Genomic DNA, 57,671 nt, shown 5'->3' on the forward strand with positions numbered 1-57,671 from the left:
CGATCGCAACCATGCGCGTCCGGCTGATCCGAGCCCTGGTAAGAACATTGCCCCGATGTCCATGTTGCGGCCTTGTCTCGGCGCCAAAAACGCGGAGAAATTTGTGACGCAGTAGTATTAGTTAGTTAGACAGCGGCTCGTCCATCAGAAACACTGCGGGGTGCCGCACCATCGCGCGGCCGAGCGCAACACACTCGCATTGACCGCCCGAAAGTTGGCCCGGCTTGCTGCGTAGCAGATGGGCGATGTCGAGCATGGAAGCAGCCTGCTGGATCTCACTGCGGATCGCCTTTTCAATGCCGGCACGTCCCGGCCATGCACGGCCCACACGCGGCAGCCGCTGGGCAAAGGTCAGGCGGCGGGTCCGCAATGGCAGCGCGAGATTATCGAACACGCTAAGATGTGGATAGAGCGCGTAAGACTGAAACACCATGGCGACGTCGCGCTCCTTGGGGCGCTTGTCGTTCACGCAGCGGCCGCCCACCACGACCTCGCCGCGATCCTGCGCCTCCAGCCCAGCGATGATCCGCAGCAAAGTCGACTTTCCGCATCCCGAGGGCCCTACCAAGGTAAGGAACTCCCCATCGCGAATGCTCAGCGAAACTCCTTTCGCGACGGCGGTTTGGCCATAGCTCTTCTCGATGTGGCGTAGCTCGATCTCAGCCATCCTGGCCTCCCCGCGCGGCCTGAAGCGGACGCCCATCCATTCCAGAACCAGGAAGCCCAAGATGGGCAAGAATGGTTGGCGCGATGTCGACGACACAGGAAGGCTCTTGCCTCACCGCGCCACGGCTGAAGCCGGCGCCCTCGATCATGAGAAAGGGCGCCTGCTCGCCTGCGCCGAGGCCGCCGTGCTGGCCGCTGCCGAGAATATCTGCCTTGCCGCCGGCGCGCTCCGCAACGAGGCTGGTGCCAGCTACGCCATAGGCGTTGGCTTCCTGGCTCGCGCGCATTGAGACCGCAAAAGCAAGGCCATGATCCCGGGACTGCCCCACCGACCCCAGAGCGCTGCCATCGAGAACAGTGCCCGTCCATTCCTGATTGGCAAGGAAGTCGCCAAGCGAGGGCGTGCGTGCGACGAAATCGGGATGGACATAGAGCAGCGCGGAGGTGCCATTGGAGGCGACGACCACGTCGGATGAATCAGCGCTCTCCTTCAATCCGGCGGCGACCAGTTCTTCATCAATGTCGACGACGCCTGCGACCGTCTGATGACCGTGATCCGATCCTATCAGCAATAGAATATCGTCCCGGTCCGCGAGCCTAGCCACCGCGTCCATGACCCGCCCCGCATTGCGGTCGGCCTCTTCCAGCACCGCAAGATGACCGGGTGATCCCATCGGCAAGACATGCTGCGTGGCGTCCGGCTCGCCGAGCCATAGCACCGCAAGAGCAGGAGGATCGGACTGGGGCAACACCGCTTCGCGGATGAAGCGCTCGGTCATCGCCCGGTCACCCTCTACATCCAGCGTGACGCGGAGCTGTTCGTCTTGCGGCAGCGGGACCCGGCCGCGGCCGTACGATCCGGCCCGATGATAGACCCGTCCAAATCCATCCGGATCGTGCGCATAGGCCGCTCCTGGCGATACGTTGCTGAAGATGACAGCACCGCCGCTGTCCGTTACGTACTCCGCCAAGGTTGGCACCGCCAATGCGCGACCGGTGACGCGTCGCTTATGCTGGAGAAAGTCGGGCCGGCCCGCGTCGTGCCGAACGAGTCGCCCGTTCTCCATTAGCGCCATGGTGTTGCCCTGCAAGCCGTGGCGCGCCGGATGGCAACCGGTTGCCAGGCTCGCCGAAACCACCCGCGTGCAAGACGGAAACACCGTGCGATGGGCGGCGAACTGCTCGGAGCGCCCAGCGAAGGCCGCCAGACGAGGCGTGGTCTGGGCCGTCACGAGATCACGGCGTAGACCATCGAGGATGACGAGGACCGCGCGACGCATGGTCAGACTTCCACATCATTGAGCAGTGCAGAAAAAACGTCGTAGTTGCGGAGCCGTTGCCCTGCCCTGCCCTCCGCCAGCCCAGGCCGCAGCGGGTGAGAGAGGATGAACGGAACCGCCTGCTCAGCGAGGCCGCCATGAGAACGCAGCCGCTCGCCCGCGAGCTGCGAAACGTCGTGGTCGCGGGCACGAGCGCCGAGGGCGACGCCCGACCTGGCGACCACGGCGATGTCGCCTTCACGATCCTCCGGCAGATCGAAGCGCAGGCACGCTTCCTCACGCGACGCGGCCAAACAGACGCCAGGAATCTGGCGAATGAACTCCAGCACCGCGCCGCTCGAAATCCCGGTCCGTTGAAGATGGACACGGACGAAGCCGCCGAGAGCGCCATGGTGACGTACGAAGGGATCCGTGATCGGGCAGATAACGCGGGTTGAACCCGCCCCGAAGGCGGCATCCAGCAGGTCGCCAAGATAGATGACGTTGGGCTCACCGTTCGGGTGGGCCATGTCGTTCATGCCATGGTCGGCGACAATTCCGAGGCGGGCGCCGAGCGCGATCAATGTTGCGAACCGCTGGTCCACCTCGTGCATAAAGGCGATCGCTTCGGGAGCATCCGGCCCATGCTTGTGCTGCACGTAGTCGGATAGCGACAGGTAAATCAGGTCCGGCCGACGCGCCTCAAGCAGGCGAATTCCGGCATCGAGCACGAACAACGAAAGATCGGCGGAATACTGATCTGGCGCTCCACGCCCCACCAGCGCACTGATTGCGGAGATTCCATTCTCGGCTTCGGTTGCATGGTCGGCCTTCTCGGCGGAGAACGCGATGCCGTCGAGCCCATGGCCGAGCGCTCTGCGCAGCTTGTCCTTGGCGGTAACGGCAGCAACCCTGGCTCCTGCCTGCGAGAAGGCTGCCAGGATCGTCGGCGCGCGCACGGGAGTCGCATCCACCATCATAATTTCTGCGCCGGTATCACGGTCGAGATAGAAATTGCCGGAGACACCGTGAACGGCGGGTGGCACACCGCATACGATGGACACGTTGTTGGGGTTGGTGAATGTCGGCATTGCCGCAAGCGCCGAGGCGCTGAAGCCTTCGCGCCGCATCCGATCGATGGCGGGGATGGCTCCGGCGGAGCTGGCAGATTCGATATAGGCCGGATCGCAGCCGTCGAAGCAGATGACCACAGCCGGACGTTTCGGCCAGGCGTAGGCGCGCCCGTTCACTCGGAGTAGAGCTCTCTCCGCGCGATTTGGCGTGGCATCGGTCAATATCCAATCAGACTTGTTCATGAAAAGACTTACCGTTGAGGGTTACAGCATCCGTGAGCCATGCCGCCACACGCAGAAGATCGTGGTCGCCCCCTTGACAGCCAACGAGTTGGACACCGATCGGCATGTCATTTATTCCGCGCAGCAGCGGCAGGGACACGGTCGGTAGTCCGCACAGGCTCCAGGGCATGGACATGACGCCGGAGCCCGGCCCCTCCTCGAGGCGCGTCGCCTCACCCGGTGCGGAAAGTGTGAGCAAGGCGTCATGATCACACAACAATGCCGCGGCCAGAGCGCCGAGCCGGTCGGCCATGGCTTCGAGCTCGAGATAACGCGCAGCATTCAACGCGCGTCCGGCAACGATCCCCTCCTGCAGCGGAGGGCAGAAGCTGCGGAAGGTCTTCTCCGGCAGGACACCGAAACGATTTGCCAGATGAGCGTTCAGAAGGCCGAGCACAACCTCAAGCGCCATGTCGAATTCGCCAGGCAGATCGACTGCGGCTACGGCCACAGGCAGTCCGGCAACCAAACGATCAAGAGCTTGTCGCGCGTCGGGACTGACGCGGTCCCAGCCCGGTCCACGGACAAAGCCGAGCCTCGGCGGATGCCGCAGTGGTTCGACCTCCGTAAGTCTGCGATCGAATGCTCCGGCGAATAGCGTGAGATCGTCGACGGACCGGGCCAGCAGACCGATATGCGCCATGCGCGGGACCAGCACGTTCGATCCTCGCATGCTCGTGAACCCGAATGACGGCTTGAAGGCGAACGCACCGCAGAACGAAGCTGGCAGCGTCGTGGATGCCGTGTGCTGGGTACCGAGCGCCAGCGGAACCATATGATCGACCACGGCCGCCGCAGAGCCCGCCGACGACACGCCGGGGGACCGCGACAGATCCAGGGGATTGTGGGTCGGACTGGGATGATACATGCCGAATTCGGAGGTGCTGGTCTTACCGACGATGAGCGCCCCGGCCTGATGCAGCACGCTGACGGCATCAGCGTCTTCGGTCGGCCGGCGCCCACGCAAGCTTGCGCTGCCGTATTCGGATGGCATGTTGCTGGTGTCGAACACGTCCTTCACACCGACTGGCAGGCCGTGCAGTGGGCCGAGCGGCAATCCCGCGGCCTGACATTCATCTGCCAGCCGCGCCCGTTCCCGCGCCGCATCCGCATCCAAAAAGCTCCAGGCCTTCACCTGCGGTTCGCGAGTGGCGATCCGCTCGAGGCAGGCTTCCATCACGGATGCCGCTGTCAGCCGACGATCGCGGATCGCATTGACGATCGTACGAGCTGACAATTCATTCAATCGCCTGCAGTCCGAAACGAGCGCGAGCCTCTGGGGGCCTGATGCGTCATTCATTGACCGACGGCCTCCGCCACCCGCGGGACCGCGGCGTTGTCCGAGGTCGCATGTTGCCGACGAAGATTTGCGGTGAGTGCAAGGGCCTGGGGCAATAGCCCGTCGCGAAACAGCAGGACGCAAAGAATGAAGACGGCCCCCTGAACAGCCAGGATCCAGGAACCGAACGGCGACAGGAAATGCTGCATCGTTACCAAGACAGCGGCGCCGATGAGAGGGCCCCCAAATGTCCCGATACCGCCGATCAATGCCATCAGCACGGCTTCACCCGAGAGATGCCAATGCGCGTCGGACAAGGTCGCCAATTGGAAGACGATGGCACTGAGGGAGCCGGCCACACCAGCGCAGAAAGCCGCGATGCCGAATGCAGCGACTTTGTATGCGTCGACATGATGCCCCAGCGACAGAGCCCTGCGTTCATTGTCGCGAATGGCGATCAGCATCATCCCGAACGGGGAACTCATCAAACGACGTAGGCCGAACAGCACGCCGAGCATGGCAGCGGCGCTGAGCCAATAGACATTGGCGTCCTCGCGCAGATCGATCAGTCCCAGCAACATGCCGCGGGGGACTGACTGAATGCCGTCCTCGCCATGGGTGAAGCTGGCCTGCAGATAGACAAAATAGATCATCTGCGCGATCGCCAGCGTGATCATGGCCTGATAGATGCCACGGCGCCTGATCGCGAAGATGCCCATCACAAGTCCAAGACCGAGCGCGGCCGCGATCCCGATGCCGATTGCCGTTTCCGGTGGGAGGGCCCACTCCTTCGCCGCATGAGCAGTGAGATAGGCCGCCGTACCGAACAAGGCCGCCTGGCCGAAGGACATGATACCGGCGAACCCGAGCAGGAAGTTGAATGACGCGGCAAAGATTGTGAAACAGAAGACCTTCATCAGATAAACGGGATAGAGCAGCACCGGCAGCGCCACGAGAGCGGCCGCGGCAGCGAGCGCCGGCACCATGCCGTTCGTGCGTTTGGCGGCGGCATCCTTTCCGGCGGGCTCGATCCAGGAAAGCCGGGCCGCCATGAATTCATGGGACCGGACGACCGGAATGCCGAAGAGCCCCTGCGGGCGAAGCAGAAGCACGATGCACATGAAGGCGAACACGACGAAGCTCGCTGCCTGCGGGACCAGCGCCTGCGTCAGGCTCTCGATCAGCGCGAGCGCATAGCTCGAGACGATGGTTCCCGCGATCGAACCCATGCCGCCGATAACGATGATCGCAAACACGACAAGCAGGATGTCCGAACCCATCAACGGGCTGACCTGGTAGATCGGCGCGGCCAGCGCGCCTGCCAGTCCCGCCAGGCCCGAGCCCAAGGCAAAAGTAGCGGCGAAGACACGAGGCACGCCAACGCCGAGGGCTTCAGCAGCGGCTGCATTTTCAGACGAGGCGCGCAGTATCGAGCCCAGACGCGTGCGAGCAATGGCGATCCAGACGATCACACATGTGACGAGCGCCACAGCAACGACCCAAAGCCGGTATACGGGGAAATAGAGAAAGCCGAAATCAACCCCACCGGCTAACCAATCCGGCGCGACGTAGGGCAGTCCGGTTGAACCGAATTGGGCCTGGAAAGCGCCCTGAACGACCATCGCCGCGCCGAAGGTCAGCATGAAGCCGTAGAGCGGATCGAGGCCGTAGGTTCGACGCAGCAGCCAGCGTTCGAGCATCATGCCGAAAGCGGCTACGCACACCGGCGCGAAAGCCAGCCCCCCGAAATAGTCCAATCCGAGATATCGAGAACCGGCCCATGCAGCAAAAGCGCCCATCATATAGAGCACGCCATGCGTCATGTTGAGAACGTTGAGAAGGCCGAAGATGAGCGCCAGCCCGAGACTGAGCAGCGCGTAGAACGAACCATTGACGAGGCCGATCGTCAGATAGCCGAGGATGAGGTCCATCATGCAGGACTCACAGCGCAAGACGTTGGAGAAGCCGAGCCTTGACGTGCTCGCCACCTCGGGTTTCGAGATCGTCCGCAACCTCACCGTTTTCGATCGCCACCACGCGATCGGCGAGATGCAGGACGAAATCGAGGTTCTGTTCCACAAGCAGGATCGTGTAGCCGCGGCGCTTGAGCTCGATCAGCACCTGCTCGATCTGTCTCACGATGACCGGCGCCAGTCCTTCGGTGGGCTCGTCCAGTAGAAGCGTCTGCGCGCCCGTGCGCAAAATCCGGGCGATCGCGAGCATTTGCTGCTCACCGCCGCTGAGCTGATCGCCGTAGTGGCGTCCCCTGGTGCGAAGATTCGGAAACAGCGCGAAGATATCGGCTTTGACCATGCCTGTGGCGCAAACCGCTGGAGGAAGGGCGAGATTCTCCTCGACGGTCAGGCCGGAGAAGATCGCCCGCTCCTCGGGGCAATAACCGATGCCGAACCTTGTGCGCTCATATGGGCGCAGTCCGCTTGCGTCGCACCCGGACAGGACAATGCTGCCGGTTTGTCGCGGCAGCAACCCCATGATGGCGCGAAGGATGGTTGTCTTGCCTGCGCCGTTGCGACCGACCAGACAAGTGACCTCGCCGGGCCGAACCGTGAATCCGACGCCGAACAGCACCTGGGAATCGCCATACCAAGCTTCCACGTCCGAGAGGCGCAGCGAAACGGCGTCAGGCACAGCGGTCGGCTCCGATATAGGCGTTGATCACGCGAGGGTCCCGCGCGACGTCGTCGTAAGTCCCCTCGCAGAGGACCGCGCCTTCCGCGAGCACCGTGACCTTCGTCGCCAGACTCTTCACGACTTGCAGATTGTGCTCCACCAGAAGGACGCCGCAGGTGGCAGCGACCGTCTTGATCAGAGCTGCAACGGGCGCGATGTCCTCTCGGGCCAGGCCAGCGGTCGGCTCGTCGAGCAGCAGAAATTTCGGTCCAATCGCGATCGTCGTGACGATCTCAAGCAGTCGCCGGCGGCCATAGGGCAGATCCGCAGCCCGGCGTTTGCTTTCGTCCGCGAGCCCGGCCTGATCGAGAAGATGCCGGACCCTTGCTTCATTTTCGTCTCGTCTCGAGCGACCGCACAGGAGCTGCAGACCCCGCACGTTCAGCGCGAGTGCCGTACCGACATTGTCGGCGACGGAGAGATTGGGGAAGATCGAGCAAATCTGAAACGATCTGGCGAGCCCGAGCCGCGCAAGTCGGTTCGGCGAAACTGACGTCACATCCACACCGTTGAGACGAACTTGGCCAGCGCTCGGTTTCGTAAAGCCGCTGATCACGTTGAACAGCGTGGTCTTGCCTGCCCCGTTGGGCCCGATCACCGCATGAATTGCCCTTGCATCGAGATCGAGCGAGACCCCACGAAGCGCCTCGAAATCACCGAACCGAACAGCCAGGTTGCGAGCGGTCAGCATCGAAGCTGCAGCTCGCCCTGCGACGGCCGAGGCAATCGGTGCGGCTGCCAGCCGCGGACGATCAAGAAGGATGGTCGTCATCGAACGCTCGCAGCGGCGCAGCCCGCCGTCTCATTCGAGCGAAAGGCGGTATCGGCCGGGACCGTGGCAATCCGCTCATAATAGTCCCACGGGCCCTTGCTCTCGGCCAGGGTCTTCACGCGATAAATCCCAAGATCGTAGATGACCCGTCCGTTTTCCTGGATGCGGACCTGTTGACCGAATTTATCGACCGGCAGCTTTCGCATTTCCGCGTTCACGAGCGCGGCATCGTCGGTCTTCGCTTTGTCGGCGGCCTTGAGATAGTGCAGCACGCTCGTATAGACGCCAGCCTGCTCTCGGGTCGGCATGCGTCCATGAACCTTGAAAAAGCGCTCCGAAAAGGCGCGAGTGCCGTCCGTGTCATTCCAATAGAAGCCGGTCGTGATGATTAGGCCCTGGGCCGCTTCGAGCCCGACGCTGTTGATGTCGGTGACAAACGCGTGGAGAGCCGCGACATGCTGCCCCCCACGGATGATACCGAACTGACCGGCCTGTTTGATGGCATTGACGGTATCGGCACCAGCGCTCGCCAGCGCCACGACCTGGGCCTGCGAGGATTTCGCGCGCAGCAGAAGGGCAGAGAAGTCGGCCGTGCTCAGAGGGTGCCGCGCACTTCCGATCACCTTGCCCCCACGTTCCTCGACCAAGCGCGTGGCGTCCTTTTCGAGATCGTGGCCGAATGCATAGTCCGCAGTCAGAAAATACCAGGACTTCAGATCCTGCTGCACCAGAGCGGCGGCGGTCCCGCGCGCGAGCGAATAGGTGTCGTCAGTCCAGTGCGTGACAAACGGCGAGCAACGCGCTCCGGTGATCTCAACGCTTGCGGCACCAGATATCATCAAGGAACGTCTTTTTTCGGTGGCAATGGCCATCAACCCGAAGACCACGCCTGAATGCGGCAGGTCGACGATCACGTCGACACCGCGCCGGTCGAACCATTCGCGGGCAATCGCAGAGGCAACCTCGGGCTTATTCTGGTGGTCCGCAGCAATGATCTCGATGGGGACGCCGCCAGCGATTCCACCAGAATCCTCGACCGCCATACGGGCCGCCACGATCGATCCGGGTCCGCCGACGTCCGCAACGACTCCGCTTTGATCACCCATCACACCGATAATGATCTTGTTGTCGGAAAATTCCGCGACGGCGGACGTCGCCCCGCCGCACAACAGCAATGTTGCGATGATCAGCCGACGCATGGACCGTCTCCTGTTTCCAAGCTCGGCGGACAGATAGAGGCAACCCATAACACATTTGTGACGAACCAGGTACATTTGGGTCGCAGCATATGAGCTGTGGAAAAGCCTGATGGGTTGCCATTCCGCCCCCGGAACAGGCAAACAGCAGATTCCTGAAGCCGAATCGGAGGGCCCGGGCGTGTTGATTAGAGGCCCGCAAGCGGCACCAGGCGAAGGCGAAGCCGGCGATGGTCGGACCGAGGCCGCACTGGTAGCAAAGATCTGCTGGTACTACTTCAGAGAGGGGCAAACCCAGGACGCGATCGCGCAGCGGCTGAAGATGACCCGCAAGCGGGTCAACCGCATCCTTGGCGAGGCACGGGAAAGCGGCTTCGTGCAAATCACGATCGCCGACCCCGCGGGCCTGCGGACCGAGCTCGAAGAAGAACTCATCCGCAAATTCAATCTGCGTCACGCGATCGTGGTGCCGGTCCCTATGGGCGGCACCGATGTGCGCTCTTTCGTCGGAGCTGCCGCCGCGCGATACGTCGCCGAATGCCTCCCGCCGTCGGGTTCACTGGGAATCACCTGGGGAGGCACCATCAATGCCGCCGCTCAAAACCTGCCGCAGCGATCGGGAGACGGCACCCGCGTCGTCCTGATGTCCGGCGGGCTTGCCGAAAGCGCGCCGATCAATCCGTATGACAACGCAACCATGATCGCCCGAGCGCTTGGCGCGCGATGCTATTATCTGACCGCGCCGATGTTCGCCGAGACCGCGGAGCTGAGAGACATTCTGGTCGCGAGCGAACCTGTTCGTTCGGTGCTCGCGATGGTGCCCTCTCTCGACGTTGCGCTCTTGAGCGCGATCGACCTGTCTCCGAAATCGAAGGCGCTCGAATATGACGTCATTTCTCGCGAGACCTGGGCTTCGCTGCTTGACGCCGGCGCCGTCGGAGATATTTGCGGCCACTACCTCGATTCAGCCGGTAAGCCCCTTCGCCATCCCCTGGTACAGCGGACGATCAACCCACCGATCGAGCATGTGCTTCAGATCAGACATCGGATCCTCGCCGCCGGAGGTGAGCACAAGGTCGACATTATTCGCGCTGGCCTGCTGGCTGGCTTCTGCCAGGTCCTAGTCACCGATGAAGCGGCTGCGTCCAAACTCCTGGATTGAAGCTTATCTCACCACGGCAGTGAGTAGGTCTTGATGTTGGTAAAGCTCTTCATGGCCTCCAGCACGCCCTCTTTATGGCCGAGACCGGAATCCTTGATGCCGCCGAACGGCGTCAGCTCCGTCCGGTATCCAGGGACTTCCCACACGTTGACGCACCCCACGTCCAAGGCATCCACAAAGCGGGTGATGTGGTCGAGCCTGTTTGTGCACAGTCCCGCCGAAAGACCGAAGGCCGATGAGTTTGCGATGGCGATGATGTGATCGACATCCTCCGGGCAGCGAATGATCGGCAGAACAGGACCAAAGGTCTCTTCGTGCACCAACTCGCATTCAGGCGGGACATGGTCCAGCATCGTCGGCGGGTACAGCGCGCCCTGCGGAGTATTGCCGAGCAGCAGACGGGCGCCCTCGCGAATTGCCGCCTCGACGCGCCCGGCAATCGTTGACGCCGCTTTCGCGTTGATGACCGTCCCCACATCCGTGTTGGGATCCATGGGATCTCCTGCTGCGAGCCGCTTCATCAGAGGGAGGGTCGCTTCGACAAAGCGGTCCGCGATGCCCTCGACGACAAGTGCTCGCTTGACGGCAGTACAGCGTTGCCCGGAATTTCTCGTCGCGCCCTCCACCGCCAATCTGGCGGCGCGATCGGGGTCGGCGTCACTCATGACAATCAGAGGATCATTGCCGCCGAGCTCGAGCACCAGCCTTCTGTATCCCACCCGCTCGGCAATTCTCTTTCCGGTGCTCACCGATCCGGTAAACGTCACCAAGTCGATGTCCGGGTCATTAATCATCGCCTCTCCTATCGAACGCGGATCCCCGGTGATCACCGACAACATTTCCGGTGGCAGTCCCGCCTCATAAAGCAGCTCGGCAAGAGCGAGCGCGGTCAAAGGCGTCGTCTCCGCTGGCTTGAGGACGACCCTGTTGTTGGTCGCGATCGCCGGAGCGAGCTTGTGGCTCACGAGATTCAGGGGATGATTGAAGGGTGTGATCGCTGAGATCACCCCAAGAAGAGGCGTCCTGGTCGCAAATATGCGCCGGCTCTGCGCTGTCCCTCCGATATCGCCCGCGTAAATCGCCCCATCGTCCTGGATTACTGCGTGCGCCGCAAATGACCAGACATCTCTGGCTCGCACGGTTTCGCGCAGCGAATCCTTCAAGCACAGGCCGCTTTCTGATGTAATGAGCTGTGCAAGCCGGTCCTGGTTTGCCTCGATCGCCTCAGCCGTGGCGAGCAGGATCCGCGCCCGCTCACGCCTTGTGAGCCTGGGACGGAATGCCCGGGCGATCGCGAAGGCGCGCCGAACATGCTCGGGACTCGCCTGCGGCACCGCCGCTATCACCTGATCGGTAAACGGATTCCGAACGTCGATGGACAAATCCGTCAGGACATCCTCTCCCGCGACCTTCATTGGCTGAAGAAGACGTGTCGAGTTAAACATCGCCGGACTCCATATGGTGTTCGCTGCCGATCGTTGCCGTTCACGTGCGTGGCATCATGCTCAAGAGGGTTGGGTCCTTTGACCGCCAGCATGCCAGATCACGATCGTGACACCGACCACGATAAGGACACAGGCGACCACGACACGGGTCGTGGGGGTCTCCCGTTGCAAGACGGCGGCTGCAACCAAGGCAACGACCGGAATAAGCACGAGGCTCTGAGATGCGATCTGTGCGGAAATGAAGCTCAGCGCACGATACCAAGCGACGAATGCTAGCCCGGTCGCCACGATACAGTTGAACGCGATGGGCCAGACAAGGTCCGGCAATTGGTTCCAGTCCGGACGACGTTCCAATAGAACCGAGGCAACGATCACAACTGCGCCTGAGATCGCCAATTGAAAGATGGTACGGCTCCACACGTCGCCGCCGCTGGGCGCGCGTTTATGGATCCAGGTTCCCAGTGCCCAGCTGAAAGCCGCCGTCGAAAGCAGCGCAATGCCCAGGATACCATGAGGTGTCGCCGCTGGATTGGCGCCGGAGGCGAGCAGCCCGAGACCAAGCATGCCGCAGGTCAGCGCGATGACGTCGAGGAGCGATTGCCGCTGGCGATCGACAGCCCATTCGATCGCGACGAGCCACAAGGGCATCGTATAAAAGATCAGGGCACTGGTCCCGACATCGAGATACTGCAAGCCGGCCAGGCTCAGCCCGAGGCCTCCGGCCATTTGAAGGAGACCCACGGCGACTAGTCTGCCCTTTCCAACACCACCGAGCCGGAGTGGATATCCAAGACACAGTCGCGCCGCTCCGATGGCAATGGCCCCACCGAGCAAACGGATGCCGGTGAAAAGCAGCGGTGGCGAAGACTGCAGGGCCTCCTTGATCACAAGCCAATTCGTGCCCCAAATAATGACGACGAAGGAGAGGCAGAGAAAGCTGGTCAGCGTATTGACCGCCTGGTGCTTCACCGGGCCGCTCCCGCCGATGACGCCTGGACATGCAGGGCCCGCGGCTGACTCAGCGCAATCTGGAACGCCTGTTTATTCTCCTCCGGGCTGTGAAGCGATGTCACGCGCGGCAGCGAGCGCGAATGCGATCGATTGACCTTGCACAGCACGAAGTGCGGACCTTCCGTGGACAGGCTTCGAGCAACCGCCTCGCCCAATTCGGCGCCGGTCAGACAGCGGGTGGCCGCGCTGTACCCGCAGGCCAAAGCAACCGCTTCGAGCGAGGAAGTGACCGAGGTTGATTCCTGCCCTCCAGTCGAAACGTAACCTTCGTTGTCGAGCACGATATGAACGAAATTTCGAGGAGATGCGTATCCGATCGTCGACAACACCCCCATATGCATCAGCACGGCGCCATCGCCATCCAGCGCGACCACCCGACGCGATGGATGCGCGAGCGCGACCCCCGCGGCCACCGCGCTGCAATGGCCGAGCGACCCCTGCATGTAGAAATTCTCCCGGCGGTCGCTTAGACGAAATAGCTCGCGCGAAATGAAGCCGGTCGTTGAAACCACGAGATCCGTGGGTTGGAGGGCTTCGCCAACGATTTCCAGAGCGCACCCGACGCTGAGCGGATAATCGCTTACTGGTTGTTTGCCGTTGACGACGCCGCCTGGGCCCGCCGACAGCTGACCTTTCCGAACCAAAATCGCAAACGAGACCGACCGCTCAAATGCCTCTTCGGCCTTCAGGAGGACCGCCATGAACCCCTGTGGCGTCCCGTCGAACTCGCTCCATGGGATGGCCAATTGATCGAGCAATGCGTGGGTATTGGCCCCCATTATACGATGCTGCGGTTCGTCCTCGGGCTCGTCGGCGTGTCCCCGCACAGAGATCAGAAGTAGTGTCGGAATGCAATTGACCTGGACCAGCGATGTCAGCGGATTGATGATGTTTCCCAGACCCGAATTCTGGAGAGCAACGACGCTTCGTCGCCCCGCCAGGGTCGCGCCGACGGCAAGTGATAACGCGCTGCCTTCGCTCGCCGCCGGGACTGACACGATATCGTCGTCCACGGACACTTGCTGGAACAGATCAGCGAAATTCGAGCAGGGTACGCCGGAAAAGAACTCGTACTTCTGCTGCTTTAGAAGGCCCAAGAGTATCGTTGTCGACAAAGTCATTGAGACTTCCCTCCCGAGGGGCCGACTTTTCTCCGACGTCAGCCGGAGCGCAGCGCTTGGTGTCGTCGGCATCGACGACACCAAGATCGGACGAAACGCCTTCAGACAGCGATCTCGTCCAGACCGAGCTCTCGTTCAGCTGGAGCTGTTGGCGAGCTTTCGCGCCGTGATGAGACTTCGATTGCAGATCGACTTTCGATAGTCGACGGTATGAAAGCCGGCGTCTTCCATAAGGGAGCGCATATCCTCGAAACTGTAGCAGCAGCCCTCATAGCCGGTCGTCAGCAGAACCGAGTATTCCGCCTCCGCAATCGGCGCAGGGCGACCGCCTCGGTCGTCCGGGTGACAGCTGTAGACGGCCACCCGTCCGCCAGACGGCAGGCTTTGAAAGGATTTTTCCAGCAGCAGTCGGACCTTTTCCGGCCCCCAATTGTGCAGGACATGTGAATATAGATGGAGCGAAGCGGTCGTGGGAAACGGATCGACGAACATATCTCCGGCGACCACACGCGCTCTTGGCGCCGTCAGCTTGCGCTCGGCCAGACATTGCATGGCGAGCTGGTCGACGGGAGGACGCTCAAATATCGTCGTCGACAGGTTGGGATACCGGTTGAGCAGGTGCGCCGAATAGACACCCGATCCTCCTCCCACGTCCAGAAGTGCCGTGTCCTGTGAACAATCAAGCAGTCGCGCGAGATCAGGCGCAAAGATCCGGCCGCGCTCCTCCATTCCGCGCGTATTCAGGTCGGCAAAATCGTCGGTTTGCATCAGCGCGTCCCAATTGGTCGTGTCGCCACGATCAACATGCCAGGTGTCAGGCGCGCCCAGGCGCAGCACGTCGTAAATCTCCCGGACCGATGATTTGTACTTCATGGTCGCGATGTAGGAGGAAATATTCTCGCTTGAGTTTCGGCTCAAATACCGCCGCGCGGAAGACGTCGCGAACAGCTTGCCGTCGACATTGGTGAGCAGCCCCCAGGATTCAAAGAGCCTGATCATCGTTCGCGTCGGCCGCTCCTTGAGCTGGAAATGCCCGCGCAGCGCGGCTTCGTTCACAGGGTTTTCCTCGATATAGGTGAAGAGGTCGAGCCATGAGACAGCTGCAATATAGAGATCAGACGCGTAGGAACTATCGCGCCATCGGATCACCTCCGCGATATCCGGCTCTGGCAGCTGATTTGGTCTCGGGGCCTCTAGCGTTGAATGAAGCATGGCACGATCTCCGCGTTGGGAAGGTTTCTATGCTGGGGATGAAGCCCGGGAATCACGCTTTCGCGCGATCACTTCCGTTGCATGTCGGCAGATATCGCTCCTCGGCCGCAGCGAGCTCGCCGTAACGCATCAGACCAAAGACCTCGTCAAGCGAGGCGACTTCGCCTTCGATGCCGGCGATGCTCTCCTCGGCGACAATGCGGCCGCAGATGTCTCTCATCCCGGCGAACGCCGCTCGCATCGAGTGATTGGCCCAGATCACCGTCGAGATACCGGCTTCACGATAGGCCGCGACGGGCGTTCGGTAGTATTTGGTGGGGACGATCACGACGGGAAGCCTGTTTTGCCAGGCGCCGGCGAAGGAGAGGATCTCATCCGCAACGTTCTTGCGTGAATGAATGAGAATGGCATCAGCTCCGGCCTCGGCATAGGCATGGGCACGGGTGAGCGCCTCGTCCATTCCGTGGCCAGCAATCAGCGCCTCGATACGCGCGACGAGGACCAAGTCGTCGCCTACCGTATCTCTTACAGCACGCAGTCTGCCCGAAAACTCGCCGGTATCGGCAAGCGGATGCCTATCACCGACGAACGAATTCATCTTGGGAAAGCCCTTATCCTCCAGCGCAAGGCCGGCAGCGCCGCGTTGCTGAAGCTTGCGCGCCAGAAGGCGTGCATTGTTGAAATTGCCGAAGCCGCTGTCGCCATCGACAAGCACTGGAAGGTCCGTCGAGTCCACCATGCGCTCGACGACGTCAACGAGCTGGGTCCAGGATGCTTCGTTGGCGTCGCGGTAGCCGAGCGCGCATGAAATCGACAGGCCGGATGCCCAGAGTCCCTTGAAACCTGCACGCTCGGCTATCGCGCCCGATAGACCGTCATGAGCTTCCATCAGGAAGGTCAGGTCACGATTGGAGCAAATCTGATCGCGAAGCTTGTCCGCCACTCGCGTTGCAGCGTGGTGATCATGGCCGTTGGCGACGACGGACTGTTTTTGCGGTTGCATGCCGAACTCCTTAACGCCCCATCTGCATCGTCATCTTTATGACTATCTATAGTTGTCATAATTCCGCGCTTGGCGTCAATATCTAATTCTAGTTGATATGGAAAAAATCTAATTCTAGTTGCCAACAAGGAACTCATGCTGGAGAGGAGCAGTTCGTCCTCCCGCGCCGGGCCCTGGACGGCAACGACAGACGAAGTGCGAAAATCGCAGGAAAAGACGCCGTCGCCAAAGCGCGTAGCCGATCACCCTTCGGATTTTTGTATCCAGCAAAACGAGTGAAAACGAGTTGACACAACTTCGCCAAAAAATGCTCGCCAGATGGACGACTTTGCTTCGGGGTGACGATGAGGGTCACATGCAAACGATCGTACTGGATGACCAGGGTCGCGCATGGGACGCGCGGTCACCGACCTTGAAAAGCTTCCTGCATTGCTCGCTTCCCGACTTCGATTTTCTGGCCTACTTGATCGAAAATCTGGGATTTGTGGCGATCACGAAAATCGCTCCCGATGCTGCGCGCATCCGATTTCGGCCCGAAACGGTGTCGCAGACGAGCATCGCCGCGGCGCTATATTGCCTTGCCGATATGGGAATCGAGCGCACAATCATTTCCCACCCGGACCAGTTCGCCGAAAAGCTGGCCCCTAGCCTGGCGCAGACGATCGCCTACATCGCCGAGCGGGTCGCTGCCAGCCATCAGCCGCCCCCTACCGCATTCACGAGCAGAGAGCAGCCGCTCGACATCCTCGCGAACAGGGACGAAGCACTTTCATCCCTTTTTGCGCAATGGATTGATTCGAAACAGGTCTACGATTCAGCGGCGCTGGCCGACCGGTTACCTGAAACGCTGCGTGCGCGCTTCATGCTCGTCGAGCCGGTCGAGGGGCGGCTGACGATTACCGAGGTCGGATCTGGCTTTGAAATATACGGCGAGACCTGGCGAAGGAATGCGAGGGGCCTGCCCATGGAAGAACAACCGGATTACGATTACGGCCGATGGGTGCAGGGCATCTACCGCCGCGTCCTGGAGACGCGACTGCCGCGCCTCGACGAGGTCGACGCCGTGATCAGACGGCCGGACAGGAACGATCGCATTCACTGCCATTATCGGCGTCTGATCTTGCCGTTCACCTACAAGGTAAACGGAGAAACATGCCTTCTGGGGGCGTCGGTCTTTGACGTCAGGGAGCAACGATCCGCCCTAGATCGCCGGGCTGTCGAAGAATGTCCGGCGTAGATCAATCCGCCCTTCCCTGATGCGGTAGACATCTGCAAAACGAATGCTGAGATTGCGCCCATTCTTGGCAACACCGGAAAAGTTGCCCCAGCACGCAATGTTGGCACCGTCGCTCAGCACTCGCTCGACGCGGTGCTCGCCGAGCGAAATAATCCGTTTCGTCAGGTAGAAGTCCAGGATAGCCATCCTTCCGACGAATGGCTCGTAACCCGGTCGCTCATAGATCGCCTCGTCGTGGAGAAATTCGCAAAGCCCAGCCCAGTCCCGGCCGTCGATGCAATCGAACAATTCCTTGACAAGCCGTTCTGAATCCTCAGGACGAAAGGTCTGGATATTCATACCGCCTCGCCTTACGATATCAGTGGTTTGCTTCCTCGGTAGTGCTGGGTCCAGTGACCGGGACGCTCGCCCAAGCCATGACCGCTGAAAGATCGGCGAGCAGTTCGTCAGACTGCATCCAAGCCAACCCGCAGCGCATTTCGCCGAGCGGCGCCGCCACCAGTCTGATACAGCTGCGCTCAACTTTCGTGTATCCGGCGCGCTCTGCGAGGCCGCCGGCGATGACGGCATCGCCCAACATGCCAATCGTGAAATCACTCTGCCAGCGTGTGAAGGCGTATGCCCGTGAAATGCGCGGCAGGATGGTTCCAAGGTCCTTGCCTCTGAAATCGCGCCGATACCAGATGGCACCGGAAAAGACGACGCGCCCGGTGATTGTCTCGGCAATTGGCGCGGTGATCTCGCAGCGATCGTTGCGCGCGAAAGCGGCGCCAGGATCGGCATAGAACATTCGCAGCGAAGTGGCCTCCTCCTTCAGAGAAGTTTCCGGCCACTCATAGAGGCGCGCCGCTTGCGTTGCGACGACCTCTCCATCCTTGCACCGCCCGATCAGCACAAAGGCTGTCTCGGGCGTGACGCCGCCCAGGGCCTGGTCAAAAACCGGTACAAGCGGACGCCAACTGTCGGAATTGGCCCTGTTGACGTCGATGAGATCCTGCAGGCTGCCAAATGACAGCGTTACTCCGCGATCCTTTGCAGCGCTATCGGCCCAAAGGAAGAACCGTCCGAGCAGACCTACCGGCCCATGCTTGATCTTGAGACGAGCAGGTAGGCGCCCCGATGTCGGAAGAGGCTCTTGCATGGATTGGACGTCCCGCAATTCTCGTGTCCCTACCGCCAATAATCCGTGCGTTTGTAACCTGCATGACATAATTCTAGTTGATAGTGCCACCTAGAAGTTGATATGCCCTATTAACTACCCCTCGTTGAGTGTGCGGAACAAGAATTCAACCGCGGTGCTTGATGCCTTCGGAACCTTCCCAGAAAAAATCGAAATCCCGCACGCCGAACCGGCGCGGCAGCAAGATCAGGGTTTCGTCGAAAAAGCCGACCCAGGTCGATCAGCACGTGGGCAAGCGACTGCGTCTCAGGCGCAACCTCCTCGGCTTGAGTCAAGACGAATTGGCAAGGCGCCTTGGCCTGACGTCTCAGCTCATTCAGAAATATGAGGCGGGGGAAACCCGGATCAGCGCATCGAGACTCTACGGCATTGCCACGCAGCTCGCCGTCCCAATCACTTGGTTCTTCGATGAGTTAGAGGACAAGAAGCGGACGTCCGCCGAGTCGAAGCAAGCCTCCGAAGCGCAGGACTGGAGTGAACTCGTTACAAAGCGGGAGTCGCGTCAGCTGCTCGAGCTCTACTTCGGCATTACTGATGAACGTCTTCGCCGAAAGGTCATGGAGGTCGCACAGCTTTTGAAGAGTAGCGGCACGGAATAGCGACGGCCAACGATGAGTACTTGACGCCAACTTCTGATTAGAAATCGACTCGTTCGCCTGTGATCCGAAACATCTAGTACCTCGACACAGAGGTCTTGACCGGTTGATCCGGGTCCAGCAAGATCGGTCGGTCTTCGGGCGCGACGAGGACTTCGATGCTACGTGGACCGCGCGCTCCTTGAGGTCCCGAGCAACAAACTCCGTGAGCGCTTGCGTCTTGAAGACAAGCGGACAGAAGTCTGGTGTGCCTGGCAGGTTGTTGCGGACGCGGTTCCGCGCCGAATTCTGCCCGGAGCTTCCGTATTGGAGTTCGGTATCCACAGCATCGACATAGGAGACCTTGTCCGCCGTAGGCAGATTGAGCTGGCACTGCAACAGCCATTCATAGAGAAACCAGTTGCGACGGGTGTAGAGCCCGGTTGGCTTCTGCTTCACAAGCTCCGCGATCTCGTCGTCCTTCGCAGCAAGGAAGAGCCGCTTCAGGATGGCGAGGTCGAGGCCTTCGTTCTTGAGTGCGAAGGTGAGATGTCCCTCAAGCGTCGCCACCGGCGCATGACGTGGCGTGTAGATGCGCCATCCCCTTGATCGATGATGCGGTGCTTTGTTCCGATGGCGGAGAGGACGCGTGGGACCGGGACGGACAAGTGGTAGGCGTCAATCAGCGCCGCATAGCCGGCCGGGATCGCTGCCTCTGGCAGCCTTCGATCGTGAAAAACGCTCACTTGGCCTGAAAACTTCATCTACATTGGCCAAATTTATGAAGAATGTTCTCGGCCGTGAATTTCCCCCGCGATCTCTCCTCCATGCCGAAATTACATCTTATGCCACGAAAAACCTTCCCAGATGATTCAGACACGTCAAAACTCTTCACGAACTCGCGTAAGGCGCCCCCAACGGCGGTAAGTCGAAGCGCAGCCCTCGTTCAACCGGCCAACACGCGAGGCCGAGCCCACAATTCCAAGAGGAAACCCAACAAAATACCAAGTTCTTAACGGGATGCGGCCCAGCTGGAGCCAAAAGCCAAGCGAACCGCGCCCGGCACTTTCCACCGAGTATATCCCCCTGCCGTTGCCTGTGATCTGCATGACGGCCGCAACAAGTTCGTGATCCCAGATGCGGCCGTAGTCCGGCCCGGTGACGGCCCAAAGCTCGACTTGGCCGCTGTCGACAGTCAACCTGTCTCAGAGGTTGTGCGCAGCAAGAAATCCCTCCCTGCAGCAGCTTTCTTGGATGATGGTCAACGTGAGACAGTTACGATTGTGACCTGCCACCGAAGGTCGGGCCGACTGTGCCTGGGACAAAGCCCCTTACCGAATGATGCCTTAGACATCAATATAGCTATACAGAACGCCTTCATTGGTATAATTAATCGGGCTACTAGCATTTGAGTACGCAGCATTGATGCGCCAAATGTCAGAACTGACATCTCGACGATGATTACCGCTGCGCAGCTCCGCGCGGCCAGGGCGCTTCTTGGCATCGACCAGCGCCAGCTTGCAGAACTGTCCGGTCTTTCGGTCCCCACGATTCAGCGCATGGAAGCGAGCGAAGGGGTCGTGCGCGGCAACGTCGATTCCTTGATGAAATTGATCGAGGCACTGAACCAGAGTGGCATCGAACTGATCGGCGACGGAGCAACCAGTCAGACCGGAGGCCGCGGAGTCCGGCTCAAGCAGCCCGCACTCTCCGACGCGCGCCACGTGAAGGACATGGCGAAAAGGGCATAGGATGCATTTCCGATGAGTATCATTGCATTCCTCATGCTCTGCGCGGCAGCGATGTTGGGGGTTGCGCTGTTGGCGGTAGCCATCGCGCGCGGGCATGCGGCGACCCGCATCATCTACGGCGCCATGCTGGCGCTGTGCAGCGCGGCGACGGTTTCTTCGCTCACCGCGCTTGCCGACCAGGCCGGCGGTCCGACCGACCTGATTCTGCCGCTCGGCCTGCCCTGGATCGGCGCGCACTTCGCGATCGATGCGCTCGCGGCCTTTTTTCTCGTGGTCGTGAATATCGGCGGCACCGCGGCGAGCCTCTACGCACTCGGCTACGGCGTGCACGAGGAAGAGCCGCATCGCGTGCTGCCGTTCTTTCCGGCCTTCCTCGCCGGAATGAATCTGGTCGTGCTGGCGGCTGATGCTTTCAGCTATCTGTTGTCCTGGGAGTTCATGTCGCTGGCCTCCTGGGCGCTCGTGATCGCGCATCATCGCGATCCCGAGAACAGGCGCGCCGGCTACGTGTATCTGATCATGGCGAGCCTCGGCACGCTCGCGCTCCTGCTCGCTCTCGGCCTGCTCGCCGGACCGGACGGCAATTACAGCTTCGAGGCGATCAGGCATGGCGCGCGAACGCCGCTGACGTCGGCGATGGTGCTCGTGCTGGTCCTGATCGGTGCAGGATCCAAGGCTGGGCTGGTGCCGCTACATGCCTGGCTGCCGCTGGCGCATCCAGCGGCGCCAAGTCACGTTTCGGCGCTGATGAGCGGCGTGATGACCAAGGTCGCGATCTACGCCTTCATCCGCATCGTGTTCGACCTTGCCGGCGGCCTGCCCTGGTGGTCGGGCGCGCTGCTGCTCGCGATCGGCAGCCTGAGCGCAGTGCTGGGCGTGTTGCAGGCCCTGATGCAGGACGACGCCAAGCGGCTGCTCGCCTATTCGACCATTGAAAATATCGGCATCGTCTTCATCGGGCTCGGCCTTGCGCTGGCGTTCCGCGCCGACGCCATGAATGCGGCGGCTGCGCTGGCGATGACGGCGGCCCTGTTGCACGTACTCAACCATTCCTTCTTCAAGAGCCTGCTCTTCTTCGGCGCCGGCGCAGTGCTGACCGCGACCGGCGAGCGCGACATGGATCGCCTCGGCGGATTGATCCACCGCATGCCGACGACGAGCTTCCTGTTCCTGGTCGGTTGCATGGCGATCTCGGCGCTGCCGCCGCTGAACGGCTTCGTGTCGGAATGGCTCACCTTTCAGGCCGTGCTTCAAAGCCCCGATCTGCCGCAATGGGTGCTGAAGGTCATGGTCCCGGCGGCCGGCGGCCTGCTTGCGCTCGCAGCAGCGCTCGCGGGTGCGACGTTCGTCAAGGCCTTCGGCATCACCTTCCTCGGCCGCCCGCGCAGCACGGAAGCGGCGAACGCAACGGAAGTGGACCGCTTTTCGCTCTGGGCCATGGCGATACTCGCCCTGCTCTGCCTGATCGCGGGCATCGTTCCGGGCTCCATTATGGATGCCATAGCCCCGATCACGCGCCAGCTTGCCGGCGCGGCGCTGACGCCCCAGGCAAGCCGGCCCTGGCTCACGATCGTGCCGGAGGCCGAAACCGGCAGTTCGTATAACGGCCTGCTCGTCTTTCTCTTCATCGCCACGTCCGCGCTCCTCGCAGTGTGGGCGATCCACCGCTTCGCCTCGCACGCGATCCGCCGCGGCCCGGCCTGGGATTGCGGCTTTCCCGATACCAGTCCGCTCACGCAATATTCCGGCTCGAGTTTTGCCCAGCCTATCCGCCGCGTGTTCCTGGCGCGGACGCCCGTCACGAGCGAAAAGGTCAGCATGCCCGCTCCCGGTGATACACGTGCCGCCCGCTTCACGCTGACGATCACCGATCCGGTGTGGGAATGGCTGTACAAGCCCGTCGCCCGCGCCGTGGAGGGCGCCGCCCTCCAACTCAACAAGCTGCAATTCCTCACCATCCGCCGCTACCTCAGCCTCGTCTTCCTCTCCCTCGTGCTGCTTTTGCTGGTGCTCGCCATATGGAGCTGATGTCTGCCCTTCTCGTTCAGGTCTCCCAGATGATGCTGGTGCTGCTGGCAGCACCGCTCCTGACCGGCTTCGTACGCAAGGTGAAGGCGCGCATCCAGCGCCGCCGCGGCCCGCCGATCGTGCAGCCCTATCGCGACATTCTCCGACTCCTGAAGAAGGAAGTCGTGGTTGCCGAAAATGCTTCGTGGATATTCCGCGTCGCGCCCTATCTGATCTTCGCAGCGACTTGGGTCGCCGCCGCGCTGGTGCCGACCTTCGCGACGGGACTGCTGTTCAGCTGGTCCGCCGACCTCATCGCCATCATTGCGCTGCTCGCCAGCGCACGGTTCTTCCTGGCGCTGGCCGGCATGGATATCGGCACTGCCTTCGGCGGCATCGGGGCGAGCCGGGAAATGATGATCGCCTCGCTCGCCGAGCCGGCCATGCTCCTGATCATCTTCACCATGGCACTGGTCGCGCGCTCGACGCAGCTATCGGCCGTGGCCGATCTGATGGCCTCGGGCGTCGGCCTGCGCGTCTCGCTCGGCCTGGCGCTGATAGGACTGATCATCATCGCCATCGCGGAAAACGGGCGCATTCCGGTCGACAACCCGGCCACGCATCTCGAGCTCACCATGGTGCATGAAGCCATGGTGCTGGAATATTCCGGTCGCCATCTCGCGATGATCGAACTCGCCGCCGCGGTCAAGCTGCTTCTCTACATCTCGCTGATCGGCTGCATCTTCATACCGTGGACGCTCACCGAGCCCGGCGCCTCCCCTGTGAGCTATCTGGCCGGATCCGCAGGCTTTCTCGCCAAGCTGGCCATCTTCGGCTTCCTGCTCGGCGTGTTCGAGACGGCCATCGCCAAGATGCGCGTCTTCCGGTTGCCGGACTTCATCGGCGGAGCCCTGATGCTCGGCCTGCTCGGCACGCTGCTGTTGTTCGTATCGAGGAGCCTCTAGCAATGGCGCACGGACTGACATTCGATGTCGCGCACCTGCTGGCGGGGGGCTTGCTGCTGGTCAGCTTCCTGATGATCACGCAGCACAGGCTCTATTCGCTGCTGAACGCCTTTGCGCTCCAGGCACTTCTGCTGGCGATGTCGGTCGCCTGGCAGGCCAACGTCCAGCACGCGCCGCATCTCTATGTCACTGCTCTGATCGCGCTGGTCTTCAAGGCCGTGGTCGTGCCGGTCGGGCTGCATCGCATCATCCAGAGGCTCGGCATTCATCGCGAGATCGAAACCGTGATCGGTTCCGGAACGACCATGCTGGCCGGCATGGGACTGGTCGCGCTCTCGATGACGGTCATGCTGAAGGTCACCCCCACCGCCGATCCGCTCGCACGCGAGGACCTCGCCTTCGCGCTGTCGGTCGTGCTGCTCGGTCTGTTGATGATGGTGAGCCGGCGCAACGCCGTGAGCCAGGTGGTCGGCTTCATGTCGCTGGAGAACGGGCTGGTACTCGCCGGCACCGGCGCGCGCGGCATGCCGCTGGTCGTCGAGATCAGCGTCGCCTTCTCGATCCTGATCGCCTTCTTCGTGATCGGCGTCTTCCTGTTCCGAATCCGCGAGCGCTTCGACACCGTCGATGTGCAGGCGCTGGATCGTTTTCGCGGAGAGCGCCGATGACTTTCTCCGACAGCAGCGGCGTCATCTTCGTCCTCATCATCCCGGTCGTCTCGGCCGCGGTGCTGGCCCTGCTTCCCGACTATCGACTTTCGGCGCGCCTCAACGTGCTGGCGTCGGGGTCGACCTTCGTGGCGTCACTGTCGTTGTTCTTTGCCGATCGCAGCCAGGCTGGACATTATCTGTTCGTCGACGACCTCAACATCGCGTTCATCGTGCTCAACACCTTCGTCGGCTTCACCACCAGCGTGTTTTCGGCAAGCTATATCGGGCACGAGCTCGAGACCGGACGGCTGACGCCGGTACACCTGCGTTTTTACCACGCCATGTACCAAGTCATGATGGGCGGAATGAATCTCGCACTGACCGCCAACAATATCGGCCTGATGTGGGTCGGCATCGAGCTGGCGACGCTGACGACCGTGCTGATGGTCGGCATCTACCGCACCCATGAGGCGCTGGAAGCGGCCTGGAAGTATTTCATTCTCGGCAGCGTGGGCATCGGGCTCGCGCTGTTCGGCACCATCCTGGTCTACATGGCAGCGCTTCCCGTGGTGGGCGAAGGCATCAACGGCATGGTCTGGACGGTGCTGGTCGCGCGGGCCGCGCAATTCGATCCGGAGCTGATCAACGTCGCCTTCATCTTCCTGCTGCTCGGCTACGGCACCAAGGTGGGGCTGGCGCCGCTGCACGCCTGGCTGCCGGATGCGCATGCGGAAGGGCCGACGCCGATCTCCGCGGTGTTGTCGGGCCTCCTGCTCAACGTCGCACTCTATGCAGTGCTTCGCTTCAAGATCGTGCTGGCCGCCAATCCGAGTGCGGTGGCTCCCGGACAACTGATGGTGACACTCGGTCTGGTGTCGCTGGTGTTCGCCGCCTTCATGCTCTACCGGAGGCGCGACATCAAACGCCTGTTCGCCTATTCGTCGATCGAGCACATGGGCATCATCACTTTTGCCTTCGGGATGGGCGGCCCGGTCGCGAATTTTGCCGGTCTCCTGCACATGGCGATGCACAGCCTCACCAAATCGGGGATCTTCTTTGCCGTCGGCCATGTCGCGCAGATCAAGGGCACTCAGAAGATCGCCGACATCCGCGGCCTGACCGTGACCCACCCGGCGCTCGGCTGGAGTCTTGTGATCGGCGTGGTGGCCATCGCCGGATTGCCGCCGTTCGGCGTCTTCATGAGCGAATTCCTGGTCGTCAGCTCGACCTTCGCGCGCGAGCCGCTGCTTGCCATCCCGCTCGTGCTGGGCATCGTGCTCGCGCTCGGCGCGCTGTTCTACCATCTCAACGGCATCGCTTTTGGCGAGCCGACCGGAAGCACCGCGCCGTCGGATGCGTCCTACACGCCGATGATCCTGCATTTCGGTCTCGTGCTCATCGCCGGAATCTTCCTTCCGCCTACGCTGGTCACGTGGTTTCGGCACGTCGCCGATATTCTGGGGTGATTGCAATGAGCCTCGACGAAATCTTGCGAAAAGGCGAGCCTGCATCGAGCCACCGTCCCTGGCCGCGCGCCGTCGTCAGCGTCGCGACCTGGAACGAAGCGATCGCGGGACTTGCCGGCGGCGACTGGCAACTGCTGGGCCTTTGGGGCGAGGCGGATCGCGTTCACATGGCGCTGCTCGATGCGCCGAAGGCGGCGGTCGGCATCGTCACGCTCGATTGCCCGGAGCGCCGCTATCCGTCGGTGAGCCTGCATCACCCGCCGGCGCTTCGGCTGGAGCGGACCATCCGCGACATCCACGGCTTGCAGCCGGAGGCCTTGCCGGACCCTCGGGCTTGGCTCGATCACGGCAATTGGGACCTGCGGCATCCGTTGGCTGCGAAACCGGAGCCAACGCCGATCGACAAAGCCTATGCATTCCTTCCCGCCGAAGGCGACGGCCTGCACCAGATCCCGGTCGGCCCGGTCCATGCCGGCATCATCGAGCCTGGGCACTTCCGCTTTACCGCCAACGGCGAGACGGTGGTGCGGCTCGAACCCCGGCTTGGCTATGTGCACAAGGGCATCGAGGGCCTAATGGTGGGCGCGAACCTTGCGAAGGCGGCTCAGCTCGCGGCGCGCGCGTCCGGTGACAGCACGGTCGCTTACGGACTGGCCTTCGCGCGCGCGGTGGAAGCCGCGCTGGGGGCGGAAGCTCCGCCGCGAGCGAACCATCTGCGCGCGCTGATGGCAGAGCTGGAGCGTCTCGCCAATCACCTCGGTGATTTCGGCGCGATCTGCAACGACGCTTCCTTCACCCTGATGCTAGCCCATTGCGGCATATTGCGCGAGAAGGTGCTGCGGGCCGCGGGTGACGTTTTCGGCCACCGCTTGATGCGCGACCTGATCCTGCCCGGCGGAGCGGGTGCCGATATCAACCAGAATGGCGTCCATGCGATCCGATCGCTGGTGGGCGAGATCCAGGCCCGCTTCCCTGCCCTTGTCGAGCTCTACGACAACACTGCCTCGCTCCAGGATCGCACCGTCACAACGGGCACAGTGAAGCCAGATCTCGCCCGCCAATACGCGCCTGGCGGCTTCATCGGCCGCGCGTCAGGCCGCGCCTTCGACGCGCGCAAGCATCTTGCCTATGCACCCTATGACGAGCTCGCCTTCGAGGTTGCCGTGCTCGAGGCTGGCGACGTCAATGCGCGTGTGTGGATTCGCATTCGCGAGATCGAGCAAAGTCTAAGGCTCGTCATCCAATTGCTGGAACGGATGCCGCAAGGCGAAGTGCGGATCAATCTCCCCGTTGTCGGCCACGCTTGCGAGGGCATAGCGCTGGTGGAGGGTTTTCGCGGCGACATCCTGGTCTGGCTCAGGCTCAATGCCGACAACAGCATTGCGCGTTGCCATTTACGCGACCCCTCCTGGTTCCAATGGCCGCTGCTGGAGGCCGCGATCCAAGACAACATCGTTGCCGATTTCCCGCTCTGCAACAAATCGTTCAACTGCTCCTATGCGGGCCACGACCTCTAAAGCGCGATGAGATTGGGATGAATAGTCATCGCGCTTCGGGGTTATGTTTGAGCATGACCGCAAACGCGTTCCGCAAAGACGGCTGCGCACTTTTCCGGATCATGCTTTAAGGACATCCAGATGAGAAAACTGCTGTTCCAGAGTCTCGTGCAGATGCCGTTGACGGAGCCGGCGCCGTCGGCCGACGATCGGGCACTTGCAGAAGTGGGCGCTGCGCTGGAGCGGGCGGCCCGGCGGCGCCTTGGCCGGTCGCTGTCAATCCGCGAGGTCGATGCCGGCTCCTGCAACGGCTGCGAGCTGGAAATTCATGCGCTCAACAACTCTTATTACGATCTCGAACGCTTCGGCCTGCGCTTCGTCGCGTCACCGCGCCACGCGGACGTGCTGCTGGTGACCGGGCCGGTGACGAAGAACATGCGCATGGCGCTGGAGCGGACCTGCAACGCAACGCCCAATCCGAAGTGGGTCGTGGCCGTGGGCGACTGCGCCCGCGACGGCGGGTGCTTCGCCGGCAGCTATGCCGTGGTTGGGGGCGTGGGAGAGGTCGTGCCGGTCGATCTGCATGTCCCGGGGTGCCCGCCCGCTCCGCGCGAAATTCTCCGCGGGTTGTTGGCCCTTCTCGAACGCGTGGCTTCTGCGCCGACAGCCACCACGCCATAGCTATACCGATCGCATCCAGCCTGGCTGAGGCTGCCTGCTGGCACCGACACGAACATTGCGGATTGATCGTTGCAGATTTGACCTGCCCCTTAAAAAAAAATCCTCCAGATGGAGTTAGAGTCCGCCCTGACGAAGGACGGACAGATGAAGCGAAAGCGGTTTACGGAAGAGCAGATCATAGCGGTGCTGAAGGAGCACGAGGCTGGGGCGAAGACGGCGGACTTGGCCCGCAAGCACGGGATATCCGAGGCGACGTTCTACAATTGGAAGGCCAAATTCGGGGGCATGGACGTGTCCGAGGCCAAGCGCCTCAAGGTCCTTGAGGATGAGAATGCCAAGCTGAAGAAGCTTCTGGCCGAGCAGATGCTAGATGCGGCGGCATTGCGGGAGTTGCTCTCAAAAAAATGGTAGGGCCCGCTGCCAAGCGCGCCGCATCTACCGGCTCTATCGGGAGGAAGGGCTCACCGTGCGCAAGCGTCGTGCCCACCGCAAGGCCTGTGGTGTCCGCGTGCCGATCCTGGTGGAAGCCAAGCCGAACGCACGCTGGTCTCTGGACTTTGTGTCGGACCAGTTCGCAGGCGGACGGCGCTTCCGTATCCTCAACATCGTCGATGACGTCACCAAGGAGTGCCTGGGCGCGATCGCCGACACCTCGATCTCGGGCCGGCGGGTGGCGCGGGAGCTGACCTCGGTCGTCAGCAAGCGTGGCAAGCCGGGTTCGATCGTCTCGGACAACGGCACCGAGTTCACCTGCAACGCGATGCTGGCCTGGTGCAAGGACAACGCCATCGACTGGCACTTCATCGCGCCGGGCAAGCCGATCCAGAACGCGTTTGTCGAGAGCTTCAACGGCCGCATGCGCGACGAGTTCTTGAACGAGACGCTGTTCTTCGGCCTCGACGACGCCAGGCGCAAGCTCGCTTCTTGGGTCGCCGATTACAACGGCGAGCGGCCGCACTCCTCGCTGAAATACGACCCCCCGGTGCCTTACGCTGCCATCCTCACCGCAACGGGCGATCGGCTGCGCAACCCTGACCAGCTCCGCCGATCGCCCGTTGCTCCACCCGCGCCAGTCGGCGTACAACCCAACAGGACTCTAACCGCGGCTGGATGAAACTTCGGTGGCAGGTCAAGGTCTATTCGGTCACGGCGTATCTGCTGTTCCTGAACGGGATCGTGCCCGAGGACACGACTCTCGATGCTGCGTCCCTGGCAAAGGTCGAGATGCCGAACCGCAACGGCTTCACCCGGGATCCGCGGCCCGACGTGGCGCCGAAATGACGCTGGCCTGATCAGGGATTGGCCAGCGGAAATAGATTTCCAAACTGTCGAGCGACGCCTCTCCATCATATCCGCCCTTCGGCAGCCATTGCGTGGGGCTGAACGCGATCTCGAATCCCAGCTCGTCGGCCTTGCGCACGATCTCGGCATTGTAGTCGTAGGTCCAGGTCGAGCTCGATGGAAAGGTCGAAAGCCGGTCTTCGGAGAGCCTTCGGCAAATTGAGCATCGCCGCCAATGGCGCGCCATGCAGAACAAAACTGCGAACTCGTATGTTATTGAGATAACAATTATAACCAACACACGCGGAAACGAGCCCTTGCTCTCCCTGCAAGCCCTGAACACAACGACTTCGCAAGTTCGAGCCGCGTAGTTCGCGACTTTGACATGGCCGGCTGCCGGAAAGAAAGACGAAACGACGGCTCCCCTTGGTCAAAGCTCGCCGACCCGGCGAGGATGCGCCTTCGTATGCCATGCCCAGGCTGACCTGATGATCGTACGCAGGTCCGATCGCAATGGACGGAACTGGAGATCGTCGTTGGCAGCTGTGGGGTCCGCCACCAACGTGGAGGGGTCACCGGGGCGACGATCCTTCATCGTTGCGGGCGGCGCAGAACCGGTTTCACGCTCAATGGCGTGCAACACCTCTTTGACAGAATAACCCTTGCCAGTTCCGAGATTGAACGCTCGTCCGACAATTTTCCTTTCGTTTCTCATCAAGGCATGGATCGCCCTCACATGCGCATCTGCCAAATCGCTGACATGAATGTAGTCCCGGACTGCCGATCCATCGGGAGTGTCGTAATCATCCCCGTAGACGGCGAACTCATCCAGGTGCCCCTGCATGGCCATCAGCGCCCGCGGAATCAGATGAGTTTCGGGGTCCCGAAGTTCGCCGATAAGCCCGCAATCATCCGCCCCGCAAGCATTGAAATAGCGCAACCGAATCGCGTTGAATCCATATGAAGCCTCGAAGTCCCCGATGATCTGTTCCGCCATCCATTTCGATCTGCCGTATGGATTTACGGCACGACCTGCCTGGGCTTCTCTGATGGGCATCCCCGATACTTCGCCATAGACTGCACCGGTGCTCGAAAAAACAATGTTGGAGCATCCGGCCTTGCGCATGGAGTCGAGCAGCGTCAGCGTGCCGACCACGTTGTTACGATAATAAATGTGAGGATGCGATACAGACTCACCCACGAGGCTCGATGCCGCCAGATGAATAACGGCCTGGATCTCAAATTCCTTCAGCGCCGCAACGAGGCTCCGTTCGTCCAGGATGTCCCCTGTAACAAGAGGGCCCCAGTTCACAAACGATCGATGGCCGATTGTAAGGTTGTCGTAGCAGACAGGCTCAAATCCAGCTTCCTTAACTGCCTTGCAACAATGTGACCCGATGTATCCGGCTCCGCCCGTAACAAGAATCCGCCGCCCAGCACCCATGCAAGAACTCGCTTTCTTCAGCCGCAACCTTCCCGCGCCGCAACCTCAACCACTGCGATCAAATATCGACACGACACCTTTCGACCGATACCATGGGCTGTCGTTGTGGTCGACCGGCTTGCTCAATCCCGCTCATTCGGGTGAAGGCTTCCAACGTGCTGCAGTCGTCGTGGCGATCCATGCAAGGCAGCGATCCGGCCAGTTTGCGACCTCGCCGCCATGAATTCCAAGGCCAAAGCCATGGCCGCCGTGATCACAGATCATGGCCTCCACAGGCACGGTCGCGGCGCGCAGCGCCTCAAGGTAGACGAAGCTATTCTCTGGCTTGGCGACGGTGTCGTCCCGAGCGTGAACGACAAATGTCGGACAGACGTCTGGCGTGACGGCCCGCTCAAAGGAGTAACGTCCGGCCATGGCATCGGATGGAGACTTCCCGAGCAGGGCCTTGCGTGATCCAGCATGGGTAATGGCCCGATCCATTGAGATTACGGGGTAGACCAGGATGGCAAAGGCCGGCGATCCCGCCGACCGCGAGGCCCATGCCACCATATGCCCGCCGGCCGAGAAGCCCATGGCGCCGATCCGATCCGAGCGGATCCCCCACACCGTCGCATGGGCGCGCGTTACCGCCAGCGCTTCGTCGAGATCGGCCATCGGCAAAGGCGGGGCGGCGCCCCCCCGATCCGATTGCGGCAGCCGATATTTCAGGACAAGGCCGGCAATGCCCCGCGCAGCCAGCCAGCGCGCCACGTCATGACCTTCCTTATCGATGGTGACGCCGGCATAGCCGCCGCCCGGACAGATGACGATCGCCGTTCCGGTCGCGATCCGTCGCTCTGGGAGGAACACCGTCAAGGTCGGCCGGCCGACGAGGCGCACCGAGCGGTCGGGACGACTGACGCCACGCTCCTCGACCCGGTCGGCCATCGCCGACCCGCCGGACCCGGTGCCCAGCGCCAACTCGATCGGCAGCCGCCCGTCGCCCGTCGTCGTCCACGACGATCCCATCTGCAGGACCTCACGCAGGATATGCTCGACGCCCTCGATGGCAGGCAGCGCCAACGTCATGGCTGAAGATGTCTTGGCTGAAGACGCCGCTGCATCCAAGCCCACAGCGGCATAGCGGCCGCGAACCAGCCGCGCGAGGCGCGCAATGCCGGGTCGGGGACTGTCCGTCACGACGGGAATGCCGAACAGGACGCCCAAAATGGCGCCCCAGTTCGCACCGCGCGACGACGGCGCGTAGAGAGCCGCGGGCCGACGGCTACGCAACTGCCAAGCCAGCCGCATCAGGCCGGAGAACCGCGCGAGTCCGGCCGGCCAGAGTTCCGGCGCGAACCAAGTGGGATCGAGGCCGTTGCGCATGGTGGCGGCTCGCGCCAGCGATGCCGCGTCGGCATCGTCGAACAGAATTGCCAATCGGAACGGTGTCTTCATCGCCCCGGTCGAAGCGCTTGTTGTACTGTTCATCGCGTCCGCAGGCCGTCAGACCACGTCGGCGAAGCCGCGCTTCGTGCGCATGAAGAAAGCATAGCCAGCGACAGCGACAACGACGCCAGCGGCGAACATCGCGCCCAGCCTCCCCCATTTCGGCGCAAGCCCCAGTACGGCGACCTTGCGCGCATCATCGACCAGCGCGGCAATCGGATTGAGATCGAACAGCCATCGGAATTCCGAGGGGACACTGCTCAGCGAATAGAAGATCGCGCTGGCAAACATGAGCACTGTCAGCAACAATGGCACCATCGCGTTGAGATCCCTGACAAACACGCCGAGACTGGACAGCAGCCAGCTAAAGCCCAATGCAAAGCAGATCAATGGCGCGACCACGAGCGGAAGCAGCGCCGCCGTGGCCGGAACCGTACCGTGCGCCAGCAGGACGCCGCAGAAGAATGGGACGAAGCTGACGATCATCTGCACGAGCGCGGCCGCCACGGCCGACAGCGACAGGATCTCCAGCGGGAAAACCACCTTGGTGACGAAGTTAGGTTTCGAGACGATCAGAGCGGGCGAGCGTCCGACCGCCTCGGCGAAGAAATCGAATAGGATCAGCCCGCAGAACATCGAGAGCACGAAGTCCAGCTTGCCCGCGCCACCGCCGAGTTGCGGCTGCAGGATGAAGCCAAAGACGACCACATAGACCGTCAGCATACCCAGCGGCCGCAACAGCGACCAGATAACGCCCAGATACGAGCCGCGGTAGCGCGCCAGAATATCCCGCAAGGTGAACTGCCGAAGCAGCGTACCGTGCGCGACCAGTCTGCGCACGATTTCCCACGGCAACAGCAGTTGCGGCCAGGAAAAATGATCGCGCGATTGCTGCATGGCCGCCATGTTACGTCACCACCCGATGCGAAACTATAGGTATTAACAAGTTTGACAGTAGCGCCAAGCGAGTGCAAGCAAATAGCCGGATTCCGCACCGACAGCGACGACTCCGCATCTTCTCAGGCACAGCGCTCATGACAACCGGGCATCAGGATCGCTTTCCGCCGTGGGCTCTGGCGCTCTTGACCTTAGTCGGGTCCGCTCTGATCGCGCTGCCCTCGTTTCCCGGACGGATGAATGCCGATGCGCTCGACCTCTATGGCCAGGCACTCGGCGCCCCCCTTCACGACTGGCACGCTCCTCTCGTGGCCTGGCTGTGGAGAACGATCGGCGCCTCTCCGGCCCTGGTCGCGGGGCATACCACGCTGATCGTCTTTGCGATCGTTTACGCGGTCGTCCTCACCTTACGCGCCAATGGCCTTTCGTCGCCAGCGGCGTTGCTGGCCGCGTTCGGATTCGCGTTGTTCCCACCCGTACTCAACCACCTCGTTGCGGTCTCGAAGGACACCTGGGTGGCCGCGCTATTCGTCGCGACCTTCGCGATGTCCTCAGCGGCCGCGCCAGCCAGGCTCCTCCATACGCGCGCAGCCCTGATTGCGCTCGCGCCATCGATACGCCCGGAGACCGTTCTCCTGCTGCCGCTGTTCATTTGGGGCGAGTACGTCCTGGCCGGACGAAAATTGCTCCCGGCCGCCCGCTTCGCCGGGGTCTTGCTCCTCACCGCCGCCGCGCTAGGCCTGTTCGTCGCAAAAGTCGTCAAGCCTGAAGCCCGGCATGCCGAGGGCGGGATCTTTCTGTTCGACCTCGCCGGCATTTCGATCCGGACCGATCAGCTCTTGCTGACTCCCGCGAGCTTTCCCGCCAACGATCTTGCTGTGCTGCAGCGGCACTACTGGAGCGACAGCCTGTCTCCGATCGCATGGGCGAATCCCGAAAGTGAAATGGTGCGGTTCGTCGTCGGCGACGACTTGGCAGAACTGCGTCGCCGCTGGGAGAGCGCCGTTGTGGCCTATCCGCTCGCATATCTCGACACCCGCAGCGTCATCGTGCGCGAGTACCTGCGCGGGCATTGGACGTACCATCCCGGCATCGATTCAAATCCTCGTATTCACCTCTTTTGGCCGAAGGCGAACGGAATGGTGAATGCCTATCTCGATGCCGCGCCTCAATGGCTCTCCACCCATTGGCTGCCGATGATCGGAGCCGTCGTCCTTCTGGCGGCCATAGTGCGGCTGAAGCTGCATCGGCGTCGACCGGAGTGGATGGCCTATCTGGTCGTGGCTATCGCCTATCAGGTCATGCTGCTTCCCCTCATCGTCGTGCCGGATTATCGGTTCGGATATGCGGGCGTGATCCTGTTCTTCCTGATCCTTGGGTTGACGCAGCGCGATCTCGCGCTGATGGAACGAGCGCGGACTGTGGGCGATGACCATGGGACCAAGGCGGAGGGCGTCGCCGGCGGGCTGGCCGCGCCGGTGTCGACGTGCGCGGGATTACCGGGTCAGAAGCCAATAGACCGCGCGCTGCACCGGTGAGCCCCGACGATTGCGGCCGGCATGCCAATAATCGTGCCGGAGCACCCATCGAAACGACTGCGGTCGCGCCAGCATCCGCAGGCTGTGCGGATAGGCCAGCAGTCGTCTCGCGTATATGGCACCGAATCCTTCTCCGTGCGGGATATCGCCGACATATCGCGCCTCCGCTTCGGTCGGATACTGCAGGAAGCGCTTCAATTGCGCCGCCGCCGCGTCCTTGGACAAGGCCAGGTCCGGAAACCGGACCTTCAGCGCCAGATAATCGTCGACGAATTGCATCGCCCCTTGTTGCATGCGCACGATACTCTCGACCCTGTAGGGCTCGAGATCGGTGGACGCCCTAACCGGAAAATAGTTGCCGTCGGCGTCGCGCTCCATACGAACGATCGTGCCCTCCGTCGCCGAAAACAACAATTCGACGACTTCGACCCCCTCCCAGATCAGGCGGCGGTAGTCGTCCGGTTCGCCCCGCCGGAAAAGGTAGGCGTCGTGGGGATATTTCTCGTCGGGCAAAACGATCTCGTGCGCGAACCCATATGTGCCGAGATAGAGTCCGGTAATCTCCGGGCAATCCCCCCTCTCGCGCAGCATATCGGTGATCGACCGCTGCATCGTACCATGCCAACCGACGTCGATCAGGCCAACGCGGCGGCCCCCCACCAGACCGGAAGCGCTCAAATAGTCCAGCAGAACCTCACGTTCCTCGCGCGCGTTCTCGCAGATCGGTCCTGCAAGCCCGAGGAACAATTGTCGCAGGCGTCCATAGTCCGCTTCCGTCTTGACCTCGTGGTCGGGGCCGCTAAATCCAGCCGCACCGAAAGCTCCCTGATGTTTGCGCCAGTCGACGCCAGCGCGCTCGATGAATTGCGCCGCCGTAAGCACCGATGTCCCACCCGACAGGAACCGGATGACATCCTCATTGAGGTCCTTGATCGCCGCCACGTTAAGCGCACGCCTCGAACCATAAAGATAGTGAGTCTCTTTGACCGCTCCATCTGCCGCGGCGGCCAGCTTGTCATAGACCTGCTGCATAACGAGGCCTTCGCGGGCCAGGAAATACAGGGCGTCCAACTGGCGCGCCTTAGCCTGCTCAATCAACCATTCCGTGAAGCCGACAAACAGCGGACCGGCCGTTACATAGCCGAAATCCTCCCAAAAGCTCTCCTCGCGCGAGACCGGCACGGCGTCCCGCCTTGCATGGGTGATCCGGTTGGCGATCAGCCCCTGCGCGACCGACCTTGCCGCAGATACAGGCTCCGATGTCTTCCACACCTTCGAGACGCGGTGAGAGCTCATATACGCGTCCATGCAGCGCCGGTAATGCCACGTCGACATTCCATGCTTCCGTCCCATCTCGATGTCCGCGCGGATGTTGTCGCCGAGGTGCAGCCAGCGCTGACCTTCACCGGGCAGGCGCGCTCGCGCTTCGGCATGGAGCTCGCCGGTTGACTTTGTCTTCTTCGAGACCGACGAAACCAGCAAGGCTTCATAGCCGTCGTAGCCGGCATTCCGCAGCAGGTCGGCGATCACCTGCTCCGGAAGGTACGAATCGGAGATGAAGGCGATTCGCTTGCCGCGATCGCGGCACCAGCGATAGGCATCATGAATGAACGGATTGCGCCGGCAGACATCGAGCTCCGCCTCGATTTCCATTTGCGCAACGGCCTTAGCCAAATCCGAATCGATAGCCAGGGCCTCAGAAAGGGTGCCGTAGATTTCGTCCAACGTGACTTCCCGGGCACGCTGGTTTTGCCAGGCGCGTTCGCGCGCCAACCGCTCCGCATCGCGCCGCGCCGCCGCGAACTGTATTGAATCTGCGCCGAGCCTGCGGCGCACGGCCGGCTCCATCAACAGAAAGAGATCATCAGGCTCCGCCAGCGCGCGAAGAATCGACGTATCGAAGACGTCGAATGAAACGACGTCGGCATCATCAAGTCTGGATTGGAGTTCCGCGTCCATGTAGCTTTGCATGCTCAATCGTATTTTTTTCGACGAAAAACGCGGTGAAGAAAACCCTTGTCCTGGCGCCGTTTTCGAAGCCACGCCTCCAATAGAAACATCTGCCACGAAATATTGGCCAGGGTGCCGATCCCGGTGCGGCCGCTATTCAGTTCCTGACGAAGCCATTCGTTGCGGAGGAAGGCGCTGTAGTTCTCATGCTGGTGGCTCTGATCGACGACCGAGTTGCTGTATTCGACCGCGCCTGCCGGCAAACGATGGTGATAATAGGCCAGGCATTCGCACAGCACTCCGATCTCGAAGGATTGCAGGAATCGGACATTAAATTCCCAGTCACCCAGAACCGGAAGATCCTCCCGGAAGGGGCCGATCTTCGCCAGCGCATCTCTCCTGAACAGGAATGAGATCGGCGGGAACATGTTTTGCGCCAGCATGCGAAACAGATGCACCCCCTTCACCCAGGAATTGAAATCGTGTCGGAGCACGGTCTCGATCCGGTCCTCTCTTATGGTTTCGACGACTCTCTCCGTGTGGGTGATCACGCCGGCCAGTTTCGGAAACGTCGCATTCGCCTCCATATAGGCCACAGTCTTACTGAGGAAGTCCGGTCGCCATGCGTCATCATCGTCGTGAATAACGATATAGCGGCTGGATGACGCTTCAACGCCTTGATTTGACGCGGCTTCCATGCCGCGCGATGTATTGTTGTGGATGACGTGGCAACGACCTGCATAACGGCCCGCGCGCTGGGCGATCAGTCCGTCGACCGTGGCAGGATCGCCGCCGTCGTTGACCACGACGTGAATCCAATCCTCGAAGCTCTGGCCCAACACGCTGTCCAGGGCGCGCGGCAGCAGCAACGGACGGTTCCTGGTCCGCGTGATCACCGCAACAGTGTCATCCATCTGCCGATATCCCCCAATCCATCCCGTCAATCACCGTCGGAGCGGCGAACGATGCCGAACGCACGCAACCAGCCGGAAGGCTGCCGTCTTTCCAGCTCGCCGACGCGCTGCTTGAATCTCTCGCTTTCCTGCCACCAGCGGTCGGTCTGCCCCCTCTGCCATTGCAAGTCGATGGAGGCGCGGTAGCGGTCGACGAGCCATTCGCCGCGGTAGAGATAGCCGCGGATCTTGTCCGGCACGCCTTCCGCGAGCCCGGCGCGGTACCAGCGCTCGCCCTTGGGAAAGAGGATGCCGAGCCCCCACCGGTTCAGGAATTCGAAGTGCGGATGGCGCTGCTTGATCTCTGCCCAGAAGCGGGCGGACTCGTAACCCGATGACGACGCAATGTCGTGCATCAGGATGATTCCGTCCCGGGCAAGCTTCGGCAACCAGGTGGTGAAATCGCTGCGAACAGCGTCATAGGTGTGCAGGCCGTCGATATGCAGCAGATCGATCGAATCGTCGTCGAACGCTTCCGTCGCCTGGTCGAAGCGGGCGCGATGCAGCACAAAGCGATCGTCGGCGAACGAGGCGGCCATCGTCTTCGCGACCGTCTCGTACGCTTCGCCGCCATAGTGGCCGCAGTGCTCGTCGCCTTCCCACGTATCGATGCCGACGACCCGGCTCGGCAGATCGCGATCTTTGACCGACTGGCAGAAGGCAAAATAGGAGCAGCCGTAGTGAACGCCGAGTTCGACGATCAGGCGCGGCCGCGCAAAGCCGACCAGGTCGTACGCGAAGTCGCGGTGCCCCTGCCAGGGGGATATCGCAAGCTGGGGGTTCAGGACATCCGACTCGTAAGCTGGTTCGCTGACGACCCAGGCTGGTTGCTGCGACAGGTCGGCGGAGCGCGCGGGCTCGGCCATACGCCACCGGATTGATGGAGGCGCTGCCGAACCGGGGGCTGGCCGGGCCGCGGAACCGCCAAGCGGCGCGATGTCGAGCTTCGTTATGGGGTTGTTGAAGATGCCGTGGATCGCCCGACCAGGACTGATGGCGTTGAGCTTGACGACGCTATGAGCCCAGCATTGGACGACGTGCCGCAGCGGATCCGTCCCCTCGCCAATGCCGACCGTGAGGGTGTAGTCGCCCGGCTGGATTTCCGGCCAGACGAATTCGAGCCGCACCAGGTGTTCGCCGGGATCGAGTGCGACGAGGCCGCGGGCGAGGCTACAACTGTTCTCGCCGCAGATCTGATTGCCGAGACGGTCGCTGAGCAGATAGCCGACGATCACGTGCGTCGTCGTTGCGGCGCACCCCAGCAACAGGTCGACGCTGATCCGGTCCCCCGCCTGAACCGTACCGGCCGGAGCAAGATCAGGTTTGGTGACGGCGACCCGCCTGATCAGAACGTCCCCCGCCCCGCTCAATTGCGACGATTTGAGATCAATCCATGGCAGCCGCTTGACCCTGTCCGCGTCCATGTCCGCGCCCGGCGCAGAGCGCCTGCCGAGCGCCGCGGAGCCGGCGTCCGCCACGGAACGGTCGCGCCCGTCGGAGACGCGGTGCGACATCCTGATGTAGAAATCGACTGCATCCCTTGAGTTTCCGGCGAAGACGATTTCGCCTCGGTCGAGCACATAGGCGTATTCGGTCACGCTGCGAATCGCCTGGAGGTCGTGCGTGACGAAGACCTTGGTGACATCAGCCATCGCCTCCCTCATGTGGCGGATGCATTTCTGCTGGAAGAAGATGTCGCCGACGCTCAGCGCCTCGTCGACCAGCAGCACCTCCGGCTTGAGACAGGCGGAGGTGGCGAACGCCAGACGGACGATCATGCCGCTGGAATAGGTCTTGGTCGGTTGGTCGATGAAATCGCCGATGTCCGCAAACGCGGCGATTTCGTCGAATTTCGCGTCGGTCTGCCGCCGGCTCATACCGCGGATGGCCGCATTCAGATAGACGTTCTCACGCCCCGAAAAGTCCGGATCGAAGCCGCTGCCAAGCTCGAGCATGGCGGCAATGCTGCCGACGACGGCGATCTCGCCCTGACTCGGCGTCAGCGTCCCAGCGAGCAGCTGCAAGAGCGTGCTCTTGCCTGAACCATTGCGGCCGATGATACCGACGCTGGCGCCGCGCCGCACCTCGAGCGAGACGTCATGCAGGGCGTAGTAGTTGCGAACTGCGCCATGCGACAATCGCTCGCAGGTATCTCGCGCCGCGGCCGGCAGGAACGGCAGTTGGCCAAGTCGCCCGAGCAGCGGCCCATGTAGGCGCGCCGCCGGCGACGACCAGACCGTGTAGGCTTTGGAGACGTTCTCGACTTTGATGGCGGGTGATGGCATCTGCGCAGACTGCGGACGAAGGCCATGCCATCAAATATCAACGAGCAGGCTCTGGCAATTGCAACCTTGAAGAGGTCCGATATCTATCAATCCGGGGCGAAGAACGGTAGAGAAGAACGACAGAATCATTGAATACAATTCGTATCGGTATTCTTTCTTGATCTGGGACAACACATTGCCCCGCTGGGCGCCGCTTCTGCCAGCCAAGCTTCGCTTTCGGCAAATGCTGGCGGCGCATCACGGCGGACGGACGAAGGGCCAGTTCGTGGCTGTCCCGGAGGAACCGCCGCCCGACCCGCTCCGCGCGCCACTCCGCATTCACTTCTGGACACCCAATCCGTGGCCCAGTACCGCCATCCATGTCGATCGGGTCGTACCGGAGTTGCGCCGTCAAGTCGCAGCTCTCGGCCTGCCTTGGCAAATCGATGCCGGAGACCTCCCCGCCGCGCCGGTGGATTGGCTGCTCTGCCTCAAGGCCGTCCCGCCGCGTGGCCTGTGCTCACCGCATCGTACCGTCCTGCTGCAGCCCGACGACGCGGACCGGGTCTGGGCGGATCTCGACCGCTTCGCTCATGTCGTCTCGGTTTCCTCTCCGGTATTCGCATCGTTCTTAGGGACTGCCCATCCCCGCACCTGGTTCATTGAGGAGACCGAAACGGTCGATCTCATCGAAAGCGGTGGCGCCGCGCTCGACGCTGCGGCACCCTCGCAACGAGCGCCACTCTTGTTGTGGCATGGTACGCGGGAAAGCCTCGATGGTCTCGTCGCCCTGAAGGACGCGCTCGCTTCGCTGGGCCGCGACACCGATGCCGAACTCGTCATCCTCACGAACCTTCCGGAGCGGAACGAACAGTGGGGCGCTTTGCCGGTCCGCTACACCGCTTGGTCGCCCAAAGCGCTGTGCGCGCTGGCAGCCCAGGCCCGGCTGGGCATCGTCCCGGCGCGGCCGTCAGTTCCCGATTCTTATCTCAAGTCTGCCGGCCGCATGCGTGGCCTGTTCGCCCGGGGATGTCCGGCCATCGGCGACGCCCGGTCGCCGGATGTTGTCGCCTTCAGCGAGATCTGCGGCGTGCCGTCGGCGCAGACCGCGGATCAATGGCGCGACGCGATTCGGCAGATCTGGAACGACGATGTGCAGCTGGATCGCGTTGCGCGTCAGGGACATGCCCAGATGCGCGCACATTATAATACGGCTCGAACCGCGGCCCAGTGGCTTTGGTTCCTCGGCGGTGGCGCTGAAGGGCCCGACCGCCACGGCAGCCCCCCTCCCGCTGCCTTGCCCCGAGACCGCACATGACCGCAATCGGCGGGAACAGCCACTCCTCTTCCGCCGTGGTGCATCGCCGCACGACCTCGTCGCCGCTGACGGTCGAGCAGGTCCACACCCGCGCGCAACTGCACGATTTCATCGTCCTGCCGCGAGTGATCTACAACGGGATGCCGGGTTTCGTCGCTCCGCTCGACTACGAACGGCGGCAGATGCTCGATCCCCGCCACAACTCATTCTTCACGCACGGGCAGGCAGCCTATTGGATCGCCATGCGGAATGGTCGGCCGCAGGGACGCATCTCAGCCCAGATCGATCATGCTGCCGTCGGGCCGGAGGCGGCCGACATCGGACTGTTCGGCTGTCTCGACGCGATCGACGACGGCGACGTCGTCAACGCGCTGTTCGTGGCCGCGGAGGCTTGGCTGCGTCAGCAGCGGCGCAAGGTGGCTCGGGGACCATTCCTGCTGTCGATCAATGGCGAATCTGGCCTCCTCCTGGAAGGGCAACAGGAGCCGCCGATGACGCTGTTCCCATGGCATCCCGACTATCTCGATGGTCGCGTTCGCGACGCCGGATACGCGCTCGTCCGATCGTTGCTCTGCTTCCAGTACAATAGAATGGACGTCGGCACCGAGAGTCGTTTCGAACGATTCTCCTCCATGCGACGTCACGCCGGCATCACCACGCGCGACATTCACCTCGACGCCCTCGAGGCCGACATGGAGCTGGCGAGGCAGATCTTCAATGATGGTTGGCAGGACAATTGGGGCTTCACCCCGACCACGCAGTCCGATGTTCACGCACTGACTGCCCAGTTCAAGCCGATGCTGTTTTCCGACGCTGGATTCTTCATCGAGGTCGATGGCGAGCCCGCAGCCTTCATGCTGGCGATTCCCAATTTGTTCGATGTCGCCGCCGGGCTCGGGCCTGCCCCGAGCCTCGTCGGCTGGCTCAAGCTGTTGATCCGCATCAGACGCGCAAAATATCGTTCCTTCAGAATTGTGCTGCTCGGCATGGCCTCGAAATACCGCAGCAGCGCTCTCCGCGCGGCGATTGCGGCCGTCATGGTCGAGGAGCTCTGGAAGCGCGGATCGACGCTGGGCATCGACCGGGCAATAGCCGGGTGGGTTCTCGACGACAACCCTCTGGCGCAATCCCTGACGCGGATCGGATTGCGACAATCGCACACCTATGGAGTCTACGAGAAGAGCATTGTAGACTGACTTGAAATTGCTGCAACCAGGCAGCACAACCGGACACGCGATCGGAGGCACGATTGACTCAATCGAATGTGGAAAAGGCCGCTCTTACCGCCTCCCTGGCCGACCAGATCCTTGAAGTCATCATCAGCGAAGGGAAGATCGACCCGGCCAAGACGACCCCCGATGCGACGCTGGAGAGTCTCGAGATCCAATCCATCGACGTCGTCATGATCCTGATGGCGATCGAGGAGAAGTTCGGCGTCTATGTGCCGATCGACGGCGGCATCGCTGACGTCAAGGACCTGAGCGGATTCGTGCAACAGATCGAAGCCCGCATTCTGGTGGAGCGCAGCTGACGTGTCGCGCCCTCGCGTCGTCGTCACTGGCATGGGCGCGGCTTGCGCGACCGGCAAGGGCATTGACGCCCTCTGGCGGGCAGCCCGCGACGGACAGAGCGCCGTGCGACCGCTCGAATTCGAGCGCCCGGGCTCGAACCAGATCAAGCTCGCAGCGCAGATCAAATCCTTCGCCCCGGAGAGCTATGTCGAGGCCAAGGTTCTGCCGTTCTGCGACCGATACGCGCAGCTTGCCATCGTCGCTGCGGACGAAGCCCTGTCCCAGGCTGGCCTTGCGCGCGAGGAGCGCCAGGGTCCGACGACCGCCGTGATTCTCGGAACCGGCGTCGGCGGCATCACCACCATCGACGAGCAGTGCTACAGCGCCTACGCGACGAAGTCCCGTCTCAATCCGCTGGCCATTCCGCGCATCATGAGCAGCGCCGCCACCTCGCACCTGAGCATACGCTACGGCTGCACCGGCCCGACCTTCACCATCACAAGCGCCTGCGCCTCATCGGCCCAGGCGATCGGAATAGGTACCTCGCTGGTCCGGTCCGGCGCGGTGGAGCGGGCGATCGTTGGCGGCAGCGAATCGTCGATGACCGCGCTGAATATCCGCACCTGGGAATTGCTGCGAGTGCTGACCCCGGATGCCTGTCGGCCCTTCTCCACGGGCCGCAACGGCATGGTGCTCGGCGAGGGCGCCGCCATCATGGTGATCGAAAAACTCGAGACCGCGCGCCGACGCAACGTCGAACCGCTGGCCGAGATCGTCGGCTATGGCACGTCGAGCGATGCTTTCGACATCGTTCGTCCCGACCCCAATGGCGCTCGGTCCGCGATGGAACAGGCCATCGCCGACGCCGGGCTGACGCCCGGCGATATCGACTATGTCAACGCCCATGGCACCGGCACCGTCGCCAACGATATCGCCGAGGCCGAGGCGCTGCAGCGCGTGTTCAGCGAACGGCTGCCACGCCTCGCAGTGTCGTCCACAAAGCCGATCCACGGCCACGCACTGGGCGCCGGCGGGGCGATCGAGCTGGCGATCACCATCATGGCGATGCGCGACAACGTTGCGCCGCCGACCATCAACTGGCTTGGTGCCGATGCGAAATGCGGCATCGACCCGGTCGCCAACGCGGCGCGCGCGATGCCGATCCGCGTCGCCATCTCGAACTCCTTCGCCTTCGGAGGCGTCAACGCATGCCTCGCCGTCGCGCGGGCGGATTGACCCTGAGGGATCTGATGTGAGCGGGCCGGGCAGCGCGCAGGACCAGATCAGCATCGGTCCGATTGCGGTCCGCACGGACACGGCGGACGTCGCTGCCTTCGTGTCCGCGCTGGGGCTGCGGCGCGGCTTCGGCCCCGTACCGTTTGCCTTTCCGATCCGCTGGCTCAGCCTTCCCGCAATCCGACCAACCGTGATCGGCAGGCTCGGGCTCACCGATGAAATCGTCGTGCAGCAATCGCAGACCTTCACCTATCATGAAGGCCTCGGCGCCGATCGCGACTACGGCTTCGCAGTCGAAGCCCGTCGCGAGCGGACCCCAACGGACCGGACGCTCTTGCGCGGGACCGTGTGCGATTCCGAAGGGAGAATCGTCACAACGCTCGACACGCTGTTGCGCACGTTTCGTCCCGACGCAGCACGCGACGCAGCACTCCGTTCGCGCCCGATGCCGGACTCGAGCTTTCCGGTGATCGAGACCGGGCCGATCGACATCGCGCAGACCGAGAGCTATGCGGCGGCATCGCTCGACGACAATCCGCTCCACAGCGATCCCGCGACGGCTCGCGCCGCAGGTCTCGACGGCCTGATTATCCACGGCATGCTGGCGATGGGGCAGATCGAAGGCGCGCTCCGCGACTGGATACCGGCACTGCGGATCAATCGCATCCATGGCAATTTCCTGTTGCCCGTTCCAGTTGGCAGCCGCCTGCTCTTCTCTGGCCGTGTTGTCAAGCGAATGCCATCGGACGTGCCGGGTAGCGGTCGCGCCGAGCAGTTGATCCTGCGCGTCATCGTCTCGACCGATGCGGGGTACGCAGCATGCGTCGCTGAAATCGCGGCGCGCCACGACGGCTGAGGATCGCACATCATGTCCGCCCCCCGCTCGATCGTCATCACCGGAGCCAGCAGCGGCATCGGCCGCGCGCTCGCGATGAGCTATGCCGCGCCAGGCATTCACATGGCGCTGTCCGGCCGGGACGAGGGCCGCCTGGAAGAAACGGCAGCACTGTGCCGGGCCAAAGGCGCAGCCGTCTCGACCGCGTCGATCGATGTCCGGGATCGCAATCGAATGGCGGGATGGATCCGCGCCATCGACGACGCCGCCCCGATCGGGCTTGCGATCGCCGGCGCCGGGGTCGCCGCTGGGCTCGGCATCGGCCGGCTGCGGGAAGATCCGGCCGTCGTGCGCAACGTGATCGCAATCAACCTGATCGGCGCCATCAACACCATCGATCCCCTGGCGGAGCGGATGTGCATGCGCGGGCGCGGGACGATCGCCGTCATCGGGTCGATCGGCGCCTTGCGCGGCCTGCCCTCCTGTCCGGCATACAGCGCCAGCAAGGCCGGCCTTCACGCCTATGCCGAGTCGCTTCGTCCTACTCTTGCCGCCCAGGGCGTCACCATCAGCACCATTGCGCCTGGATTCGTCGACACGGCACTCAACCGCGACACCGTCTGTCCGAAGCCCCTCATCATGAGCGCCGACCGTGCGGCCGCCATCATACGGCGGCGGCTGGAGCGCGGCGATGCGGTCATCGCATTCCCCCGCCTGCTGGCCTTCGGTCTGCATTTGACCCGCCTGTTGCCGCGGCGCTTGACCGACCTTGCGTTCGCCGCAGTCCATGTCGACGTGCCCGAGCGCACCGAACTCTACAACGAGTGACAGGCGCCGGCGATGGACGCGCTCTCGATGCTCCCAGTCGCCGCAGCTGCATGGTGGGCGATCTCCTGCGCTCTTCGCATCACGACCATCTCTGCCGCATTGGCGCACCCTCGCTTACGGCGCAAATTGGCTACGCGACATGATCGACCACCGGTCTCGATCGTGATCCCAATCCGCCGGCTGGAATTCGACGCCGAAGCGGCCTTCGCATCCGCCTTCGCGCAAGTCTATCCGCAAAGCGAGGTTCTGGTCTCGGCCGCGGAAGACCGCTCGCCGATGATCGAGATCGCCCGGCAGGTCGCTGCGCAATTCCCGGCGGTCGGCGCGCGGATCCTGACCGGAAACGAGCGCATCACTCCGAACCCGAAAGTCAGCAATCTCGCGCCGGCGATCGCAGCGGCGCAGCACGACCTGATCCTGATCAAGGATTCGAACATTCTCCTGAGCCCCGACCAACTCGCCGATCTGATGACGAACCTGACCGCCGGCGTCGGCCTCGTCTGCGCGATCCCAGTTGCCGTCGCCCCGACCGGATTCGCCGCCGAACTCGAGCGGGCATTCCTCAATGGGCAGGCCGCTCCGCTGACGCTGGCACTGTCCGTCGCCGGCGCAGACGTCGGCTTCGGCAAGGTCATGCTGTTCGACCGCCGAGATCTGGCGCGGGCGGGCGGCATCGGATTGATGGCTTCGGCCTTCGGCGACGATCACGCGCTGTCGCAAGGGCTGGCACGCCTCGGCTTGCGAACGGTGTTCGCCGCCAAGGAGATCCATCAGCCGATCGGCCGGCGGCCGTTCAGCGAAGTCTGGGACCGCCACCAGCGCTGGATGGTCATTCGTCGAATCCAGGCGCCGCTGGCCTTCTGCGCCGAACCGCTGGTCAGCGGCGCTTTCACGGCCCTGTGCGGTGCCGTGGGCGCTACAGCCTTCGGAATGCCATGGTGGCTGATGGCGGGCGCGACCCTGCTCGGCTGGGTCTTGCTCGACGTCATCTTCTTCGCGGCTAAAGGCTGGGGCTGGTCCTGGATGTCCCCACTCTCTGGATTGTGCCGGGAAGTCCTCATTCCCGTAATGTGGCTGAAGGCGCTGGTCGACCGCCGCGTGACCTGGGCCGGACTGCCGTTCGACGTTCCCGCCAAGACCACCTGATCAGAGGCCCGATCGGACCGGCGCCTGACCGATCGCCGCCGGCGGTTCATGCCGCCGCGCAAGGCCGGCATCGATTGATCCGATCTGCCGGTTCAGGCTTGCGATCACCTCTTTGGAGAACGGCCCGACATGGAGGTAGAGCAGAAATAGCGAGACCACCTGTTTGAGCGCCCTCGGATTGCGGATTGCGCATTCGGCGATGGTCGCAAGGAATCCGCCCAGGAGTTCCGGCCGCCGCGCGGCCAGGAACCAGAGCAGGCGTATGACCGTCGCCGCATCGTTCAAAACCACCCGCCAGGGCACCGAGGCATTGATGCGAGCCGGGACCAGCAGGCGGGCGACCGCCCGGATCCGCCCGAAGAAGGCCGCAGGCCGATTGACCCGTTCCAATATCGAGCGGTAGTCGCCCAACACGTCGCGCCGCGCCCGGGCGGTTCGGAAATTGAGGCCCTCGGTGCATTGATCGCCGCCATCGGCGCTGCTGACGAAGCTGAAATCGACCTCAGGGTTCAGCCGCCCCTCGCGTTCGAGTCGTCGCGAGAGCTGGGTCTGCGGCAGCGCGGTCAGCAGGCCGACCATACAGATCGGCAGCCCGGCCGTTTCGATGCAGGAGACCATCTCGTCGGCGATCCGCTCGCGTTCGTCGTCGAACCCAACCACGAAACCTGCGGTCACGAACATTCCGGCACGGTAGACCTTGTGGATGCAGTCGGCGAGATTGCGCCGCGTATTCTGCTTCTTCTGGGCGGACAGCAGCGCGTCCTCGTTGGGGCTTTCGATCCCAATGAAGACCGCCCCGAAATTGGCGTCGCGCATCAGGTGCAGCAGGACATCGTCGTCGGCGAGGTTGATCGAGGCCTGCGTGCTGAACGTGAAGGGATAGCCGTGCGCTTTTTGCCAGGCGCATAGATGCGGCAGAAACTGTTTCACCGCCTTCTTGTTGCCGATCAGATTGTCGTCGACGAAATCGACATGGCCGCGATAACCGAGCCGGTAGAGGCTCTCCAGCTCCCCGAGCAGCTGTTCGACGGTCTTCGCGCGCGGCACCCGTCCGTAGAGCTCGATGATGTCGCAGAACTCGCAGATGAACGGACAACCCCGCGAAAACTGGACGGACAAAGCCAGATAGTGGTCGAGCTTGAGAAGGTCGAAACGCGGGGGCGGGCTCCTGGTCACATCGACGGTGAATTTCTCCGCTTCGAACAACCCGCGGCGCTCGCCCGCATTCCAGGACTCTATGAAAGCGGCCATCGTCGCTTCGACCTCACCCGGCATGCGAAAGTCCGCATGACTGTAGGCATCCGGACTGGAGGTGATGTCCGGCCCGCCGACGACGACCGGCTTGCCGCGGGACTGACCGAGTTCGATCAGGCGCAGCGTATCGGCTCGCTGCGGGATCATGCCGCCCGTCATGACCATGTCGGCCCAGGCGAGATCGGATTCGCCGACCTCCTCCGCATTGCGGTCGATGAGGCGGACCGACCATTCCTTCGGCAGCATCGCCGCGACGGTGATCAGGCCGAGCGGCGGCTCCATGCGCCGCTTGCCCGCGATCCGGCAGGTCGTCGTCAGGCTCCAGAACGACGTCAGATCGAAGCGAGGATAGACGAGGAGGACGTTGCATCGTGTCGCTGCCATGAACTCCCTCCCGCTCCTGCCGACCGCCGCCGCTCAGTACCCCATCAGACCGCAACAGCGGGCGCAGACCGGCATGAGCCCGTCGCGACCGATGCTCGCCCGAAACTGCCTGTATGGCTCGGAATTCCATAATTCCGTGATCGTCGACGTCTTGACGTTGCCGACGACGTAGTCGTGGTAGTCGCGGCACGGCGAGACATCGCCGTTGCTGTTGATCTCGACCGCCTGGAAGATCGCCGCACATTCGTCATAGCCGAAGTGCTCCTGATGGTCGGTGTAATACGTCGTCAGCTTGTCCGAGCCGGAGATCGGCGGAATCAACGCGACCGCGGGCGATGACCAGCCGGACGATCGTTCCATCACCGCCCGTAGCTGATCGTCCAGCGCCTCCGTGCTGCTGGGCTTCCAGCTTCCGACCCAGCCGCGATGGCGGGTCGGATAGAAGCCGAAGCGGCGGAAGAAATCCTTCTCGTGCGCCTCCGCGTTACCTTGGTCGATCCACCAGGACAGATAGAAGACAAAAAGATCGACCTTGTCCCGAAAGGCATCGTAGATGTCGACCAGATGCTTGCAGTTGGCCTGCGAAATCACGGTCAAGGCGGCGATGAAGGGCAGCCCGCGGCCATGCTTCGCCCGTGCCTCGGCGACCGCATCCAGCCCGCGGCAAAGCTCGTGGAAATTGTCGCCGCCGCCCCCCGCGGCCGGTCGCAGCGCATTGTGCAGGTCAGCGCGATGACCGTCGACCGACACCTGCAACAGGAAGAGCGGCGCCTTGGCCAGCCGTTCGGCGGAGGCAGCCACCCGCGTACCGTTGGTCGCGATGCTCACCGGCAGCCCGAGTTCGGTAGCCCCCTCGATCAGGTCGAGGATGCCGTCATAGAGCATCGGCTCGCCGCCCCAGAAATAGACCAGCGGACCATGACCATGGTCGACGAGGTCGTGCAGCAACTCGAGATAGCGATCGGTCGGGATCTCGCGCTCCTTCAGATTCCGGAGGCTGGAGTTGAGCAGATAGCCATTGTCGCCCCACTGGCCGCAGGTATGGCAGCGCAGATTGCAGCGGTCGGTCAGACGGAAGCTCGCCTGACGAATCCTACCGGCCTCGCCTTCCGTACGACTGATCCGGAACTTGCTGAAAATCCGCTTGTCAGCTTCCATCTGGATCAGCTTGGTTGCGATCCATGGATGCGGAAGGACTCGTCGCGCGTAGCGCGCCGCAGTTAGTATCCCCAGGCTGCTCGTCTTTGCCATGACTTCCCGACCGTCATCGTCCCATCAAGCCCGATCCGAAGCCGCGACGCCGTGCGGCGCCAGCATCGTCTTCCAATCAGGCCAGCTTCACCAACTTCGACACCTCGGCCACGGCGTTGACCGCCGCCCGGATCTGGTCCGGCGTGTGGGCAGCGGAGACGCTGAAGCGCAACACCACGTCTCCGTCGGGTGTCGCTGGCGGCACCAGCAGATTGACGTAGATGCCGCGGTCGAGCAGCGCCTTCCAGAATTCATAGCCGGCGGCCAACCCGGGCATCCGGATGCTCCCCACGGGGCCGGGGTCCGCGCAAGGCCGGACGCCGATCCTGGCGAGGCCGTCATGCATGGCTCGCGCGTTGCGCCAGAGGTCGTCTCGCAATTTCGGTTCCGCGCCGATCAGGTGAAGCGCCCGCCGCGCCGCCGCCACGATCGGAGGTGGGAGCGATGCGGTGTAGAGATACGGCCTGCTCATGAAGCGCAGCGCGCGCAACGCGCTCGAATCGCTCACGGCATAACCGCCGATTCCGCCAAGGCTCTTGCTGAAGGTGCCTACGATTACGTCGACATTGGCTTCGACGCCGAGATGTTCGGCGATGCCGCGGCCGTAGCGCCCGTAGATGCCGAGCGAATGGGCCTCGTCGACGATGACCACCGCTCCATGGCGCCGCGCGACGGTCGTCAGGCCCTTGAGCTCGCCAAGGTCGCCTCGAACGCTGTAGAGCCCCTCGCAGATCACCAACGTCTGCGGTCCGGGAACGTTGCTGCGTGCAAATCGGCTATCGAGATCGCTGCGGTCATTGTGAGCGAAGCTCTCCACCTGGGCGCCACTCAATCGACAGGCATCGAATATGCTGGCGTGGCAATGGGCATCGACGAAGATCATGTCGCCCTTGCGGGCGAGCGCCGAAATCACGCCCAGATTGGCCATGAATCCCGTGCTGAAAATCACCGCGTCGCGCCGACCATAGAGGGTCGCGATGTCCTCCTCGAGCATCACGTGGAGACGGTGATTGCCTGCAGCGACCCGAGAAGCCGTGGAGCCCGTCCCGTAATGTCGCGCTGCCTCGACCGAAGCCTCGATGCACGCCGGATTGAAGTTGAGCCCAAGATAGCTGTTGGTACCGAACATCAAGGTTCGGCGGCCTGCGACCACAGCGGTGACGGTGTCCACGACATCATCGACGACAATGCTCAGCGGGTTGGTTCGCGAATCGGCCAACCTCTCCAGCGAGTTGCCGAGGCGATCTGCACGCGCCAATATTCCGTTTCCACCGTTATCCATAAGCCGATCCGTCTAAGTAATCCGATGAGTCATCCGAACTAACCGTCAAGGACATGGCGGCGCGATCGCGTTCGACAATTCATCGTGCGGTCCATTGACGAGAGCGGCGGCGCCCCCGTCCCACAAAGCTAGTCCGGCGTGCAGTGCCGGCACGCCGGTCATTCCGAGCCGCATCGAAACGGCAGGCGCGGCGGACGGTGCGGCCATCGCCCCGCCGCGGCGCCTGAGGGCGAGGATGAGTGCCAGCGCCAGCTCGGCCAGAAGGAGCCCGCCGACCGCCCATGTCGTCCGCAAGTCCACCAGCGTCTGCTCGATGGTGAGCACCATGAAGAAATGCAGCGCCCCGATCGCGGCGCAGACGAGCCAGGCACGCGGCCCTCGGCGATCGCCGAGGCTGCGCCAGACGGGAAGCAGTTCGAGGCCGAGCCAGGTATGGAGGAGTGCGAGAAGCGGGATTCCCAGGCGGTTGAGAGCCTCATGAATCCATTCGCGCGCCGTCCCCGGATCGGCCATGGCCTTGGAGCGGCCGTCGAGGAAGTCCTGCAGGGGCACTTCGTCGATGATCGTATAGTCACGCTTGACCCCTCCAAAGCCATATTCGTTCAGCGGGACGAATATGCGAGTATAGGCGACGCTCCTGACCTCGGACCGTCCGCTCCGCAAGCTCTGAACGGTCCCGTCGAGCAGCACTATGCCGCTTTCGTCCCCTTGCCTTTCGAACACCGCGTAACGCGCTTTGTAGACCCGCTCCTCGTCGTCGGACATCGCCTGCCGGACGAAGACATCGGCCAGCTCGTTGCCCTTGATGTAGTTCCTGAAATAGAAGACTTGGCGACCATGATCGAACTGATTGAAAACGCCAACCTTGAGCAGCGCCGGGTTTACCCCGCGCCGCAGCGAGAACAGCACGTCGTGGAGGTGCCCTGAGGTTAGCGGAACGACCCAACAGGTCAGCAAATAGCCAAGCACCACCGCGGCGAATGCGACGGCAAAGCCGGGCAACCGCGCAGCGAAGGTCGAGCGACCGCTCGAATAGATCACAATCAAGATCCCATCTGCGGCAAACCTGCCGTAGGACCAGACGATCGCGATCGCAACCAACGCCGGGAGGACATGGAAGAGGATCATCGGCCCGGTGCTGGCGAGCGCGGGCCACACCAAGCTGGTATAAAGCGCGTCTTCGCCCAGATGGCTGATCAGAGAGATCAGGATCACCGGTCCGACGACAACCGCGACGGCGACTACCGAAGCGAGCAAAATCTGCCGTGTCAGATATCTGTCAATGACCCCAACTACCACGCTTCGCCCCTGGCAGCAGTTCCACTCGGGAGGACGGTCCTTCCTAGGAATCGTTCTCACCACAGTCCCCGAAGCCGTAATGCCGGCAGCCGCCCCTTACCGCCAACACTCGACATACGAAAACTATACTATCTTGGCGAGCATGTCCTGAAAACGCCCCCGGCCATCCACATTTCGCGACGCTCTTGCGGGCCACGGCCGAATACGGTCAAGGTTCGCAGCAATGACCGTTTCGGACAATGCCGTGTGGATGCCCTGACCGGCCGACGCGGTACTATCGTCACGAAGCGTAGACTCACTGAGCCGCAATGCAGAAGCTCATCAATCTCGCGATTTTCATCGACGATCTTGGGGTCGGCGGGACCCAGAACTGGCTGACTCTTCTGGTGCCGGCACTGGCCGCGCGCGGTTTCGCGGTGCGCGTCTACGGCATGCGTGCGATTGCGCATCCCGAAATCCTTGAACGTCTGGCGCCTTACGCCGAAGTTCAAATCATCGGCGAAGGCCGCCTGTGGGCAGGACCCGGACTGCTGCGCCTGACGCAGGAACTCCGGACCTGGCCGGCCCAGGTCGTGCAGACGGCGCTGCCGACCTCCGACATGATCGGCCGCTCGCTGGCATGGCTGACGGGGGTACCGGCGATCTTTTCCACCATCCGCGGCCGGAACGTCGACAAGCCAAGCTGGCAGAGGTGGCTTGATCGCCGCACCGCACATCTGGCCAGGGCGGTCGTCTTCAATGACCGCGAGGCGGTGCCGTTTGCGATCCGCCACGAGGGCATACGCGCAGGCCAGGTCGTCTACATTCCCAACGGCGTTTCGATCACGACGGCGCGCCGGCCACCCGGCGACGTGCGCAGGGAACTGCAGACATCCCCGGAAGCGACCGTGCTCGCGACCGTCGCCCGCCTCCATCCGTCCAAGGGACAACAATATCTGTTGCGCGCCTTCCGTCTCGTTCGCGAGCGCTACCCCGGCGCGGTTCTGTGGCTCGTCGGCGACGGCGAGTGTCGAGCGGCGTTGGAGCGCGAAGCTGGCGAACTTGGTATAACGGCGTCCGTCCGCTTCGCGGGCACCCGGCGCGATGTGCGCGACATCCTCGCCGCCGTCGATCTCTTCGCGCTTCCCTCGTTGTGGGAAGGCATGCCCAATGCGCTGATGGAAGCCATGGCCGCGAGCCGACCGGTGGTCGCTTCCGACGTCGACGCCATCCGCGAACTGGTGATCCACGGCAAGACCGGTTGGATGGTCAGGCCGGGCGACGCCGACGCTCTTGCACGCTGCATGATGGATATCCTGGCGGATCCCGCCCGGGCAGCCGACATCGGCCAGGCAGGCTTGCGGCACGTTCGCAAGCATTTCTCACTGGATGGCATGGCGGATGCCTACGCGACATTGTATCGCAACGGCCTGAAGGACGCGGCACTACGCGTGGGAGCCCCGTTGCGATGAAGATCGTTCATATCCTCGATAATCTCGATCGCGGCGGAGCTCAAACCATGCTGCGGAGCGTGGTGGCCGGCCTCACGGCGCGCGGCCACATCCAGCACATCATTTGCCTCAACGAGATATTCAACGAAGAGGTCGTTGCTGCCATGCGCGCCGCCGGAGCCAGCGTCGAGATCGTCGGGCGGCCGCGCCTGTACGGCCTGATCGGCCTTTGGCACCTCGCCGCGGAATTGCGGCGGCGCCGGCCGGATCTCGTCCATACCGAACTCCCGTGGGGCGATCTGATCGGACGCACCGCCGCCCGCGTCGCCGGCATCGCCCCGATCGTCTCGACCGTGACCGCCCGCTACGCGGACAAGCCACGGCTGCAATTGTGGTTCGATCGCAAGACCGCGGCCTGGGCCGACCGCGTAGCCTTCCAGAGCGCCGAAATCGTCCCCTTCTCGCTCGCGCATGAAGGTGTCCGGCGCGACCAGGTTCAGGTCATTCCGAACGGGGTCGATGCGGACGACCGTGACCGTTCCGTTGCAGCATCCGCCCTGCGCCGGGACCATGGCGGCGGCGCCGCCACCATCCTCGGCATGGTCGCACGGTTGCACCCACAGAAGGCCCACCCCGATCTCCTCGAAGCGTTCGCAAAGCTGGCTGGTTCGGACATTCGCCTCTGGCTGGTCGGCGACGGACCTGATCGCGCGCAACTCACGGAGCAGGCGCGCGCGCTCGGCATCGCCGATCGCGTGGTCTTCGCCGGTGACCGCGGCGACGTTCGCGACTGGATCGCCGCGATGGATATCTTCGTTCATCCGACTTATTTCGAGGGCCTGCCGCTCGCAGTCCTCGAGGCCATGGCCATGGGCAAACCGGTCATTACCTCGCCGGTCGACGGGCTTCGCAGCCTGATCACCTCCGGCGTCGACGGCTGGCTGGTGCCGCCCGGCAATCCCGACGCGCTCGCCGAGATCATCGGCCATGTCGTCGCCCATCCCGAGGAACGGGCCCGCGTTGCCGCGAGGGGCGCGAGCCGCGCGTTGTCGCAATACGGCTCGGATCGCGTGGTCGAAGCCTATGAAACGCTGTTCAAGTCCGTGCTCGAGGCCCGGAGCGCGGGGAGCGGCGCCAACGGCCGTCGATGAACGCATCGATCGCGGCAAAGGCCGCATCGTTGCCGCAGAAATCTCCGCAACCGATCCGATCGCGGTAGCTCTCCAGCCGCACCTCGAATTCGCGCAGAGTCCGCGACGAGAAAGTCGCCAGATCGGCACGCATGCCGTAACCGAGCCGCTCCAAATAGTACGCGTTGAGAAACTGCTCGAAGGCGCCGCGGACCGGAATCGACAACGCCGGCTTGCCGAGATGCAGCGCCTCGGAGATGAGCGTATGGCCGCCGCCGCAGACAACGAAGGCGCAGGATGCCAGATCATCGAGAAACGATTGCTCGTCGAATGCCTTGAAGACGACGCGCCCCAGGCTGCAGCGCTCGCCCAGGCCGTAGACACGGACCGGCCGGCCAAGCGCGGCGAGATGCTCGACGAAGGCCGGGAACGTCGGATAGCCCTGATAGGCGACGACGTGGTCACCCGCCGTCGGCCGGCGCGCAACGACGTCGCGCCGCAGCAGCGGCGGCAGTTGTCGAAGCCAGGGGCTCGTCGCCCGCGCGGGAACGTCGAAGAAATTGCAGACGAGGTACTGGTCCGCCGAACTGAACAGAAGCCGGACCGCCGCCGCCGTCGCTAGCCGGCTTGACATTTGGGCCAGAGGGCATGCGATCCGTCCCATGGTGATGACATGCTGGTTGTCGAGCGACAGGCAGGCCACTCCCATCCTGCGCGCCACCCTCGGCACGAAAAACTCGTAGTCAGTCATGGCAACGTCCGGGGCGAAGGCCTCGGCCGCCTGCTCGACCCGGCGGCGCCAGTGCGCGCCATTGCTGAGTGTCGCTGCGGTACGCAGCAACGCCGCCGGAGCATCGACCCGATGCGAGCCCACGGGCGTGACCGGATTGGGACACTCGAACACCCGGAATTGGCCCCCGAGCAGGCGCGCCGCTTCTCCGTGACAGACGAACAGGAAGTCGTGCTGGGAATAATGCTGCGCCAAGGTCAAGGCGCGGATCGCGTGGCCCCGGCCGGTCCCGTGCACGCCATAGAGAATGCGCGCCATGGAATCAGACCCGCGCGCCGGCAGGCGGATGAAACGGCGGCCAGCATCGCGAAAGATAATTCACCATCGGCCGGTTCATTCCTTGTGCCGACGATCCGCAGGACCGTCGCCTTGCCCTTCGACTCATCTTATGGTTGTTATTGGGTACAGAACATTCTAACGAGTAAGGATCGTGTCGAGAAGAGCGTCCGGGCGCATTAGCGAGAACAGTTTGGTCACGGGCGGCGCCGGCTTCATCGGTTCGCATCTGTGCGAGCGACTGATTTCTGACGGTCACCAGGTCGTCTGCGTCGACAATTTCTTCACCGGCACACGCCGCAATATCGAGCCCCTTCTCGACGATAGGAATTTCGAGCTGCTTCGGCACGACGTGACGTTTCCTCTCTATGTCGAGGTCGACAGCATCTACAACCTCGCCTGCCCGGCCTCGCCGGTCCATTACCAGCACGATCCCGTGCAGACGACCAAGACCAGCGTTCACGGCGCCATCAACATGCTAGGGCTGGCGAAACGGCTCAAGGCCATGATCCTTCAGGCGTCGACCTCGGAAGTCTACGGCGACCCGGAGAAGCACCCACAGACGGAGGACTACTGGGGCAACGTCAATCCGATCGGTCCGCGGTCCTGTTACGACGAAGGTAAGCGCTGCGCCGAGACGCTGTTCTTCGATTATTGGCGCCAGCATCGCTTACAGATCAAGGTGGCCAGAATCTTCAATACCTACGGGCCTCGCATGCACCCCCACGACGGGCGCGTCGTCTCGAACTTCATCGTCCAGGCGCTGCTCGGCAAGCCGATCACCCTGTATGGCAACGGATCGCAGACGCGTTCGTTCTGCTATGTCGACGACATGGTCGATGCGCTCGTCCGCCTCGCCGCGACATCGGACGATGTGACCGGACCGCTCAATCTCGGCAATCCCGCCGAGATCTCGATCCAGGAACTCGCCAGGACCATCATCGAGTTGTGCAATTCGCGGTCTGCTATCGTATGCGGGGAGCGACCGGTAGATGATCCATGTCGGCGACGGCCCGACATAACGCGCGCCGAAGCTGTCCTGTCATGGCAGCCAAGGATTGGCCTTACCGAAGGCCTGACCAGGACGATCGCCTATTTCGACCGGCTCCTCTCCGAGGATGCTGTCCGCAGATCCCTGCTGGACGATCCGAATTGAGGTGACTGGCCTCGGTGTGGACCGGTCGACGGAATCTCGCTCGCCGGCGTCTGATGCCTGCGCGAGAATCGGCAAGACGACCTGTTGCTGCGTCTCCGGCTCTATGGTCGCCGCAGTCCGACATCGACGGGCCTCTCGTTGCGATCGAGCTTCATCTTGCAATGCCATGGCCATTGCGCTGCAGTTGCAACATGATCGGCCAGCCCCTTTTACAAATTGGGCATGCCGTACCGCAACGACGATTGCATCGGCGGGGTTCTCGATGACCTTCGCCGACTGGACGACCTTGATCGATGGCGCATGATGGATGCCGGCCGCGAGGACATATCCATAGACATCCGCTACTGACCTCCGCGGCGCCATCTTCGTTTGTGGAATGACAAATCCGCCTTTGGTCGACGCGTTCAAAGGTCGGACTGCTAGCTTGGATGCCAAACCGCCATTGGCCGTCTCGCCCTCGTAGAAGACGATTTGCTGAGACTTCACACCTGCCCCGTTGAGTTAGACCAGATCAGAACCTTCCCAGTTCTTCACGGGCGATTACTTTCGGCGATCAGGATCTTGCAATGAGCATCGCGGCGCGCCTGCTCTTTCTTTTGATGTGGAGTAG

General features: G+C 62.6%; 48 protein-coding genes and 5 pseudogenes. 25 read left to right on the forward strand and 28 right to left on the reverse strand.

Annotated elements, in window-relative coordinates; genetic code table 11:
• Positions 1-124: 124 nt before the first annotated feature.
• The 8 genes and pseudogenes from QXZ85_RS28425 to QXZ85_RS28465 form a co-directional block, all read right to left on the reverse strand.
• Positions 125-667: pseudogene (locus QXZ85_RS28425) on the reverse strand (ABC transporter ATP-binding protein); the annotation flags it as partial.
• On the reverse strand, positions 660-1,946 hold the full coding sequence (locus QXZ85_RS28430; protein WP_315768912.1) for an alkaline phosphatase family protein: 1,287 nt from the start codon (positions 1,944-1,946) through the stop codon (positions 660-662). The gene QXZ85_RS28430 and the pseudogene QXZ85_RS28425, both read right to left, overlap by 8 nt.
• Before the next feature lie 2 nt (positions 1,947-1,948).
• Positions 1,949-3,241: a phosphonoacetate hydrolase gene (phnA, locus tag QXZ85_RS28435; RefSeq protein WP_316175394.1), complete on the reverse strand. Its 1,293-nt coding sequence runs from the start codon at positions 3,239-3,241 to the stop codon at positions 1,949-1,951.
• Positions 3,228-4,517 carry an amidase gene (locus QXZ85_RS28440; protein WP_316175392.1) on the reverse strand — a complete coding sequence of 430 codons (1,290 nt, stop codon included), beginning with the start codon at positions 4,515-4,517 and terminating at the stop codon, positions 3,228-3,230. Before QXZ85_RS28440 ends, phnA begins: the two co-directional genes overlap by 14 nt.
• Before the next feature lie 59 nt (positions 4,518-4,576).
• The gene (locus QXZ85_RS33875) at positions 4,577-6,493 is read right to left on the reverse strand and encodes an ABC transporter permease (RefSeq protein WP_409977503.1); all 1,917 of its coding nucleotides are present in this window, start codon (positions 6,491-6,493) and stop codon (positions 4,577-4,579) included.
• Between the two features lie 7 nt (positions 6,494-6,500).
• Positions 6,501-7,148 carry an ABC transporter ATP-binding protein gene (locus tag QXZ85_RS28455; protein WP_315707214.1) on the reverse strand — a complete coding sequence of 216 codons (648 nt, stop codon included), beginning with the start codon at positions 7,146-7,148 and terminating at the stop codon, positions 6,501-6,503.
• A 52-nt stretch (positions 7,149-7,200) separates the two neighbouring features.
• Positions 7,201-8,022, reverse strand: a complete 822-nt coding sequence (locus QXZ85_RS28460) for an ABC transporter ATP-binding protein (RefSeq protein ID WP_315707213.1) — start codon at positions 8,020-8,022, stop codon at positions 7,201-7,203.
• Positions 8,019-9,221 carry an ABC transporter substrate-binding protein gene (locus QXZ85_RS28465; protein ID WP_316175390.1) on the reverse strand — a complete coding sequence of 401 codons (1,203 nt, stop codon included), beginning with the start codon at positions 9,219-9,221 and terminating at the stop codon, positions 8,019-8,021. The genes QXZ85_RS28460 and QXZ85_RS28465 overlap by 4 nt, the downstream gene beginning before the upstream one ends.
• 178 nt (positions 9,222-9,399) lie before the next feature.
• On the opposite strand from QXZ85_RS28465, the gene QXZ85_RS28470 reads away from it, so the two are divergent.
• Positions 9,400-10,380 (forward strand): sugar-binding transcriptional regulator, encoded by a 981-nt coding sequence (locus tag QXZ85_RS28470; protein ID WP_315743449.1) that lies wholly within the window; start codon positions 9,400-9,402, stop codon positions 10,378-10,380.
• Positions 10,381-10,388: 8 nt separating this feature from the next.
• Here the strand turns inward: QXZ85_RS28470 and phnY are convergent, their stop codons facing one another.
• The 5 genes from phnY to aepX all read right to left on the reverse strand — a co-directional run bounded on the left by phnY (position 10,389) and on the right by aepX (position 16,058).
• Complete coding sequence (gene phnY, locus QXZ85_RS28475) at positions 10,389-11,825, reverse strand: phosphonoacetaldehyde dehydrogenase (protein ID WP_316175388.1); 1,437 nt, start codon at positions 11,823-11,825, stop codon at positions 10,389-10,391.
• Positions 11,826-11,885: 60 nt separating this feature from the next.
• The gene (locus QXZ85_RS28480) at positions 11,886-12,794 is read right to left on the reverse strand and encodes a DMT family transporter (RefSeq protein WP_316175386.1); all 909 of its coding nucleotides are present in this window, start codon (positions 12,792-12,794) and stop codon (positions 11,886-11,888) included.
• Positions 12,791-13,957 (reverse strand): phosphonopyruvate decarboxylase, encoded by a 1,167-nt coding sequence (aepY, locus tag QXZ85_RS28485; RefSeq protein WP_316175384.1) that lies wholly within the window; start codon positions 13,955-13,957, stop codon positions 12,791-12,793. The genes QXZ85_RS28480 and aepY overlap by 4 nt, the downstream gene beginning before the upstream one ends.
• A gap of 135 nt (positions 13,958-14,092) precedes the next feature.
• Entirely contained in the window at positions 14,093-15,169 is a 1,077-nt protein-coding gene (locus tag QXZ85_RS28490; RefSeq protein WP_315707208.1) for a methyltransferase, read from the reverse strand.
• A gap of 52 nt (positions 15,170-15,221) precedes the next feature.
• Positions 15,222-16,058 carry a phosphoenolpyruvate mutase gene (gene aepX, locus QXZ85_RS28495; RefSeq protein ID WP_315743462.1) on the reverse strand — a complete coding sequence of 279 codons (837 nt, stop codon included), beginning with the start codon at positions 16,056-16,058 and terminating at the stop codon, positions 15,222-15,224.
• Here aepX and QXZ85_RS28500 point away from each other — a divergent pair.
• Complete coding sequence (locus tag QXZ85_RS28500; RefSeq protein WP_315729505.1) at positions 16,047-16,214, forward strand: hypothetical protein; 168 nt, start codon at positions 16,047-16,049, stop codon at positions 16,212-16,214. The two genes, aepX and QXZ85_RS28500, sit on opposite strands and share 12 nt — an antisense overlap.
• A gap of 313 nt (positions 16,215-16,527) precedes the next feature.
• Positions 16,528-17,409, forward strand: a complete 882-nt coding sequence (locus tag QXZ85_RS28505; RefSeq protein ID WP_315707206.1) for a hypothetical protein — start codon at positions 16,528-16,530, stop codon at positions 17,407-17,409.
• On the opposite strand, the gene QXZ85_RS28510 is transcribed toward QXZ85_RS28505, so the two are convergent.
• A complete protein-coding gene (locus tag QXZ85_RS28510; protein WP_315707205.1) occupies positions 17,374-17,748 on the reverse strand; it encodes a nuclear transport factor 2 family protein in 375 nt (124 codons plus the stop codon). The two genes, QXZ85_RS28505 and QXZ85_RS28510, sit on opposite strands and share 36 nt — an antisense overlap.
• Before the next feature lie 19 nt (positions 17,749-17,767).
• Entirely contained in the window at positions 17,768-18,550 is a 783-nt protein-coding gene (locus tag QXZ85_RS28515) for a hypothetical protein (protein WP_315707204.1), read from the reverse strand.
• Between the two features lie 161 nt (positions 18,551-18,711).
• Here QXZ85_RS28515 and QXZ85_RS28520 point away from each other — a divergent pair, with 161 nt between their 5' ends.
• Complete coding sequence (locus QXZ85_RS28520; RefSeq protein WP_315707203.1) at positions 18,712-19,188, forward strand: helix-turn-helix transcriptional regulator; 477 nt, start codon at positions 18,712-18,714, stop codon at positions 19,186-19,188.
• Between the two features lie 162 nt (positions 19,189-19,350).
• Positions 19,351-19,773 carry a hypothetical protein gene (locus QXZ85_RS28525; protein ID WP_315768906.1) on the forward strand — a complete coding sequence of 141 codons (423 nt, stop codon included), beginning with the start codon at positions 19,351-19,353 and terminating at the stop codon, positions 19,771-19,773.
• 442 nt (positions 19,774-20,215) lie between these two features.
• Here the strand turns inward: QXZ85_RS28525 and QXZ85_RS28530 are convergent.
• Positions 20,216-20,363 (reverse strand): annotated as a pseudogene (locus QXZ85_RS28530) (DUF932 domain-containing protein); the annotation flags it as partial.
• 258 nt (positions 20,364-20,621) lie between these two features.
• Here QXZ85_RS28530 and QXZ85_RS28535 point away from each other — a divergent pair.
• From QXZ85_RS28535 to QXZ85_RS28575, 9 genes and pseudogenes are all read left to right on the forward strand, one after another.
• Positions 20,622-20,915, forward strand: coding sequence for a helix-turn-helix transcriptional regulator (locus tag QXZ85_RS28535; protein ID WP_315707201.1), 294 nt, complete (start codon positions 20,622-20,624; stop codon positions 20,913-20,915).
• 12 nt (positions 20,916-20,927) lie between these two features.
• The gene (gene hyfB, locus QXZ85_RS28540; protein WP_315806549.1) at positions 20,928-22,943 is read left to right on the forward strand and encodes a hydrogenase 4 subunit B; all 2,016 of its coding nucleotides are present in this window, start codon (positions 20,928-20,930) and stop codon (positions 22,941-22,943) included.
• A complete protein-coding gene (locus QXZ85_RS28545) occupies positions 22,934-23,887 on the forward strand; it encodes a respiratory chain complex I subunit 1 family protein (RefSeq protein ID WP_315707199.1) in 954 nt (317 codons plus the stop codon). The genes hyfB and QXZ85_RS28545 overlap by 10 nt, the downstream gene beginning before the upstream one ends.
• Positions 23,888-23,889: 2 nt before the next feature.
• Positions 23,890-24,555, forward strand: a complete 666-nt coding sequence (locus tag QXZ85_RS28550; RefSeq protein WP_315707198.1) for a hydrogenase-4 component E — start codon at positions 23,890-23,892, stop codon at positions 24,553-24,555.
• Positions 24,552-26,003 (forward strand): hydrogenase 4 subunit F, encoded by a 1,452-nt coding sequence (locus QXZ85_RS28555; RefSeq protein WP_315707197.1) that lies wholly within the window; start codon positions 24,552-24,554, stop codon positions 26,001-26,003. The genes QXZ85_RS28550 and QXZ85_RS28555 overlap by 4 nt, the downstream gene beginning before the upstream one ends.
• 5 nt (positions 26,004-26,008) lie before the next feature.
• Complete coding sequence (locus QXZ85_RS28560; protein WP_315707196.1) at positions 26,009-27,520, forward strand: hydrogenase expression protein HypE; 1,512 nt, start codon at positions 26,009-26,011, stop codon at positions 27,518-27,520.
• Positions 27,521-27,640: 120 nt separating this feature from the next.
• On the forward strand, positions 27,641-28,180 hold the full coding sequence (locus tag QXZ85_RS28565) for an NADH-quinone oxidoreductase subunit NuoB (protein ID WP_315707195.1): 540 nt from the start codon (positions 27,641-27,643) through the stop codon (positions 28,178-28,180).
• Between the two features lie 144 nt (positions 28,181-28,324).
• Positions 28,325-29,294: pseudogene (locus tag QXZ85_RS28570) on the forward strand (IS3 family transposase).
• A gap of 17 nt (positions 29,295-29,311) precedes the next feature.
• Positions 29,312-29,461: pseudogene (locus QXZ85_RS28575) on the forward strand (cytochrome c); the annotation flags it as partial.
• A gap of 43 nt (positions 29,462-29,504) precedes the next feature.
• On the opposite strand, the pseudogene QXZ85_RS28580 reads toward QXZ85_RS28575, so the two are convergent.
• The 4 genes and pseudogenes from QXZ85_RS28580 to QXZ85_RS28595 form a co-directional block, all read right to left on the reverse strand.
• Positions 29,505-29,636: pseudogene (locus tag QXZ85_RS28580) on the reverse strand (LLM class flavin-dependent oxidoreductase); the annotation flags it as partial.
• Between the two features lie 255 nt (positions 29,637-29,891).
• On the reverse strand, positions 29,892-30,905 hold the full coding sequence (gene galE / locus QXZ85_RS28585) for a UDP-glucose 4-epimerase GalE (RefSeq protein WP_315703676.1): 1,014 nt from the start codon (positions 30,903-30,905) through the stop codon (positions 29,892-29,894).
• A gap of 132 nt (positions 30,906-31,037) precedes the next feature.
• Positions 31,038-32,342, reverse strand: a complete 1,305-nt coding sequence (locus QXZ85_RS28590; RefSeq protein WP_315703675.1) for an alpha/beta hydrolase — start codon at positions 32,340-32,342, stop codon at positions 31,038-31,040.
• Positions 32,343-32,390: 48 nt separating this feature from the next.
• A complete protein-coding gene (locus QXZ85_RS28595) occupies positions 32,391-33,239 on the reverse strand; it encodes an ABC transporter permease (RefSeq protein ID WP_315703674.1) in 849 nt (282 codons plus the stop codon).
• 227 nt (positions 33,240-33,466) lie between these two features.
• Between QXZ85_RS28595 and QXZ85_RS28600 the strand changes: the two genes are divergently transcribed.
• Positions 33,467-34,768, forward strand: coding sequence for a hypothetical protein (locus tag QXZ85_RS28600; RefSeq protein ID WP_316175381.1), 1,302 nt, complete (start codon positions 33,467-33,469; stop codon positions 34,766-34,768).
• Here the strand turns inward: QXZ85_RS28600 and QXZ85_RS28605 are convergent.
• Genes QXZ85_RS28605 through QXZ85_RS28615 form a run of 3 tightly spaced genes read right to left on the reverse strand, consistent with a single transcriptional unit; the run spans position 34,727 to position 39,956 of the window.
• Positions 34,727-36,739 (reverse strand): hypothetical protein, encoded by a 2,013-nt coding sequence (locus QXZ85_RS28605; RefSeq protein WP_316175379.1) that lies wholly within the window; start codon positions 36,737-36,739, stop codon positions 34,727-34,729. The two genes, QXZ85_RS28600 and QXZ85_RS28605, sit on opposite strands and share 42 nt — an antisense overlap.
• A 2-nt stretch (positions 36,740-36,741) precedes the next feature.
• Positions 36,742-37,632 carry a glycosyltransferase family 2 protein gene (locus tag QXZ85_RS28610; RefSeq protein WP_315703671.1) on the reverse strand — a complete coding sequence of 297 codons (891 nt, stop codon included), beginning with the start codon at positions 37,630-37,632 and terminating at the stop codon, positions 36,742-36,744.
• A gap of 26 nt (positions 37,633-37,658) precedes the next feature.
• Positions 37,659-39,956 (reverse strand): class I SAM-dependent methyltransferase, encoded by a 2,298-nt coding sequence (locus QXZ85_RS28615; RefSeq protein WP_316175377.1) that lies wholly within the window; start codon positions 39,954-39,956, stop codon positions 37,659-37,661.
• A 157-nt stretch (positions 39,957-40,113) separates the two neighbouring features.
• Here QXZ85_RS28615 and QXZ85_RS28620 point away from each other — a divergent pair, with 157 nt between their 5' ends.
• The 7 genes from QXZ85_RS28620 to QXZ85_RS28650 all read left to right on the forward strand — a co-directional run bounded on the left by QXZ85_RS28620 (position 40,114) and on the right by QXZ85_RS28650 (position 46,809).
• Positions 40,114-41,253 carry a hypothetical protein gene (locus QXZ85_RS28620; protein WP_316175375.1) on the forward strand — a complete coding sequence of 380 codons (1,140 nt, stop codon included), beginning with the start codon at positions 40,114-40,116 and terminating at the stop codon, positions 41,251-41,253.
• Positions 41,250-42,449, forward strand: coding sequence for a hypothetical protein (locus tag QXZ85_RS28625; RefSeq protein ID WP_315768898.1), 1,200 nt, complete (start codon positions 41,250-41,252; stop codon positions 42,447-42,449). Before QXZ85_RS28620 ends, QXZ85_RS28625 begins: the two co-directional genes overlap by 4 nt.
• 53 nt (positions 42,450-42,502) lie before the next feature.
• Entirely contained in the window at positions 42,503-42,784 is a 282-nt protein-coding gene (locus QXZ85_RS28630; protein WP_315703667.1) for an acyl carrier protein, read from the forward strand.
• A gap of 1 nt (position 42,785) precedes the next feature.
• A complete protein-coding gene (locus QXZ85_RS28635) occupies positions 42,786-44,000 on the forward strand; it encodes a beta-ketoacyl-[acyl-carrier-protein] synthase family protein (RefSeq protein WP_315703666.1) in 1,215 nt (404 codons plus the stop codon).
• Positions 44,001-44,016: 16 nt separating this feature from the next.
• Positions 44,017-44,856 (forward strand): MaoC family dehydratase, encoded by an 840-nt coding sequence (locus QXZ85_RS28640; RefSeq protein WP_315743426.1) that lies wholly within the window; start codon positions 44,017-44,019, stop codon positions 44,854-44,856.
• A gap of 12 nt (positions 44,857-44,868) precedes the next feature.
• On the forward strand, positions 44,869-45,663 hold the full coding sequence (locus tag QXZ85_RS28645; protein WP_315703664.1) for an SDR family NAD(P)-dependent oxidoreductase: 795 nt from the start codon (positions 44,869-44,871) through the stop codon (positions 45,661-45,663).
• Between the two features lie 162 nt (positions 45,664-45,825).
• The gene (locus tag QXZ85_RS28650) at positions 45,826-46,809 is read left to right on the forward strand and encodes a glycosyltransferase family 21 protein (protein ID WP_409977504.1); all 984 of its coding nucleotides are present in this window, start codon (positions 45,826-45,828) and stop codon (positions 46,807-46,809) included.
• On the opposite strand, the gene QXZ85_RS28655 is transcribed toward QXZ85_RS28650, so the two are convergent.
• From QXZ85_RS28655 to QXZ85_RS28670, 4 genes are all read right to left on the reverse strand, one after another.
• The gene (locus QXZ85_RS28655; protein ID WP_315703662.1) at positions 46,810-48,447 is read right to left on the reverse strand and encodes a B12-binding domain-containing radical SAM protein; all 1,638 of its coding nucleotides are present in this window, start codon (positions 48,445-48,447) and stop codon (positions 46,810-46,812) included.
• Positions 48,448-48,480: 33 nt separating this feature from the next.
• Complete coding sequence (locus QXZ85_RS28660) at positions 48,481-49,698, reverse strand: radical SAM protein (protein WP_315768896.1); 1,218 nt, start codon at positions 49,696-49,698, stop codon at positions 48,481-48,483.
• 76 nt (positions 49,699-49,774) lie between these two features.
• On the reverse strand, positions 49,775-50,956 hold the full coding sequence (locus tag QXZ85_RS28665; RefSeq protein ID WP_315729193.1) for a pyridoxal phosphate-dependent aminotransferase family protein: 1,182 nt from the start codon (positions 50,954-50,956) through the stop codon (positions 49,775-49,777).
• A gap of 69 nt (positions 50,957-51,025) precedes the next feature.
• Entirely contained in the window at positions 51,026-52,279 is a 1,254-nt protein-coding gene (locus QXZ85_RS28670; RefSeq protein ID WP_315703659.1) for an LptF/LptG family permease, read from the reverse strand.
• A gap of 308 nt (positions 52,280-52,587) precedes the next feature.
• On the opposite strand from QXZ85_RS28670, the gene QXZ85_RS28675 reads away from it, so the two are divergent.
• Positions 52,588-53,730: a glycosyltransferase gene (locus QXZ85_RS28675; protein ID WP_315743422.1), complete on the forward strand. Its 1,143-nt coding sequence runs from the start codon at positions 52,588-52,590 to the stop codon at positions 53,728-53,730.
• The gene (locus QXZ85_RS28680; protein ID WP_315730909.1) at positions 53,727-54,860 is read left to right on the forward strand and encodes a glycosyltransferase; all 1,134 of its coding nucleotides are present in this window, start codon (positions 53,727-53,729) and stop codon (positions 54,858-54,860) included. Before QXZ85_RS28675 ends, QXZ85_RS28680 begins: the two co-directional genes overlap by 4 nt.
• Here the strand turns inward: QXZ85_RS28680 and QXZ85_RS28685 are convergent.
• On the reverse strand, positions 54,805-55,887 hold the full coding sequence (locus QXZ85_RS28685; RefSeq protein ID WP_316175371.1) for a glycosyltransferase family protein: 1,083 nt from the start codon (positions 55,885-55,887) through the stop codon (positions 54,805-54,807). The two genes, QXZ85_RS28680 and QXZ85_RS28685, sit on opposite strands and share 56 nt — an antisense overlap.
• A gap of 211 nt (positions 55,888-56,098) precedes the next feature.
• On the opposite strand from QXZ85_RS28685, the gene QXZ85_RS28690 reads away from it, so the two are divergent.
• Positions 56,099-57,061: a UDP-glucuronic acid decarboxylase family protein gene (locus QXZ85_RS28690; protein ID WP_315703655.1), complete on the forward strand. Its 963-nt coding sequence runs from the start codon at positions 56,099-56,101 to the stop codon at positions 57,059-57,061.
• The last annotated feature ends 610 nt before the right edge of the window (positions 57,062-57,671 follow it).

It is taken from the genome of Bradyrhizobium sp. SZCCHNGR1005, assembly GCF_032489995.1.
GTDB lineage: Bacteria > Pseudomonadota > Alphaproteobacteria > Rhizobiales > Xanthobacteraceae > Bradyrhizobium.

What these genes read in the sequence shown, in the direction of transcription:
- QXZ85_RS28465 (WP_316175390.1), bottom strand. Translation starts at nt 9,221, where the DNA reads ATGCGTCGGCTGATCATCGCAACATTGCTGTTGTGCGGCGGGGCGACG.
- QXZ85_RS28560 (WP_315707196.1), top strand. Translation starts at nt 26,009, where the DNA reads ATGAGCCTCGACGAAATCTTGCGAAAAGGCGAGCCTGCATCGAGCCAC.
- QXZ85_RS28565 (WP_315707195.1), top strand. Translation starts at nt 27,641, where the DNA reads ATGAGAAAACTGCTGTTCCAGAGTCTCGTGCAGATGCCGTTGACGGAG.
- QXZ85_RS28655 (WP_315703662.1), bottom strand. Translation starts at nt 48,447, where the DNA reads ATGGCAGCGACACGATGCAACGTCCTCCTCGTCTATCCTCGCTTCGAT.
- QXZ85_RS28675 (WP_315743422.1), top strand. Translation starts at nt 52,588, where the DNA reads ATGCAGAAGCTCATCAATCTCGCGATTTTCATCGACGATCTTGGGGTC.
- QXZ85_RS28590 (WP_315703675.1), bottom strand. Translation starts at nt 32,342, where the DNA reads ATGAAGACACCGTTCCGATTGGCAATTCTGTTCGACGATGCCGACGCG.
- QXZ85_RS28550 (WP_315707198.1), top strand. Translation starts at nt 23,890, where the DNA reads ATGGCGCACGGACTGACATTCGATGTCGCGCACCTGCTGGCGGGGGGC.
- QXZ85_RS28545 (WP_315707199.1), top strand. Translation starts at nt 22,934, where the DNA reads ATGGAGCTGATGTCTGCCCTTCTCGTTCAGGTCTCCCAGATGATGCTG.
- aepX (WP_315743462.1), bottom strand. Translation starts at nt 16,058, where the DNA reads ATGGAAGCTCATGACGGTCTATCGGGCGCGATAGCCGAGCGTGCAGGT.
- QXZ85_RS28460 (WP_315707213.1), bottom strand. Translation starts at nt 8,022, where the DNA reads ATGACGACCATCCTTCTTGATCGTCCGCGGCTGGCAGCCGCACCGATT.
- QXZ85_RS28600 (WP_316175381.1), top strand. Translation starts at nt 33,467, where the DNA reads ATGAATGCCGATGCGCTCGACCTCTATGGCCAGGCACTCGGCGCCCCC.
- QXZ85_RS28595 (WP_315703674.1), bottom strand. Translation starts at nt 33,239, where the DNA reads ATGGCGGCCATGCAGCAATCGCGCGATCATTTTTCCTGGCCGCAACTG.
- QXZ85_RS28505 (WP_315707206.1), top strand. Translation starts at nt 16,528, where the DNA reads ATGCAAACGATCGTACTGGATGACCAGGGTCGCGCATGGGACGCGCGG.
- hyfB (WP_315806549.1), top strand. Translation starts at nt 20,928, where the DNA reads ATGAGTATCATTGCATTCCTCATGCTCTGCGCGGCAGCGATGTTGGGG.
- QXZ85_RS28555 (WP_315707197.1), top strand. Translation starts at nt 24,552, where the DNA reads ATGACTTTCTCCGACAGCAGCGGCGTCATCTTCGTCCTCATCATCCCG.
- QXZ85_RS28680 (WP_315730909.1), top strand. Translation starts at nt 53,727, where the DNA reads ATGAAGATCGTTCATATCCTCGATAATCTCGATCGCGGCGGAGCTCAA.
- galE (WP_315703676.1), bottom strand. Translation starts at nt 30,905, where the DNA reads ATGGGTGCTGGGCGGCGGATTCTTGTTACGGGCGGAGCCGGATACATC.
- QXZ85_RS28430 (WP_315768912.1), bottom strand. Translation starts at nt 1,946, where the DNA reads ATGCGTCGCGCGGTCCTCGTCATCCTCGATGGTCTACGCCGTGATCTC.
- QXZ85_RS28615 (WP_316175377.1), bottom strand. Translation starts at nt 39,956, where the DNA reads ATGCCATCACCCGCCATCAAAGTCGAGAACGTCTCCAAAGCCTACACG.
- QXZ85_RS28660 (WP_315768896.1), bottom strand. Translation starts at nt 49,698, where the DNA reads ATGGCAAAGACGAGCAGCCTGGGGATACTAACTGCGGCGCGCTACGCG.
- aepY (WP_316175384.1), bottom strand. Translation starts at nt 13,957, where the DNA reads ATGACTTTGTCGACAACGATACTCTTGGGCCTTCTAAAGCAGCAGAAG.
- QXZ85_RS33875 (WP_409977503.1), bottom strand. Translation starts at nt 6,493, where the DNA reads ATGATGGACCTCATCCTCGGCTATCTGACGATCGGCCTCGTCAATGGT.
- QXZ85_RS28490 (WP_315707208.1), bottom strand. Translation starts at nt 15,169, where the DNA reads ATGCTTCATTCAACGCTAGAGGCCCCGAGACCAAATCAGCTGCCAGAG.
- QXZ85_RS28515 (WP_315707204.1), bottom strand. Translation starts at nt 18,550, where the DNA reads ATGCAAGAGCCTCTTCCGACATCGGGGCGCCTACCTGCTCGTCTCAAG.
- QXZ85_RS28605 (WP_316175379.1), bottom strand. Translation starts at nt 36,739, where the DNA reads ATGCAAAGCTACATGGACGCGGAACTCCAATCCAGACTTGATGATGCC.
- QXZ85_RS28520 (WP_315707203.1), top strand. Translation starts at nt 18,712, where the DNA reads ATGCCTTCGGAACCTTCCCAGAAAAAATCGAAATCCCGCACGCCGAAC.
- QXZ85_RS28500 (WP_315729505.1), top strand. Translation starts at nt 16,047, where the DNA reads ATGAGCTTCCATCAGGAAGGTCAGGTCACGATTGGAGCAAATCTGATC.
- QXZ85_RS28535 (WP_315707201.1), top strand. Translation starts at nt 20,622, where the DNA reads ATGATTACCGCTGCGCAGCTCCGCGCGGCCAGGGCGCTTCTTGGCATC.
- QXZ85_RS28510 (WP_315707205.1), bottom strand. Translation starts at nt 17,748, where the DNA reads ATGAATATCCAGACCTTTCGTCCTGAGGATTCAGAACGGCTTGTCAAG.
- QXZ85_RS28645 (WP_315703664.1), top strand. Translation starts at nt 44,869, where the DNA reads ATGTCCGCCCCCCGCTCGATCGTCATCACCGGAGCCAGCAGCGGCATC.
- QXZ85_RS28610 (WP_315703671.1), bottom strand. Translation starts at nt 37,632, where the DNA reads ATGGATGACACTGTTGCGGTGATCACGCGGACCAGGAACCGTCCGTTG.
- QXZ85_RS28685 (WP_316175371.1), bottom strand. Translation starts at nt 55,887, where the DNA reads ATGGCGCGCATTCTCTATGGCGTGCACGGGACCGGCCGGGGCCACGCG.
- phnA (WP_316175394.1), bottom strand. Translation starts at nt 3,241, where the DNA reads ATGAACAAGTCTGATTGGATATTGACCGATGCCACGCCAAATCGCGCG.
- phnY (WP_316175388.1), bottom strand. Translation starts at nt 11,825, where the DNA reads ATGTTTAACTCGACACGTCTTCTTCAGCCAATGAAGGTCGCGGGAGAG.
- QXZ85_RS28625 (WP_315768898.1), top strand. Translation starts at nt 41,250, where the DNA reads ATGACCGCAATCGGCGGGAACAGCCACTCCTCTTCCGCCGTGGTGCAT.